This is a genomic window from Caballeronia sp. LZ033 (assembly GCF_031451265.1).
Taxonomy (GTDB): domain Bacteria; phylum Pseudomonadota; class Gammaproteobacteria; order Burkholderiales; family Burkholderiaceae; genus Caballeronia.
In genome coordinates, this window is sequence record NZ_JARUXQ010000003.1 from 712,401 (window position 1) to 770,071 (window position 57,671).

The following is a 57,671-nucleotide window of genomic DNA, read 5'->3' on the forward strand; positions in this document are numbered from 1 at the left end:
TCGGGAGGTTGGTGGGCTTCGAGAACACGCACAACGAGCGCTGGGCGTATCGCTATGACGCGCTGGGACGGCGCATCGGCAAGCGGGCGACCGAGGCGTCGTGGCATGGAAAACATAGCCAGCACGGTTCGCAAACCTGGTTCCTGTGGGACGGCGATGCGATGGCGGGTGAGGTACGGAGCGCTGCGAACAAACACGACACAGCACGCTTCTATGCCTATCACCTGGGCAGCTTCGAGCCCCTGGCGATGCAGACAAAGTCCGCCTCATCGAAGCATCTTTACTTCTACCAAAACGACCCGAACGGCGCGCCAGTACGCCTGCGCAATACGAACGGCGAGATCGTATGGGAAGTACACTACGGCGTGACCGGCGGAGTCGATCGGGTCGAGACGGAGCGCATCGAGCAACCGATCCGGTTGCAAGGTCAGTACGAGGACCATGAGAGCGGGCTGAGATATAACCGGCATCGGTACTTCGACCCACAAACCGCATCGTTCATCAGTCAGGATCCTATCGGCTTACTCGGGGGCACGCATCCATATCAATTCGCGCCTAACACCGTTGGCTGGGCTGATCCACTTGGATTGACTTGCGTCATCGCGAAGACCAAGGCTCTCGCGGCAACTTTGAGCGATGCGGTTAAGGCTAGATTCCATTGCCAGCAGTTTGCAGGTCAACTCAAAGAGCTGATGAAAGATAATGGTATCGCCGGTGAGCATCTGCGAATCGAGTTGGGCACAAGCGGAAATTTGATTTCCGATATGCATGGAATCATTGCAGAGGGGGCTAAGGGTTCTGGGCCGATACATGAATTCATCAGAGTCGGAGACGTAGTTTTTGATAACATGAATCCGAGCGGCATCTCATATTCTCATTTAATGAATGATTTGGGATTGGATGTCGCGCCGACGAGCATATACAGAATCGTTTCGCAGCCATGGTGAGGGATATGAATATCAAAACGTTATTTTCAGCAATTCAATTGCGCCCTGGAATGTATGTGCGAATTGTCAGTTTTGACGGGGTTGTGAACTATATCGACAACTTCATATCGACGAAGAGAATCTGTGGAATAGATGAAATCGTCGACGATGATTTTTCTCAAAACTTCTCACACTGGGTGTGTGATTATTTCAACATGAATCATGAATTCTCCAAACATTGGGATAAGGTCATATATATAAATTGCTCTTCGGACGAGGAAGCGCTTGAGAAGTTGTTCTTTCTTGCCGAAAAATTCTTTGGGCGGCCCCTCTGAAAATCTCGTGTCCAATCGCGTGAATCACCCGACTTCACTCAACCGCGCGTAATTCTCCCGAATGCACGCACGCACCGTCTGAACGTGTTCGCGCGCCAGCGCTTCGGCCTCATCTTCCTTGCCCGCAAGCACCGCGCTTGCAATGCGTTTGTAGTCGCGCAACCTGATCTGCTGCAACGAAGACAAGCGATGCTGCGCGTACACGATCGGCATATGAATCGTCGGGAAGAGGCGCTTCAGTTCGCGATTGCGCGACAGATCCAGCAGCGCCCGATAAAACTGCCGTCGCGCGAGGGTAAAGGCGAGGGTGTCGCGTGCGTCGTCGGCGCGGGCGAGTTCGCGCAGGCTTTGACGCACCTTGCTGGCCAGCGGCGCATCGGCGTGATTCCGGGCAGCGCCGCGTGCAAGAAGACCCGTCATCAGTTCAGCGACGTCGAGAACGTCCATCGTGTCCTGCACGTCGAGCGTGCGAATCACCGCACCCTTGTGCTTCAACAATTCGATGACGCCCTCGGCCACCAGCCGTTGCAGACCCTCGCGCACCGAATTCCTGCTGACCCCGAAGCGCGCGGAAAGATCGGCTTCCACCAGACGTTGGCCCGGCACGAAAGCCTGGCTTTCGAGACCGCGCAGGATGCCATGGAACACCGCGTCGGAAGCGGCGCCCTTGTCGGCATCGGCCGGCGCGTCGTCATCAGACGCGGAGCGGGTGGGGGTTTTTGCGTTCATCGGCGGATCATAGCAGTTGAACAAAACGATTTTGTTCCTTAATATTGTCCAACAATCGGTTAGAACAATAAGGAGACTTCATGCCCCCGAAGGAGACATTCGGCCTGCAAGGGAAGCGCGTTCTGATCACCGGTGCATCGAGCGGACTCGGCGCTCACTTCGCGTCGGTCTGCGCTGCGCATGGCGCCGAGGTGATTCTCGCCGGTCGGCGCGGCGGCGTCCTGGCGGAGCAGGTCGAGCGCTTGAAGGAAGCAGGCGGCCACGCATCCTTCATCCAGATCGACGTCAACGATGCAACTTCACGCCAGCAGATGGCCGAGTCGATCGGCGCACTGGACGTGCTCGTGAATAACGCCGGCGTGGTCATCGACAAACCCGCCATCGAGCAGAGCGAGGCCGATTGGGATACCGTTGTCGATACCAACCTGAAGGCGATGTTCTTCGTCGCCCAGGCGTTGATGCCCGCGCTGAAGGCCCGCGCGGGATCCGTCATCAACGTGGCGTCGATTCTCGGGCTCAGACAGGCGGGCAATGTGCTGCCGTACGCGGTGTCGAAGGCGGGCGTGGTTCAGTTGACGCAGTCGCTTGCGCTCGAATGGGCGCGCCATGGCATCCGGGTGAATGCGATCGCGCCGGGTTACATCGAGACGGAACTGAATCAGGCGTTCTGGCGCACACCCGCCGGCGAAGCATTGATCCGCCGCATTCCGCAACGCCGCCTCGGACAACTCGACGACCTCGACGGCCCTTTGCTCCTGCTTGCCTCCGATGCATCGCGCTACATGACCGGAGCCGTCATCGTCGCGGATGGCGGCCACTTGACCAGCAGTCTCTAACTCACTCCATCGACCCATGCTGACCGCTCCTCCCACTGCACGCAGCCGCGAAATCGCGGACCGCGTCGAAGCGTTCGTTCGTGAACGCGTGATTCCATATGAACGCGATGGCCGCCTCGGTCCACATGGTCCTTCGGCGGAACTGGTCGCGGAGTTGCGGGCGCTCGCACGCGAGGCCGGCGTGCTGACGCCGCACATCCTGTCCGACGGCGCGCATCTGTCCCAACTCGAAACCGCCGCCGTGCTGAAGCGTTCGGGGCTATCGCCGCTCGGACCGGTGGCCGTCAACACGATGGCGCCCGACGAAGGCAACATGTACCTGCTCGGCAAAGTGGCCACGCCCGCGCAGAAGACGCGTTACCTCGACCAGCTCGTCGCAGGCGAGGCGCGCTCGGCGTTCTTCATGACGGAACCCGCCGAAGACGGCGGCGCGGGCTCGGACCCAGGCATGCTCAGAACCACGGCGCGGCGCGACGGCGACGCGTGGATCATCGACGGCGACAAGACCTTCATCACCGGTGCGGTCGGGGCGAAAGTGGGCATCGTCATGGCGCGCACCGACGATGGCGACAAGCCGCGCGCCACCATGTTCCTCGTGGCGCTGCCCGATCCGGGCATCGAGATCGTGCGGGTGCTGGATACGATCGACAGTTCGATGCCGGGCGGCCATGCGCGCGTGGCCATTCGCGGCTTGCGCGTGGCCTCGGACGCGGTGCTGGGCGAGGTGCACGGCGGCTTTGAATACGCGCAGATCCGTTTGTCGCCGGCGCGTCTGTCGCATTGCATGCGCTGGCTCGGACTCGCGGTGCGCGCGCAGGAGATCGCGGTGGACTATGCAAGCAAGCGCCACGCTTTCGGCAAGCGGCTGATCGATCACGAAGGCGTCGGCTTCATGCTGGCCGACAACGCCATCGACCTGCAACAGGCCGCGCTGATGATCGACTGGTGCGCGGGCGTGCTCGATCAGGGCGATCTCGGCACCACCGAAAGCTCGATGACCAAGGTCGCGGTATCGGACGCGCTGTTCAGGGTGGCGGACCGCTGCGTGCAGGTGATGGGCGGGTCGGGTGTCTCGCGCGATTCGATCGTGGAACAGTTGTTCCGCGAGGTCCGCGCGTTCCGCATCTACGACGGTCCGACCGAAGTGCACAAGTGGTCGCTGGCCAAGAAGATCAAGCGGGCCGCGCTGGGAGGAAGCTATCGTGTCTGACGCGGCGAATTTCGCAGGGACCGGGCCGGTGCGCGACGCGCATCGCTTCGATGAGGCAGCGCTCGGCCAATGGATGCAGGCGCACGTCGAAGGTTTCGCCGGACCGATGCGGGTCGAGCAGTTCAAGGGCGGGCAATCGAATCCGACGTATCAGCTGCGCACGCCCGAGCGCGAGTATGTGTTGCGCCGCAAGCCGCCGGGTCCGCTGCTGAAGGGCGCTCATGCGGTGGAGCGGGAAGCGCGCGTGATCGCGGCGGTCGGCGCGGCCGGCTTTCCTGTGCCGAAGGTGTTCGGCGTCTGCGAAGATCCGCAGGTGCTGGGCAGCGCGTTCTTCGTGATGGAGCGGGTGCGCGGCAGGATCTTCTGGGAATCGGGCTTTTCGAACGTGCCGCAGGCGGAACGGTTCCGTTACCTCGATGCGATGAACGCGACGCTCGCCGACCTGCACCGTCTCGACTATGCCGCGCTCGGTCTCGGCGACTACGGCAAGCCGGGGCGTTACGTGGCGCGGCAGGTGGAGCGCTGGTCGCGGCAGTATCTCAGCGACGAGGCCGCCGGTCGCAATGCGGACATGGATCACGTCATCGCGTGGCTCGAAGCGAATCTGCCCGCGCGCGATGAAACCGCGTTGACGCATGGCGATTTTCGCGTGGACAACCTGATCTTCGATGCCGTCGAACCGCGCGTCATTGCCGTACTCGACTGGGAACTCTCGACGCTCGGCGATCCGCTCGCCGACTTCGCCTATCACGCGATGATGTACCGCCTGCCGACCGATATCCTGGGCGGCATCGGCGGACTCGATTTCGCCCAACTCGGCCTGCCCGACGAAGCGGCCTACGTGCAGGCCTATTGCCGCCGCACCGGGCGCGAAGCCATCGCGGACTTCGACTACTACGTCGTCTTCAACATGTTCCGCTTTGCGGCGATCCTGCATGGCATCCGTGCGCGCGTCGCGCGGGGCACTGCGGTCAGCGAGGACGCGCGCGCCATGGGCGACCGGTTCGCGCGCGTGGCGCAGCTTGCCTGGCGCGAGGCTCAGCGCGCGGGCGGGCAATGAATCTTCCAGGCTGACGCCCCGTGAAGACGGGCCAGCAAACTCTTCTTTCGGATGGAGCTGAAATTGAGCAGAGATGTGGTGATTGTGAGCGGCGTGCGGACGGCCATCGGCGAATTCGGTGGCAGCCTGAAGGACTTATCCCCGACCGATCTCGGCGCGCGCGTCGTGCGCGAGGCGCTGTCGCGCGCGGACGTGGCGGGTGACGAGGTCGGCCATGTCGTGTTCGGCAATGTGGTGCACACCGAGCCGCGCGACATGTACCTCGCACGCGTGGCGGCGCTCAACGGCGGCGTCGCGCAGCATGCGCCCGCGCTGACCGTGAACCGTCTGTGCGGCTCCGGTCTGCAGGCGATCGTCTCGGCGGCGCAAGGCATCCTGCTCGGCGATGCCGACATCGCCATCGGCGGCGGCGCGGAGAGCATGAGCCGCGCGCCGTACTCGATGCCGGCCGCGCGCTTCGGCCAGCGCATGGGCGATGCGCGGCTCGTCGACATGATGGTCGGCGCGCTGAATGATCCGTTCCAGAGCATCCATATGGGCGTGACCGCCGAGAACGTCGCGCGCAAATACGAGATTTCGCGCGAGGCGCAGGATGCGCTGGCGCTCGAATCGCATCGCCGCGCGGCGCATGCCATCGCCAGCGGTTATTTCAAGGAGCAGATTCTGCCGGTGACGATTCCGTCGAAGAAGGGCGAGATCGTATTCGACACGGACGAACACGTGCGCCTCGACGCTTCACCCGCCGATTTCGCCAGACTCAAGCCCGTGTTCGCGAAGGAGAACGGCACGGTGACGGCCGGCAACGCATCGGGCATCAACGATGCCGCCGCCGCGGTCGTGCTGATGGAACGCAGTGTCGCGGAGAAGCGCGGCGTGCAGCCGCTGGCGCGACTGGTCGCGTATGCGCATGCGGGCGTCGATCCGGCCTACATGGGAATCGGTCCGGTGCCGGCGACGCGCAAGGTGCTCGAGCGCGCCGGGCTCACGGTGAACGATCTCGATGTGATCGAAGCGAACGAGGCGTTTGCGGCGCAGGCTTGCGCGGTGACGCGGGAACTCGGTCTCGATCCGGCGAAGGTCAATCCGAACGGTTCCGGCATCTCGCTCGGGCATCCGATCGGCGCGACCGGCGCCTTGATTACCGTGAAGGCGCTGTTCGAGCTGCAGCGCGTGGGCGGGCGGTATGCGCTCGTGACGATGTGCATCGGCGGTGGCCAGGGAATCGCGGCGGTGTTCGAGCGCATCTGAAAGTCGCGTTCCCCGATGGCTCGTTGAAAGCCAATGCCTGCACAATGCCCGATCAGTCCAGACCGGGGAGCGACTGCATGACAGATCTCGAGTTGCAATCGTCCGGGCCGCTCAGTGCGGCGTATTCGACGATAGACGGCGACGCGCTGGGCGGCTTCATTGCATCGGCCTATCCCTTCGATGCACCGTTCACCTGCCGCCTGCTGAGGCGAGGTTTCAACGATGTGTATCTGCTGCGCTTCGCCGATGGCCACAAGAAGATTGCCCGGCTGAGTTCGCGCCGGGCGAGAGGGGCGTCGAACGTCGCGTATGAAACCGCGCTGCTTCGGCACCTGAAGCAAGCCGGCGGCGATGTCGCGGCGCCGCTTGGCACGAATACGGGGGCGCTGAGCATCGAAGTCGAAGCGCTGGAAGGCCGGCGTTCGCTCGTCGTGTTCGAGTATCTGGGAGGTCAATTTCCCGGTGTCGACTTGCAGGACACGAAGTCGATGGCGGCCAGCCTTGCGACGCTGCATCGTCTGGCGGGAAATTATGACGGTCCGCCGAGTCAGTATGTGCTGGATCTCGGGCATCTCGTCATGCGGCCGTTGCAGCGGCTGCTGGATCACGAATCGACGGACGAGGCGCTTGCGGAACGTCTGCGAAAGATTGCTGCGGACCTGGTCGCGAAGATCGAGGCGGCGCGGCAACTGACCCGGGTGGTCTGCCACGGCGACTGTCATGGCGGCAACACGTTCATGACGAGCGCTCCGGATGGCCGGCGCATCGGCTCGTTCTTCGATTTCGACGCGGAGGCCCGGGTTATCTGGCCTATGACCTTGCGGTCTATCTCTGGGCCATGTTGCTGCACAGGGAGGAGGCGGCGCTCAGCGAAGAGCAGCAGGCACGATGGACGTGTTTCGTCGAGGGTTATCGCGCGGTATCGCCGGTGTCTCCGAATGATTACGCGGCGATTGCACGGTTTGTCTGCGCGCGGCATTTCTGGTTCCTGGGCGAGTATGCAAGCCGCAGCAACGAATGGGGCTCGACGGCGCTCCCGCTGGAATGGCTGCAGAAACAGGCCGGCAAGCTGGAGGCGTGGAGCAGGATGGAGACGCCGTGACGCGGTGCATTCGAATTCCCCCTGGCTCCTCGATCATGCGGACCAACCGTCAACCCGTTCGACCAGTACGTCCGCACCTCTCCATCGGTACCAGCGCCGCCGCAAACAACGCTTCGGCGCGTTCATATTCTTGAGGACTGGCGCACGCGAACGCCATCCCGGGTTTGCCGCGAATGTGGCGCGCATCTTCCAGACAGACCACTGTTCCGCACTTCGGACACGAAATGTCCGACCTGGCCCTCACACTGGATACCGAGGTCTCGCGCAAGGCCCCGCACGCGAATCGAAGCCTCCGCACATTCGCTAAAATTGATCCCCGCCGACAGCTCGACAGCCCGACAACTCGACAGCCGATGCCGTCCGCCTGCTACCGCCGCACTCAATACGGAGTCTGCTTGAACCCGAATTCCCTGTCTCCCGGACTGATGCTCGTCCATGGCAACCGTTCCGAGCGTCTGCGCGACTTGCTGGTCGAGTGGATGAAGCGCTATCCGCTCGCGCCGCTCGAAAACGAAACCATCCTCGTGCAAAGCAACGGGATCGCACAGTGGCTCAAGCTCGCGCTCGCCGCGCCCGCGCGTGCCGCGACCGGCGAGGGCGGCTGCGGGATTGCGGCGGCGCTCGACATCGTGCTGCCGTCGCGTTTCATCTGGAAGGCGTACCGCGCGGTGCTGGGCGCGGAGCAGGTCGCGGAAGTGTCGCCGTTCGACCGCACGCGCCTCGCGTGGCGCCTGATCCGCGTGGTGCCGGCGCTCGCCGGCCAGCCGGGGTTCGAGCCGCTCAGGCGCTTCATCAGCGAGGACGACGATCTCCGCAAGCGCTATCAGCTCGCCATGCGTCTCGCGGATCTGTTCGAGCAGTATCAGATGTATCGCGCCGACTGGCTCGCGGCGTGGGCACGAGGCGAGGACGTGGCGATCAGCGCGCGCGGCGAACCCGAACCGCTGCCCGACGAGCAGCGCTGGCAAGCCGCGTTGTGGCGCGCCTTGCTGGACGACGTGGCGCAGTCGCCGGGCGCCGAAAGCGGCGATATTTCATCGACGGGCGGGCGCGCCGCCGTCCACGAAGCATTCATGGCCGCCGCCGCCAGCTTGCCTCACGACACGCGCCCCGCAGGCTTGCCGCGCCGTATCGTCGTGTTCGGGATTTCGAGCCTGCCGCGCCAGTCGCTGGAGGCGCTCGCGGCGCTGTCGCGCTGGAGCCAGGTGCTGTTGTGCGTGCCGAATCCCTGCGCGCACTACTGGGCCGACATCGTTCCCGACAAGGACCTGCTGCGCGCCGAACACTCGCGCCAGACGCGGCGTGCCGGTGCGCCCGCCGAACTGAACGCGGACCAACTGCATCTGCATGCGCATCCGCTGCTCGCGTCGTGGGGCAAGCAGGGTCGCGACTTCATCGGCCTGCTCGACGAGTTCGACAGCGCCGAAGCCCGCGAGAGCTATCGCGCGCAATTCACGAACATCGGCGAGCGGATCGACCTGTTCGAGGAACGCGAAGCCGAAACGATGCTGGAGCAGTTGCAGGACGACATCCGCGACCTGCGTCCGCTCAACGAAACGCGCGAGACCTGGCCGCCCGTCGATCCGGAATTCGATGATTCGATCCGCTTTCACATCGCCCATGGCGCGCAGCGCGAGGTGGAGATCCTGCACGACCAGTTGCTCGCCGCCTTCAACGCCGATGAAACCCTGCGCCCGCGCGACATCATCGTGATGGTGCCGGACATCGAGAGCTATGCGCCGCATATCCAGGCCGTGTTCGGTCTGCTGGAACGCGGCGACCCGCGCCATATTCCGTTCACGGTCGCCGACCGCGGCCAGCGTGCGGCCGATCCGTTGATCGGCGCGCTGGAAACGCTGCTCGATCTGCCGCGTTCGCGCTTCACGGTCAGCGACCTGCTCGATCTGCTCGATGTTCCCGCGCTGCGCCGCCGCTTCGGCATCACGACCGCCGACCTGCCGCGCTTGCGCGCCTGGGTGCGCGGCGCCAACGTCCGTTGGGGGCTGCACGCGCAGCAGCGCGCGAGTCTCGGCTTGCCGAAGGAAGCGGAAGCCGACGCGCTGCATACCTGGGCGTTCGGCCTGCGGCGGATGCTGCTCGGCTACGCCGTCGGCAGCGATGCGGCGGCGTGGCAGGGCATCGAGCCGTTCGGCGAAGTCGGCGGCCTGGATGCCGCGTTGCTCGGCCCGCTCGCGCGCCTGCTCGACGCGCTCGATCACGCATGGACCACGCTCGGCACGCCGGCGACGCCCGCCGAGTGGGCCGTGCGTTTGCGCGGCCTGCGCGAGACCTTCTTCTTCTCGGACGACGCCGAGGACGCCTACACCTTCGCGCGTCTCGACAGCGTGCTGCAAGGCTGGCTCGACGCCTGCACGGAGGCGCAGCTGGAAGACGCGCTGCCGCTGTCGGTGGTCGCGGATCACTGGCTGTCGCAGCTCGATCAGAACGAACTGTCGCAGCGCTTCTTCGGTGGCGCGGTCACGTTCGCGACGCTCATGCCGATGCGCGCGATCCCGTTCCGCCGCGTCTGCCTGCTCGGCATGAACGACGGCGACTATCCGCGCACCCGCGTGCCGATGGACTTCGACCTGATGCGCGGCCACTATCGTCCGGGCGATCGTTCGCGGCGCGAGGACGATCGCTACCTGCTGCTGGAAGCGGTGCTGTCGGCGCGGGATCATCTGCATGTGTCGTGGGTCGGACGCAGCATCAACGACAACACCGAGCGGCCGCCTTCCGTGCTGATCGGGCAGTTGCGGGATCACCTGGCGCAGGGCTGGACGTCCATCGACGAGTCCGGCCTGCTCGACGCCATCACCGTGGAGCATCGCTTGCAACCGTTCAGCGCGGCCTACTTCCGCGACGAGGACTCGCGTCTTTTCACCTACGCCGGCGAATGGCGCAAGACGCCTGCCGCCGACGCCCATGCAGCCGATGACGCGCCGCTCGACCTGCCCGAGCGCGAAGAGCCGCTGTCGCTGCGCGAGCTGTCCGAGTTCGCCAAGGGTCCGGTGAAGACTTTCTTCCGGCAGCGCCTGCGCGTGTCGCTCGACGACGAAGAAGCCGCCAGCGCCGACGAAGAGCCGTTCGAACTCGATCATCTCGCGCAATGGTCCTTGCAGAACGAGCTGATCCAGGCGCAGGCCGCCGGTCCGCTCACCGACGAAGCGCTCGCCGAGACCCGCGAGAAGGTCATGGCGGCCATCCGCAGACGGGGCGATCTGGCGAGCGGCGGTTTCGGCGATCACGTGAGCGGCAAGCTGCTCGAACCGATGGACGCGCTCTTCGAAGCCTGGCGCGCGCAGCTCGAACGCTGGCCGGTCGTGATCGAGCGCGATCGCGAGGTGCGCTTCGAAACGACGGGCGTCGCGCGGAACACGCTCGAACTGGCCGACTGGCTCGGCCACTGGCGCACCGACGAAACAGGCCGCGTCGCGCGTCTGCTGCTGTCGAGCAGCGCGCTCGTCGATGACAAGCGCCAGTATCGCTACGCGAAGCTGCTCGGACAGTGGGTCGAGCATCTGGCCGCGAATCTGGACAGCGCCGTGACGACGGTGGTGGTGAGCAAGAAGGGCTCGGTCGAGATGGCGCCGGTCGCGCAAGAGGACGCGCGCACGCATCTGGGCGATCTGATGCGGCTGTGGGAAGAGGGCATGACCCGGCCCTTGCCATTCGCGCTGGACACGGCGCTCAAGTGGCTGTTCGAAAGCAGCAAGGGCGAGGCGGCGGCGCACGGCAAGGCGCGCTCCACCTACGAAGGCAGTCCGCCGTTCAGGTTCGGCGAAGTGGAGCAGAGCGCGTCGCTGCGGCGCGCCTATCCCGACTACGACGCGCTCGTCGCGACTGGCGAGTTCATGGCGTATGCGAAGCGCATGCTCGAACCGATGCTCGCCGCGCTCGCCAGCAACCCCGCCGCCACTGATAGCGCCGCAGGAGCCGAAGCATGACCGTGTCACCCGAACTGTCCCAGTTGCCGCAACCGCTCGAACCACTGCGCTTTCCGTTGACGGGGCGCAGTCTTATCGAGGCGAGCGCCGGCACGGGCAAGACCTTTACCATCGCGATGCTTTATGTGCGGCTCGTGCTCGGCCACGATCCGGAAGCCGCGTACGGAGACGCGCCGGCGCGTCCGCTCACGCCGCCGGAGATTCTCGTCGTCACCTTCACGGATGCCGCCACGAAGGAACTGCGCGATCGTATTCGCGCGCGGCTGACCGAAGCGGCGCGCTATTTCCAGGATGAGCTGGACGCCGTCGCCGACGATCTGCTGCACGAACTGCGCGAGCAATACGATCCGGCGCTGTGGTCCGCGTGCGCGCGCCGTCTCGCGCTCGCTGCCGAATGGATGGACGAGGCCGCGGTGTCGACCATTCACGGCTGGTGCAATCGCATGCTGCGCGAGCATGCGTTCGACAGCGACAGCCTGTTCGAACAGACGCTCGAAACGGATCAGAGCGACCTGCTTGCGGAAGTGGTGCGCGATTACTGGCGCACCTTCATGGCGCCGCTCAATGCCGACGACGCAGCCGCCGTCACGACCTGGGCAGCGGGACCCGAGGCGCTGCAAAAGGCGCTGCGCAACCTGCTCGATGTGAGCGCGCTGCTGCCCGACGCGAAGACGCCCGCCGAGGAACTCGCCGCGCGTCCGCAACTGCGGGCGGCGCTGAAGGAGCCGTGGAAAACGTGGCCCGCGGAGATGTCGGACCTGCTCGACCAGGCGCACAAGGAAGGACGCTACGACAAGAAGAAGTACGCACCGGCCACCTGCCGCAAATGGTTCCAGGCGCTGACCGACTGGGCGAACGATCCCGAACTGCACGAGCCGAAGCTGACGAAAACGGCCATCAGCCGGCTGTCGCCTGCCGAACTCGAGGAGCACTGCGCGCCCGGCGCGACGCCGCTCGCGCACGAAGCGTTCGACGCGCTCGCGACGCTCATGCCCAGGCTCGATGCGATCAAGGCATGCCGCGGCACGATCCTCGCGCATGCGGCGCGCTGGGTGGCGCAGCGCTTCGGCGACGAGCAGGCGAGCCGCGCGCAGATGGGCTTCGACGATCTGCTCGAACGGCTCGACGCGGCGTTGCAGGGGCCGAACGGCGCGCGCCTCGCGGAAGTCATCCGCCGGCAGTTTCCGGTCGCGCTGATCGACGAGTTCCAGGACACGGACCCGGTGCAGTACCGCATCTTCGACGCGGTCTATCGCATGGAGGATGCCGACGGCGACGGCAGCCGCGCGGCGCTCATCATGATCGGCGACCCGAAGCAGGCCATCTACGCGTTTCGCGGCGCCGACATCTTCACCTACCTGGCGGCGCGGCGCTCCTGCGGCACGCGGCTGTTTACGCTGGCGAAGAACTTCCGCTCGACGCACGCGATGGTCGCCGCGGTGAACCATTGCTTCAACCTGGCGGAAACGCGCGAGGACGGCACGGGCGCGTTCCTGTTCCGGCGCGGCGGAACGAACCCGGTGCCGTTCGTGAGCGTGGACGCGCAGGGCCGCAAGGACCGCTTCGTCGTGGAAGGCGAGACGCCGCGCGCGCTGACGCTGTGGTCGCTCGCACCCGGCAGCGTCGAGGCCGCCGATGAACCGCTCGCCAAGGGCGCCTACCTAGAGCGCATGGCGGCGGCGTGCGCCACCGACATGGTGCGGCTGCTCGAACTCGGCCGGCGCGGCGCGGCGGGCTTCGAAGGCGCAGCGGGACGGCGCGCGCTGCGTCCCGCCGACATGGCCGTGCTCGTCAACAATCGCGATGAAGCGCGCAAGATCCGCGCGGAACTGGGCGCGCGCGGCGTGCGCTCGGTGTATCTGTCCGACAAGGACTCGGTGTACGCGAGCGAACAGGCGGGCGAGGTGGCGCACTGGCTGGCGGCGTGCGCCGAACCGGAAGATGGCCGGCTCGTGCGCAATGCGCTCGCCACCACGACGCTCGGCCTGTCGTACGCCGATCTCGATGCCCTGTTCCGTGACGAAGCGCGCTGGGAAGCGTGCATGCTGCAATTCCGCGGCTATCGCGAATACTGGCGCACGAAGGGCATCCTGCCGATGCTGCGCACGTTCCTGAACGACTTCCACGTGCCGGCGCGGCTGCTCGGACTCGATGCAAACGCCCCGTGCCCGGACGCCGACGGCGAGCGCGTGCTCACCGACCTGCTGCATCTGGCGGAACTGTTGCAGCAGGCCAGCGTGCTGATCGAAGGCGAGCAGGGTTTGATCCGGCATCTGCACGAAGAACGCGAAGCCGCCGGCGACGGCGCGGGCGGCGATGCGCGCCAGATCCGCCTGGAAAGCGACGGCGATCTGGTCAAGGTGGTGACCATCCACAAGTCGAAGGGGCTGGAATATCCGCTCGTGTTCCTGCCGTTCATCTGCGCCTACCGTCAGGTCGATGCCGGCGACACCCTGATCAAATGGCACGATGACGATGGCGCGCTGCACGTCGCCATCGACGGTGCGGGCGAGATGCTCGGGCGCGCCGACGACGAACGCCTCGGCGAAGACCTGCGCAAGCTCTATGTCGCGTTGACGCGGGCGCGTTACGCGACGTGGCTCGGCATCGGGCCGCTCAAGGCGCTGGAGCGCAGCGCGATCGGCTATTTGCTGAACGGGCGCCATGCGCTCGGGCCGGCGCGTCTCGGCGCGGCGTTGCAGGAAGGCTTCGCGGCGTCGGACGACGTCGCATTGCTGCCCGCGCCCGAAGCCGGCGTCGAATGGTTCCAGGCGGATGAAACGGAGCAGCAGCGCGGCGCGGCCCGCGTCTCGGCGCGCGTGGTGCGCGAAGCATGGTGGATCGCCAGCTATTCGAGCCTGAAGACGGTGGGCGGCGTGCATACGGTCGAGCCGGAAACGCGCCGGCAGGACGTGTTCAACGAGATCCGCGACGCGCAAAGCGATGGCGAAGACGCGGCGAGCAGCGCAGACGACACCGCGCCGGAAACCGCCGCGCCGCGCATGCCGGCGCCGTCCAGCGACACCGCCGCCGCCTTGCACGACTTCCCGCGCGGCTCGCAGCAGGGCAGCTTCCTGCATGACCTGCTCGAATGGGCCGCCGAACGGGGCTTCGCGCAGACCGCGAACGACCCGGACGAACTGCGCGAAGTCATCGCCCGGCGTTGCAGCGTGCGCGGCTGGGAGCGCTGGATCGATCCGCTCAATGCATGGATGCAGCAGATCATCACGACGCCTTTCGTATTGAAGCCGGACTACGGCATGCGGCCGGCGTCGTTCACGCTGGCCGGCCTGAAGACGGCGATCGGCGAAATGGAGTTCTGGTTCGCGGCCGAGCGTGTCGACACCCTCGAACTGGACCGGCTCGTGTGCGCGCTTACCTTTGGCGGCGCCGAGCGTCCCGCGCTCGAACAGACCCAGCTCAACGGCATGCTGAAGGGCTTCATGGATCTGGTGTTCGAGGACGACGGGCGCTATTACGTGGCGGACTACAAGTCGAACTGGCTCGGCGCGGATGACGCTCACTACACCGTCGAGCGGATCCGCGCGCAGATGCTGCGCTCGCGCTACGACCTGCAAATGGTGCTCTATCTGCTCGCGCTGCATCGCCTGCTGAAGGCGCGCCTGCCGGACTACGACTACGACGTGCACATGGGCGGCGCGGTCTACCTGTTCGTGCGCGGCCTGAATGCGCCGTCGCAGGGCGTGTGCGCGGAGCGTCCGCCACGCGAGCTGATCGAACGGCTCGATGCCTTGTTCATGGGCGAGCAACACGCCCTTGCCGCCGGACTGGAGACACAATGAGCACGCAGTTTTTTGCGGCGCCGGCCGCCGTTCCTTTCGATGCACGCCGCGCGCTCGACAGCGCCCACGACGCGATCCAGCTGCTCACGCAATGGGTGCAGCGCGGCTGGCTGCGTGAAGTCGATGCCGCCTTCGCCCAGTTTCTCGCCCGCGAGGCCGACGACGCCTCCGGCCTGCTGATCCTGGCGGCGGCGTTCGCGAGCCATCAGCTCGGGCGCGGGCATGCGTGTCTCGACTTGTCCGCGACGCTCTCCGATCCCACTTTCGCCTTGTCCCTGCCGCCGGATGGCGCACCTGCCCGCGGCCACTCCGGCGCTGAGGAAGACGACGACGCGCATCTGCTGCCGTCCAGCGTGCTCAAGGGCGTGACGCTCGAACGCTGGCAGACGGCGCTGGCTCATCCCGCCTTGCTGAGCGATGGGCCGGGCGGCACGCCGCTCGTGCTCTCGGACGAGCGGCTGTATCTGCGTCGCTACTGGCGTTACGAACAGGACGTGTGCAGGGCGATCCATGACCGCATCACGGCTGACGACACGGTGCAGGACACATTCGACATGCATGCGCTGCGGCATGCGCTCGATGCGTTGTTTCCCGCCGTTCCCACGGCATCCGGCGACGAAGCGGATGCCGACTGGCAAAAGCTGGCCTGCGCGCTGGCCGCGAAGAGCGCGTTCGCCATCGTGACGGGCGGGCCGGGCACCGGCAAGACGACGACCGTCGTCAAGCTGCTGGCGCTGTTGCAGGCCCAGGCGCTCTCGCGCGCCGACTCGCCGCGCGCGTTGCGCATCCGCCTCGCCGCGCCGACCGGCAAGGCGGCGGCGCGGCTGAACGAGTCGATCGCGGGCGCGGTGGCGAAACTGCCGCTCAATGCCTTTCCCCAAGGCGAAGCGATCCGCGCGGCAATTCCCGTCGACGTGACCACGCTGCACCGTCTGCTCGGCACGGTGCCGGACTCGCGGCGCTTTCGCCATCACGCGGGCCGTCCGCTGTCGCTCGACGTGCTGGTGATCGACGAAGCATCGATGGTCGATCTGGAGATGATGAACGCGGTGCTCGCCGCGTTGCCGCGCGGCGCGCGCATCGTGCTGCTGGGCGACAAGGATCAGCTCGCGTCGGTCGAGGCGGGCGCGGTGCTGGGCGAGTTGTGCAGCCGGGCCGCGCGCGCGCATTACACGCCGGCCACGCAGGCCTGGCTCGAAGCGGCAAGCGGCGAGCGCGTTGCCGCGCATTACATCGATCCGGCGGGCGGCGCGCTGGATCAGGGCATCGCGATGCTGCGCAAGAGCCACCGCTTTTCGTCGACGAGCGGGATCGGCAAGCTCGCGCATGCGGTCAACGAAGGCAAGGGCAGCGACCTCGCGAAGATTCTCGCAAAGGGCCATGACGACATCGCGTACGTGGACTGTCCCGAGCGCGGCGATGCCGTGCTGAAGGCGCTGGCTGTGGAAGGCGCGGTGGCCGCGACGGGCGTGACCGGCGACCTCTTTGCCGAGACGCCCGTGCGCCACGGCTATCGGCATTATCTGCAGACGATGCACGACCGCAAGCCCGCGCCCAACGCCGATGACGACGCCTTCGACGCCTGGGCGCATGCCGTACTGCGCGCGCATGGCGAGTTCCAGTTGCTGAGCGCGCTGCGGCGCGGGCCGTGGGGTGTCGAGGGCTTGAACCGGCGCATTGCGCGGTTGTTGCAGGACGAGCAACTGATTCACGCGGGCGCCGAGTGGTATGCGGGACGGCCGGTGCTCGTCACCCGCAACGACTACGAACTGGGGCTCATGAACGGCGACATCGGCATTACGCTCGCGCGGCCGGACAGCGACGGCAAGCCGATGCTGCGCGTCGCGTTCGCGGCCGGCGATGGCTCGTCGCGGATCCATTGGGTGCTGCCGAGCCGTCTGCAGGCCGTCGAAACCGTGTTCGCGCTCACGGTGCACAAGTCGCAGGGCTCCGAGTTCACACACGCCGCGCTGGTGCTGCCCGAGCGGATCAGCCCGGTGCTCACGCGCGAGCTCGTCTATACCGGCATCACGCGCGCGCGCAGATTCCTGACGATCGCGAGCGCGGGCGGCATGGCGCTGGTCGAGCAGGCGGTGCGGGCGAGCGTGCAGCGCGCGAGCGGTTTGTCCGCGGCGTTTGACGCGCGGTAATTCCCTCACGCACTCAAGAAGCGGTTCACGCTGCCGTAAGACACGGGCCTCGTTTTGCGAGGCCCGTGTCTTTTGCGATATCGATCCGCGCAGCAGGGCGCTTCGATACGGGACGCGGATTGACTGAATCGCCTGCTACGGTGCCGTCAGGCCCGTGCATGAATTGCGCGGCGCAGAGAACAACAACCTGCCTTCGAGGAGCCCCGACCGTGCCGATGCCGATGAAGCCGCTGTCGAAATCCCGCCTGATGGCCTATCGCCAATGTCCCCGGCGCCTCTGGCTTGAACTGCACCGGTCCGAACTGCGTGAGGACTCGGCGGCCACGCAGGCCATTTTTCGCACCGGACATCAGGTCGGCGCGATTGCGCAGCGCCTCTACGATCCCGACAACACCGGCACGATCATCGAACTGAGCCCCGAGCGCGTAGCCGACGCGCTCGCGCAGACGCAAGCGCTGCTCGGATCGGCGGCGCCGATCTTCGAAGCCGGCTTCTCGGCGAGCGGCGCGCGCGCGTTCGCGGATGTCCTGCTTCCGGTCAATGCAGTGGACGAACCCGACGCGCCGGCATGGCGCATGGTGGAGGTGAAGGCGTCCACGCAAGTGAAGCCCTACTTCCGCGACGATGCCGCCATTCAGGCCCATGTCGCCCGGAGCGCGGGTGTACCGCTGACAGCGGTGGCGCTTGCCCGTATCGACAGCACATGGACTTATCCGGGCGAAGGCGACTATCGCGGGCTGCTGGTCGAAGAGGATCTGACGGCGGAAGTCTTCGCGCGCGGCGCTGAAGTGCAGACATGGATCGATGAGGCGCAGGCCGTGGCCCGCAGTGCGGATGAGCCGGGCACGCGCGCGGGCCGTCAGTGCAGCGAGCCGTATCCGTGCGGCTTCGTTGCGCATTGCCGACGCGATGAACCGGAAGTGGCCCAGCCGGTGCATTGGCTGCCGCAGATCCGCAGCACATCGCTGCGCGCGTGGATCGATGCGCATCCGGGCGCCAGCCTGGGCGACGTGCCCGACACCTTGCTCAGCGAGATCCAGCGCCGCGTCAAGGCGCACACCGTGTCGGGCGAAGTCTATTTCGATGCCGAAGGCGCAGCCGCCGATCTCGAAGGACACGTGTTTCCCGCATGCTTCGTCGATTTCGAAAGCATCAATTTCGGGGTGCCGGTATGGCCAGGCACGCGCCCCTTCCAGCAGGTTCCGTTTCAGTTCAGCGTGCATCGGCTGGAGGCTTGCGGGACGCTGTCGCATCGGTCGTTTGTCGACTTGTCGGGCGATGATCCGTCGCGTGCCTTCGCTCACGCGCTGATCGACGCGTGCGGCAGCGACGGTCCCGTCTTCGTCTACAACCAGGCCTTCGAGGCGGCGCGGATCCGCGAGCTCGCGGAACGCTTTCCCGGCCTCAGCACGGCGTTGCTGGCGCTCGAAACGCGCATCGTCGATCTGTTGAAGGTTGCCCGGCGGCGTTACTACCATCCGGCCCAGGAAGGCAGTTGGAGCATCAAGCGCGTGCTGCCCGCAATCGCCCCGGATCTGAACTACGCCACGCTCGACGGCGTACAGGACGGCGGCATGGCGATGGACGCCTACTGCGAGGCCATCGATCCGCAAACGCCGGCCGTGCGCCGCGCGCAGATCGGCGAGCAACTGACCGCGTACTGCGGTCTCGATACCTATGCGATGGTCCGGCTCTGGCAGTTCTTCGCGGGGCGCCAGGACCTTGGTCTCTGTTTAGCCGAATCTGTGAAGAAGCAATGAACGCTCCGCTGAAGCATTCGAGCCGCGCGCTCACGCTGCGTGGTCCGGGTCCACGGCCCTGCGCGGTTTCACGAGCCATTGCGTCGGATGCTTGCCGTCGGGTTTGCCCTTGTCGTTGCAACGCACGACGCACAATGTCTCGCGCATCTGAAGGTCGAGCCACCGGATATCGCCGAATTGCTTGAACGTGTTGAGCACGTCGAGGAATTCAGCGTTCTTCGCGCTCTTTTCAAACGGGTCTTTCGGCGACATCAGCACCAGGTGCGGCCGCACATGCAGGTTGTGCGGGGCGTCGAACGCGTGCTTCATCGCGCGATACTGCATAAGCTTCGAGCGCATCTGCTTCGTGTTCCAGCTTCCCACGCCCTTGGCCTCGATGAGCAACAAGTGCGTCACCGGCGGCGACGCCGGCTTGTCCGTCATGCTCTCGGTAAAGCACATGACAAAATCCGCATCCTGCTGTTTGCCGGTGACGGGATATTCCCCGGCTTCCTCGTCGAAGATGCGGGGCAGCGGGACGTCTTCCTTGAGCCATGCGGGATCGAGGTCGGGCTTCATCAGCGCGGCGTAGAGCCAGTCGAGATGGAAATCCATCGCGCAGAAGATGCGCTCCGGTTGCGTCTCGATACCGCAGACCTTGAAGATCCGCGCCACAAAATCCTTGTGCGGCACGAACTCCACGCCGAGCACCGCGTTGATGAGCGCAAACCGTTCTTTCGCGTCGAACTGGGCGAGACGGTATTCGAGACTTCCCTTGTGGAACGCGATCGGGGGCAGGGGCATGAGCGATGCAGTGCGCGAGAGCCTGAAGTCAGGCGAGGATACAAGCGCGGGCAGCATTGCTCGGTGTGTCGGCACACGCAGCGTTTGAGCACGCCTACCGTCCCGCGCTCTGTCCGCCATCCACATGCAGGATCTCCCCCGTGACGAACGGCGCCGAATCGAGATAGAGAATGGCGTTCGCGATATCGCTTGTCTCGCCCATGCGCCCGAGCGGATGGAACGCCCCCAATGCCTCGTGATCCGCCGAAGCGGGCCATGCCTTCCGAAATGACCCGGCGCGCGGTTGCCGGGTCGCCGATATCGCCGGCGACGCTCAGGATGTTTTCGTCGTCCGACGGCCTGATGGATCGCGAGGTCGCGACGATGCGGTAATCGAACTGGCGAAATGCCTTGACGACTTCAACGCCAATCCCTTGCGATGCGCCGGTGACGACGACCACCTTGCGTGACGTGTTCATGCTTGACCCAGGAGAAGTGTGTGTGGCTTGACGGCGGAATGAAGGAAGGTTTCGATCGAAGCCATTCCGCCGCGTTGATGCGGGCTGTTGAGCTCAGCGCTTGCCCGCCTGCGCGAGCCATTGCTCGAGACTGATGCGGCCGATCCGCGCCTGACCGAGCGGCACGAGCGACTGCTCGTCGACACGGCCGCCATAGTAGAGGGCATCGCGATCTGTCACGACCGGGCGCGTGTCGCCCTGCGCTTGCAGATAGCGCGCGATGATCTCCGCAAAAGGTTTCCGGTCAGGACCCGCGATGTCGACGATGCCGTTCACCGGCGCACCGAGCGCGATTTGGGCGAGGTTGTCGGCGACGTCGTCGGCGGCGATCGGCTGGAACAAGCCAGCGCCGACGCGCACCGTGCCATCGACCATGCTGAAATCGGCGATGCCGCCGATGAATTCCATGAACTGCGTCGCCCGCACGATGGAGTACGGCACGCCCGAGGCTTCGATCAGCTTTTCCTGTTCGACCTTGGCGACGAAGTAGGCATTCTCCGGCGTACGTTCGCACCCGACGATGGAAAGCGCAACGTGATGACGGACGCCCGCCGCGGTTTCGGCGCGGCCGACATTGCGGGCCGACGTGCGGAAAAAGTCGAGTACCGCCTGCGGTTCCCACGAAGGCGCGTTCATGACATCGACGACGGCATCCGCGCCGGCAAAGGCGTGACCCAGTCCTTCGCCCGTGATCGCGTTGACACCGCTGCGTGGCGATGCGGCGAGCGCTTCATGGCCGGCCTCGCCGAGCCGTGCGACGACACGCGATCCGATCAGGCCGGAACCACCCAATACGACGATCTTCATGGCAAATTCTCCCGAGCATAAGAATGATTACGCGATGTTTGGCGAGGCTGCGACTTGCGTACAACCGTTCGCGCCAGGACATCGTGTAAAGCATTGTGGAAGAATCTTGTTCCACCAGAAAGTGCCAGGAATGGGTGATCTGACTAGTCCATTCCGGCGCTTCTGGCCAGGGTTTCAGTAGCAACTAGACAGCGGGTCCACGCGGCTCGTCTGCGGGAGACAGGCGCATGCGTTCGAGAACAGCCGCCACCAGCGCGGCTGCGTCTTCGATATCGTCGGTGATCTGCGCGATGCTGTTGAGGCGTTCATCGATGAGCAGCATCGCCAGCCCGTGCACATAGGCCCAGCCGGCCGTCATCTCGATAGCTCGCGCCGTGTCGATGCGCTGTATCGGCTGTTCCGGCACATTCGCCGGACCAAGCGTGCCTGCCAGCGCGCGAATCGACATGCGTCTGGCCTGAACAAGCGCCTCGTTCGACTGATCGAGCAACTCGTTGCGCGACATCAGCCTGAAAAGATCCGGCTGCTTCAGCGCGAAGCGGATATAGCCCCGCCCGATTGCCTTGCGACGTTCCAGCGGGTCGGCGATGCCTTTCGCGCATTTCGCCATCGCCGCCGCAAGCCGATGATGACCGATCGCCGCCAGTTCGCTCAGCACGCCCGCCGTGTCGTTGAAGTGGCGTTGCGGGGCCGTATGCGACACGCCGACTTCCCGGGAGACCGCGCGCAAGGTCAGCCCTCGCAGACCGTCCCGGCGTAAGACCTGTTCGGCCGCTTCGAGCAGCGCCTCGCGCAGCGAGCCGTGGTGATAGGGCCGGTCCGGCGGGGCTTGTTCCGTAGGGGATTCGTGTCGTCCCCGACGCGATTTTCTGGGTGTTTCGTTCATCAGGCAGTCTATTGTCCATATGTTTCCATCGTAAACACATGTTGACGGATCGGTGGAGCGAAGTCAAAATGTTTCCAGTGGACACATTTCCGATGACGAATGAGCGCTGGCTCGCGCCAGCTCGACTTTTCTTCCGCAGGAGTTTTGCATGGACATGCTGCTGGCGTTTTCCCCTTTCATCGCGTTTGTCGTGATCGAGCGTACCGTCGGGATTTCGGCGGGTCTGGCCGCTGGCGCGCTGGTTTCGGCCGTGTTGCTGGTGCGCGATCTCCTGTCGAGCGAACGTCGCATGAAGATTCTGGAGATCGGCACGTTCCTGCTGTTCGGCGCCCTGACGCTGTATTCGCTCGCGTATGGCGCAGCCTGGTCGGTGGCGGAGGTGCGGTTGCGCGTCGACGCGGGGCTCCTGCTGATCGTCCTGGCGTCCATCCTGGTGCGGCAGCCGTTCACGCTGCAATATGCGCGCGGGAAAGTGGCCCGCGAACTGTGGACCTCGCCGGGATTCGTCCGGACCAACTACGCGATATCCTTGGCCTGGGCGCTCGCATTTGCAGTGATGGTCGCGGCGGATGTGTTGATGGCGTACATGACGTCGGTGCCGCATTCGGTGGGCATCGTCATTACAGTTGCAGCGCTGTACGCGGCGATCAAGTTCACCGGATGGTATCCGCAGCAGCAGCAACAGCGTGCGGCACAGCGGGCATGAAACGGCCTTATCGGAGGGGTTCATGAGCACGCCATCCAGGATCGTCGACGCGCATGTCCACTTCTACGACTCGGGACACAATCGACACGCATTTCTGGAACGTGTGGATCCGTGCTATGAATCCTTCGTCGGCAACTACGATGCGCTGCCGCGACGTTATCTGCTGTCCGACTATCTCGCGGATACGCGCGATCATTGCGTCGAAGGCGTGGTCTGGCATGAGTTCCTGTCCGATGATCCGTGGCAGGAAGCGTCCTGGGCACAGGAACGCGCGAACGATTCCGGCGTGCGGCACGCGCTTGTCGCCATCGTCGATTTTCTGGATCCGGAACTCGAACGCAAGCTGGATCAATATCAAAGCCTGCCGAAACTGACGGCCGTGCGCGAACACCTCGTCTGGGATCCATCGAATCCGCTCAGGCGTTTCGCCAAGCGGCCCGACCTGCTGGAAGATCCGGCGTGGCGGAAGCAACTGAGTCTGCTCGAAGGGCGTTCACTCAAGTGCGGTCTGGAGATATTCGCGCACCAGTTGCCTGCGTTGACGGATGTCATCAAGGCTCATCCGCATATCGGCTTTACGGTGGCCGTGATGGGCTGGCCGCTCGACCTGTCCGACGAAGGCTTCACCCGATGGCGCAATGATCTGGCCGAGCTGGCGCGCTGCGACAACATCCGCGTGAGCATTTCGGCGCTCGAATGTATCTTCGGCATGCGGTGGACAGCGGACCAGGCGGAGCGGTGGGTGCGTGCCACGCTGGACACCTTCGGCGTGTCTCGATGCATGTTCGGCAGCCATATGCCGATTGCAGGACTGTCGACCGGCTTTGCGGCGTCATACGCGCGTTACGCGGGCTTCGTCGAAACGTATTCCGCCGATGAGCGCGATGCGCTTTTCTACGGCGTCGCGAACGACTGGTTCAATCCATCCTGAGCGCCGCATCGGAGCCGTTGAATGCCTCAGAACGAGCGACTTCAGGCGAATGGCATCGAACTTCATGTGGAAGTGTTCGGCTCGCGCTCCGATCCCGTGGCGCTTCTGGTGATGGGCAACAGCGCACCCGGGCTCGTGTGGCCTGACCGGTTCTGTGAAGAACTGGCCAGCGCCGGTTTGTGCGTCGTGCGTTTCGATGCCCGCGATACCGGGCTCTCCACCTATATCGACTTCGACACTTCGCCCTACACGCTCGATGACCTCGCCGCCGATGCCTTCGCCCTGCTGGATGCACTGGCTGTCCGGAGCGCTCACGTCATAGGCTTGTCGCAAGGCGGGGTGATCGGGTACCGGATGGCGCTCCAACGGCCGGAACGATTGCGCAGCCTGACCGTGATGATGTCCTCGGCCGACCTGCGGCCCAAGAACGACGCTTTTGCAGGCGTCGCGCCGAGGGCGGGCGAGCTTCCGCGTCCGTCGGCGGACTACGTTGCGCAAGTCATCGCGCTCAATGCGAGTGCGCCGGTGACGGAAGACGAGCGTGCGCAGCGCTTCGTCGACAACTTCCGGCTCGCCGCCGGACCGCGTTCGCCTTTCGATGAACCCGCGTGGCTGGCGCTCGGCCGTGCATATGCCGCGCAGCCGCTGCTGAGAACCGACGGCCTGTCCGCGACACTCGCCAACAACAGTCACCACGCGCTGGCCCAGAAGCGTTCGCCCGTGCTGCAACCGGACGAACTTGCGTCGTTGCGAGTTCCGGTCCTGCTGATCCACGGCAGCGATGACCCGATCTTTCCGCCGAAGCATGCGCGCTGGGCCGCGTCCGTGATACCTGGGGCGCAGTTGCATATCGTGGACGCGATGGGCCATGCATTGGATCCCGCGTTTTTCGCGCCGGTGCTCGGCGCGCTGGGCAGCTTTTACGCGCGGCTCGATCGAGAACCGGCATCGGCTTGAGCGCCTGACCGGGCCACCGGCCGAGAGCCGGGCTCATGTTACGATCGTTGCTGTATCCCGAAAGCTTTCCAGCCATACCCTGTTGCCGTTCACGCCGCGTCCTTCCGCGCGTGCTGCACGACAGGCGTGACCGCACCGTCCATCCCTGAAAATCCCGACACGACCCGATGGCTTCGCCATTCAGCAGCCCGTGCAGTTCGAGCAGAAGTGACAATGGAGTCATGCAGCAATGAACAAGTCAAAGACCAAGTTGACCCGTATGGATGCCGAGCGGCTTTTCGAAGGGCTGGCGCCGTCGAAGAAGAGCGTGTCGGGTCGCCCGGAGAATCCGTTCGGTCCCGCCGCGTCCGACGTCGTGAAGCGCGTCGAGGATGACGAGTCGGCGCTGTGGAAGGACAACCTGATCACGCTTCCGGTCGGAGTGGATTTGCCGAAAGGCTATGCGTCGGCGGCCCGGATGCGCGAAGCGATGACACGGGCGCTCCACGTGAAGTGGGTCAGGGAAGGCAAGGACGAGATCGTCGCGGAATTTCCGGAAGGTTGGGAAGCGGTCCGCCCGAAGACCGGCGCCATTGAACTACGGGATGCCGGCGGCCGCGTTCGCGCGGTGTACGGCTGGGCCAAGGATGCCGAGTTCCGGCTGCTGCCGCGTTATCTCGTCGAATCGCAGTCGCATGGCTCGAACGGACTTGGCAGCGTGCTGGTTCGCGATCGCGAGAACGGGCGCATCGTCGAACGCTCATCGAACTGGTCTGCACAGACCGGAACCCGTCATCCGGACTGGCCGAAGCTCACCGCGTGGCTCGATGCCCATTATCCGGATCACCATGATCCGCTGCGTTACTGGGAAGACTGCGAGAGCAATCTCCGGGGTTGAGCAGGATGGGAAGCGTCTAGCCTGTTTCGGCCAGGCAAGCATGGATTTGCGCGACCACCGCCGCGCCTTCGCCGACCGCCGATGCGACACGCTTGATCGATCCCGACCGCACATCGCCGATGGCGAACACGCGCGCCACGCTCGTCTGCAAGGACATCGCGCCGGCTTCCGGCTGAGGCTGCGGCACCTGCGGGCCGGTCAGGACAAAGCCTTTGCTGTCCAGCGCGACGCCGCAAGTCGCGAGCCATTTGCCGTTTGGCTGCGCGCCAATGAACACGAACAGATGGTGCGTCGCGACACTATCGGTCGCGCCGTCTTCACGCCGGTAGTGAACGCGTTCGAGCCGGGCATCGCCTTCGAGCGCGGTCAGATCGGTACGGACATGCAGCGTCACGTTGGACAGCGACATGATCCGCTCGATCAAGTAATGCGACATGCTGTGCCGCAGGCTCGCGCCCCGGATGCACAGATGCACGTGTTCGGCATGGGACGCCAGGAACACCACGGCCTGTCCCGCCGAGTTGCCGCCGCCGACCAGCACGACCGGTTCCTTGCGGCATAGCCGGGCCTCGATGGGCGTCGCCCAGTAATACACGCCGTTGCCCTCGAAGCGCGCGAGGTCCTGAATATCGGGGCGGCGATATTCCGCGCCGGTTGCAATCACGATCGTACGTGCCGTGATACGCCGGCCATCCGTCAACTCGACGCAGGGCAGCGCGCCGCCGCAGTGCAAGGCCATCGCTTCGCAAGGAATGCCGATATGCGCGCCGAACTTCTGCGCCTGGACGAAGGCGCGTCCGGCGAGCGCATGACCGGTGATGCCGGTCGGAAAGCCCAGATAGTTCTCGATGCGCGAACTGCTGCCTGCCTGACCACCGGGCGCGCGGCAGTCGATTGCCGCCACCGACAAGCCTTCCGACGCCGCATACACCGCCGTCGCCAGCCCGGCCGGACCCGAGCCGACGATCGCCACGTCATAGGCATGCGCCGGGTCGAATTCGGGAATGAGCCCGAGACACGACGCCAGTTGCCCCGCGTCGGGATTGCGCAGGATGGCGCCGTCCGGACACAGGACCAGTGGAAAGTCGTCGGGCTTGGGCGCGAGGCGTTCGAGCAGCGCGAGCGCTTCGGCATTGCCTTCGGCATCGAGGGAAGTAGACGGGAACACATTGCGGCGCAGGAAGGTCTGCAGATCGAGCAGGCGCGCATCGTTCGACGATCCCACCAGCACCACGCCCTGGCCGCGTTCGAACACAAGCACGCGGCGCAGGATCAGCGCGCGCATGATCGTCTCGCCGAGATCGGCTTCGCTGATCATGACGGCCTGAAGCGCATCGGGGCGCAGCAGCAGCGCATCGACGTCCTCGATGACCTGGGCATCCACGACCGCCGGCTTGTTCGACAACTGGGTCACGTCGGACGTGAATGCGCCGCGCTGCGTGTAGGTGCAGAGGACGCGCTCGTGTCCGAGCGCATCGCGGCTGACGATGCGCACTCGGCCGGAGAGCAGCACGAAGACGCCGGGACACGGACTGCCTGCGCTGTAGAGCAGGGTGCCGCTCGCGTGCCGGCAGGGCTCGCCGAAATGGCGCAGCCGTTCGACATCGCGCTCCGTCAGCACGGGGAACATCTGCTGATGTCGCGGATGATCGCGCACGCTGGCTTCGTCCGACTCGGGTGCGCCGAAGAAATCGCTCATGCGGTGATGCTCCATCGAGGGTGCGAACCGGCCGTCGGGCACTCCACAGTCCGGCTGCGATTTCCATCATAGGCGAGCCATGTGCGCACGACAGGAGCACCATTGATCGCGCTTGGCGGGCTCAAGCGCAATTGGCTGAAGGTCTTGCCGGAGCATGCCTTCGTATGGCTTAGCAATCGGCACGACGCGGACGCCCGTGCTTTATTCAGCGGCGAACTCGGGGTTTGCCCTTGTCCGCCAACATCTCGTTGACTTAGTTAAATCAATTGATTTAATGTCGTTTCGACGCGGACGGATCGAGCCTGCGTTGCCCATACCAAGATCGCAAGATCGAATAACGGAGACATGATGACTAGCCAATCCCGGACGCTATTGAGCGCGGCCACGTTTGCGCTCGCCTTGTCGAGCGGCGCCGCCACTGCAGCAACGAGCGGCACCGTTGCATTCCTGATGCCCGATCAGGGCTCGACGCGCTACGAGCAGCACGACTTTCCCGGCTTCAAGGCGGAGATGGGCAAGCTCTGTCCCAACTGCAAGGTGCTGTACCAGAACGCCAACGGCGACGCGTCGCAACAGCAGCAGCAATTCAACTCGGCGATCTCGCAAGGCGCGAAAGTGATCGTGCTCGATCCGGTCGATTCGGCCGCCGCCGCTTCGCTCGTGCATCTGGCGCAGAGCCAGGGCGTCAAGGTGATCGCCTATGACCGGCCGATTCCATCGACGCCCGCCGACTACTACGTCTCGTTCGACAACCAGCAGATCGGCCGGGCCGTGGCGCAATCGCTGGTGGAGCATCTGAAGGCGAGCGGCGTCGCGCCGGGCAAGGGCGGCGTGCTCCAGGTGAACGGTTCACCGACCGATGCCGCCGCGGGGCTCATCAAGAAGGGCAGTCATGAAGGTCTCGCGGGCAGCGGCTACAAGACGCTCGCCGAATACGACACGCCGGACTGGGCGCCGCCGAAGGCGCAGCAATGGGTCGGCGGGCAGATCAACCGCTTCTCCGGGCAGATCGTCGGCGTGGTCGCCGCCAACGACGGCACCGGCGGCGCCGCCATCGCGGCGCTGAAGGCGGCGGGCGTCAATCCCGTGCCGCCGGTGACGGGCAACGACGCCACCATCGCGGGTCTGCAACTGATCATCGCGGGCGAGCAGTACAACACGATTCTCAAGCCGAGCGAGATCGTCGCGGCAGCGGCGGCGCGCGTCGCGGTCGGGCTGCTCGACGGACAGAAGCCCAAGGCGCAGACGACGCTCTTCAACACGCCGTCGCAACTCTTCCAGCCGACGGTCATCACGCAGAAGAACCTGAAGGCGGAGGTCGTGGACAAGGGCATCGAAAGCGCGAAGAACCTCTGCACCGACCGCTATGCGGAAGGCTGCAAGAAGCTCGGCATCAACTGATCTGGCGTACTCGCTGCGGGGATGCCGTGTCTGCGGCATCCGCCTTCTTCCGATCCGAGGCCTGTCCAAATGAGCGACCAACCGACTGCGGGAGCGCGGACCGGCGAGCTCGTGCTGAGCTTGCGCGGCATCTCCAAACATTTCGGCGCGGTGTCGGCGCTGACGGATATCGAGCTCGACGTGCACGCGGGCGAAGTCGTCGCGCTGGTCGGCGACAACGGCGCGGGCAAGTCGACGCTCGTCAAGATTCTCGCCGGCGTGCATCAGCCGAGCAGCGGCACGATCACCTTCGGCGGCCGTGAAGTGACCCTGGCCGATCCCGGCGCGGCGCTCGACCTGGGCATCGCAACGGTATTCCAGGACCTCGCGCTGTGCGAGAACCTGGATGTCGTCGCGAACATCTTCCTGGGCCGCGAACTCGCCCCGCTGCGCCTCGACGAAGTCGCGATGGAAGTGCGCGCGTGGACGCTGCTCAATGAACTGTCGGCGCGCATTCCGAGCGTGCGCGACGTGGTGGCGTCGCTGTCGGGCGGCCAGCGGCAGACCGTGGCGATCGCGCGTTCGCTGCTGCTCGACCCGAAACTCATCATGCTCGACGAACCGACGGCCGCGCTCGGCGTCGCGCAGACCGCCGAGGTGCTGAACCTGATCGAACGGGTGCGCGACCGCGGTCACGCCGTGATCATGATCAGCCACAACATGGAAGACGTGCGCGCCGTGGCGGACCGGATCGTCGTGCTGCGGCTCGGGCGCAATAACGGCGTGTTCTATCCGGATTCGTCGAATCAGTCGCTGGTCGCGGCCATCACCGGCGCCACCGAGAACGCCGTGTCGCGCCGCGCGGAGCGTCGTCAGGCTGCGCCCAACGCCTGAAGCCAGGAGTCATCGAGATGAGCGACAAATCCACTGAAACGCGCCCGGCCGGCGCGCCGCTCGACCGCAGCGACGTGCGCGTGAAGCACGCCGCGAGCGCGGGCGATGTCATCTCCGCCTTCTTCGATCGCGTGCGTTCCGGCGATCTCGGATCCTTGCCCGTGGTCGTGGGCCTGATCCTCATCTGGACCGTGTTTACGAGCCTGAATCCGGTGTTCCTGTCGGCCAACAATCTGGTGAACCTGTTGTTCGACTGCTCGACCATCGGCGTGATCTCGCTGGGCATCGTCTGCGTGCTGCTGGTCGGACAGATCGATCTTTCGGTCGGTTCGATGAGCGGCTTCGCCTCCGCCTTGGTGGGCGTGCTGTGGGTCAACCAGGGCTGGCCCGCGCTGGCGGCGATCGTCGTGGCGGCGATCGCGGGCGCGGCCGTGGGCGTGCTGTACGCGGTGCTGCTCAACCGCTTCGGCATGCCGAGTTTCGTCGCGACGCTCGCGGGCCTGCTCACGCTGCTCGGCTTGCAACTCTACGTGCTCGGTCCGTCAGGCTCGATCAACCTGCCGTACGACTCGGTGATGGTCAACCTCGGGCAACTGATGATCATCCCCGCTGCCGTGTCCTATGTCATCGCGCTCCTGCCCGGCGCGGCGCTGCTGATCGCGGGATGGCGCACGAGCGCACGGCGGCGGGCCTCGAACCTGTCGGCGGCATCGAGCACTTCGTTGCTGATCCGGAGCATCGTCGTTACCGTGCTGCTCGAAATCGTCGTGGCTTATCTCAACACCGGACGCGGCGTGCCGCTGATGTTCGGCCTGTTCGTGGGTCTCGCGGTCGCGCTGGACTACGCGCTGCGCCGCACGCGCTGGGGCCGGTCGATGAACGCCGTCGGCGGCAATCGCGAAGCCGCGCGGCGCGCGGGCATCAACGTGCGGGCCATCTACACCAGCGCCTTCGTGCTGTGCGCGACGCTCGCCGCGCTCGGCGGCGTGCTGACCGCCGCGCGCCTCGCGTCGGCGAGCACGCAGGCCGGCACCGGCGATGTCAACCTGAACGCCATCGCGGCGGCGGTGATCGGCGGGACGAGTCTGTTCGGCGGCCGCGGCAGCGCGTATTCGGCGGTGCTGGGCATGATCGTGATCCAGTCGATTGCAAGCGGCCTCACGCTGCTGAACCTCTCCTCATCGCTGCGCTTCATGATTACCGGCGCGGTGCTCGCCATTGCAGTGATTGTCGATTCGCTGGCGCGGCAGTCGCGGGTCTCGCACGGACGCGCCTGACTTCATTTCAAACCTCACGAAAGGCAGAAACGGACATGAGTGAACTGCTGAAGGGCAAGGTCGCCGCCGTCACGGGCGCGGCATCGGGCATCGGTCTCGAATGCGCGCGCACGTTCGCGGCGGAAGGGGCGAAGGTCGTGCTGATCGATCGCGCCAGGGAACGGCTGGAGACGCTGTGTACCGAGATCGGGCCGAACGCACTGCCGCTCGTCGTGGACCTGCTGGAGCCGTCGCAGGTGAGCGGCATGCTGCCCGGGATTCTCGATGCCGCCGGCGGTCTCGACATCTTCCACGCGAACGCCGGCGCCTATGTGGGCGGCGAGGTCGCGGCGGGCAATCCTGACGACTGGGACCGCATGCTCAATCTCAACATCAACGCCGCGTTTCGCTCGGTGCACGCCGTGTTGCCGCACATGATCGCGCAGAAGTCCGGCGATGTGATGTTCACGAGTTCGGTGGCGGGCTTCGTGCCGGTGGTGTGGGAGCCGGTCTACACGGCATCGAAATTCGCGGTGCAGGCTTTCGTGCATACGCTCAGGCGGCAGGTGATCAAGCATGGCATTCGCGTCGGCGCGGTCGCGCCCGGTCCGGTCGTGACGGCGCTGCTCGACGACTGGCCGAAAGCCAAGATGGAAGAAGCGCTGGCTGCCGGCAGTCTGATGCAGCCGAAGGAAGTCGCCGATGCCGTGCTCTTCATGCTGAGCCGCCCGCGCAATGTGACGATCCGCGATCTCGTGATTCTGCCGACGAGCGTCGATATCTGAACGCCTTTCAGGACCTCACTCCATGATCCTCGATAAATTCCGCCTCGACGGCAAACTCGCGCTGATCACCGGCGGCACGCGCGGCATCGGCCTGGCGATTGCCCATGCGTTCGGCGAAGCGGGCGCGCGTCTGGTCATCAGCAGCCGCGCCCCGGTGCCCGAAGCCGAACGCAGCCTGCGTGACGCGGGCCTCGAATTCGACTTCATCGCGGCCGATCTTCAGGAAGAGGACGCGCCGCAACGTCTGATCGATGAAACGGTGAAGCGGCACGGCCGGCTCGACATTCTGGTCAACAACGCGGGCGTCGCCATTCACGGCGACAGCGGCGATTTTGACGAAGCGCGCTGGCGCCGCATCATGAGCCTCAATCTCGATGCCGTGTTCCGCGCCTGCCGCGCCGCTCTCGTGCCGATGCGCGCGCAGGGCAGCGGCGTGATGCTCAACATGGGTTCGATCTCGGGCATCGTCTCGAACATTCCGCAGAACCAGGTGGCCTACAACAGTTCGAAGGCCGCGGTCCACATGATGACGAAGAGCCTCGCCAGCGAACTGGCGACGGAGAACATCCGTGTCAATGCGGTTGCGCCGGGCTATATCGATACCGACATGTCGCGCGGCGGCATCGAGAATCCGGAGTGGTTCAGGATCTGGAGCGGCATGACGCCGATGGTGCGCGTCGGCCAGCCCGAGGAAGTCGCGGCGGCGGCGCTGTTCCTGTGCTCGCCCGCCGCGAGCTATGTGACCGGCGAAGTGCTGGTTGTCGACGGCGGCTATACCACGCGTTGATTCAAGGCAGAACAGGAGTTTCCAAGCGTGCCCGACAAGCACACACGATCGCACACCCGACAGCACACCCGGCATCAGCACGGCTTCAACGGACCTCGCGTGCGCGACCTCAATCGCGCGCTGGTGCTCGAAGTCATTCGTCAGGAGCCGGGCATCGGACGCGCCGACATCGCGGCCTCAACGCGGCTCACCGCCGCGACCATCACCAACATCGTCGGCGGCCTCATCGGCGACGGCGCGGTGGAGGAATCGATCGATCGCGAAGTGCGCGCGACCGGCCAGCCGGTGCGCAGCCTGCACATCATTGCGGACTATGCCTCGACCATCGGCCTGCACTTCGACCATGAATTCGCGACCGGCGTGCTCGTGGACGTAGCGGGCAACGTGATCCACAAGATGCGTCAAGAGCTGTCGATAGAAGATCCCGAGCGCGCGGTCGAGGTGCTTGCTTCGCTTTACAACGCGTTGTACATGCATCCCGGCCGCGTGGGGAAGATGCTTGGCGTGGGCGTCTCGGTGATGGGGCCGATCGACGGCGCGAGCGGCCGCGTCTGCCAGTCGGCGCAGTATCCGGCCTGGCGTGAGTACGGCTTCCGCGATGCGCTGTCGCAGCACATCGACCACGAGATCCACATCGAGAACAACGGCACGGCGGCGGGACTCGGCGAGTACTGGTTCGGCGACGGCCGGCATTTCGGCAGCTATCTGCACGTGAGCATCGGCAATGGACTGGGCGGCGCGCTGCTGGTGAACCGGCGCGCGGTGCGCGGCTTGACGGGCAACGGTTGCGAGATCGGCCACGTCAATGCGTACCGCGACGGCGTACCGTGCTTCTGCGGCGCGCGCGGCTGCCTGGAGACCATCGTGTCCTTGCGCGGGCTGGCGCATGCGCTGGGCTGCGAACATATCGGCGAAATCGATCTGAACGCGCTCGACACCGAACACAGCGCGGCCTTCGAGCGCTGGATCGAGCAGGCCGGCGCGGACCTGGGCCGGGTGCTGGCGAGCGTGTCGAATATCGTCGACGTGTCGGATGTGATCGTGAACGGCATGCTGCCGCCGGAGCCGTTGCAGAGGCTCGTCGCCCGGGCGCGCGACGGCGTGGCCGCCTACGAAATGAACGGCCGTCCCGCCCGCATCGCGCTGCATCAGGGCCGCGCCGACAGCGAGATTTCCGCGGCGCTCGGCGCGGCCACGATGCCGCTCTACAGCAACCTGTTCTAGCGGCACACGCAGCGCCGGTTCATCAATGATCGAGGGTACAGGCATGGCTGAATCATCACTCTTCGGAATCCAGACGAACGGCCTCATCATGACGATGGGCGAGATCCTCGTCGAGATCATGGCGACCGAGCGCGGGCAGTCGTTTCGTGCGCCGGGCCTGCTGATCGGACCGTATGCGAGCGGCGCGCCGGCGATCTTCATCGATCAGGTGGCCAAGGCGGGCAGCCGTTGCGCGATGATCGGCTGCGTCGGCGACGACGACTTTGGCGTGCTCAACGTGGAGCGGCTGCGCGCGGATGGCGTGGATGTGTCGGCCATCGACGTGCTGCGGCATGAAACCACGGGCAGCGCCTTCGTCACCTATCGCGACGACGGCGAGCGCGACTTCATCTACAACATTGCCAACAGCGCGTCGGCGAAGTTGTCGGAGGCGCAGGTGAGCGAGGCGCGGCTCAAGGACTGCGCGCATTTTCATGTGATGGGTTCGTCGCTGTTCTCGGCCGGGATCATCGACGCCGTGAAGAAGGCGGTCCGTATCGTCAAGGCGCAGGGCGGCACGGTGAGCTTCGATCCCAATGCACGCAAGGAGATCCTGAACCGGCTCGGCATGCGCGATGCTTTCGACCATCTGATCGCCAGCACGGACGTGTTCCTGCCGAGCGGACACGAAGTCACGCTGCTGACGCAAGCCGATTCCGAGGATGCCGCCATCGAGGAACTGCTTGGACGAGGCGTGCGCGAGATCGTCGTCAAGCAGGGCGAGCAGGGCTGCCGTCTGTACGACGGTGCGCAGCGGCTGGACCATCCGGCGTTTGCCGTCGAAGAGGTCGATCCCACCGGCGCGGGCGACTGCTTCGGCGCGACCTACATTGCGTGCCGCATGCAGGGCATGGACGCGGAACGCGCGCTGCGCTATGCGAGCGCGAGCGGCGCGCGTGCGGTTCAGGCCAAGGGTCCGATGGAAGGCACCGCGACGCTCGCACAACTCGATCAGTTCATCTCGGAGCACCGACATGCATGACGTGGTGACACGCCTTTCCGGCGATGCCGACGCGGGCCGCAGGCTCAAGGGCATCTACTCGATCTGTTCCGCGCATCCCTGGGTGCTCGAAGCCGCGCTGCGACAGGCGCTGGACGACGATACGCCGCTGCTGATCGAATCGACGTCGAATCAGGTCGATCAGTTCGGCGGCTACACCGGCATGAAGCCGGCGGATTTCGTGCGCTTCGTGCACGGCATCGCCGACAAGGTGGGCTTCGCGCGCGAGCGTCTGATCCTCGGCGGCGATCATCTGGGTCCGAACGCGTGGCGCGCATTGCTTGCCGAGGAAGCGATGGAGCGCGCCGATGCGCTGATCGATGCCTATGTCAGCGCGGGCTTCAGCAAGATTCATCTCGATGCCAGCATGCCGTGCGGCGGCGATCCCGAGCGGCTGTCCGACGCAGTCGTGGCCGAGCGCGCGTCGCGTCTCTGCGCGGTTGGCGAAGCGGCAGCGCAACGCGCGGGCTTCGCCACGCGGCCGGTCTATGTGATCGGCACTGAAGTGCCCGTGCCGGGCGGCGCGAGCGAGGCGCTGGAAGGCGTCGAGCTCACGCATGCGGATGCGGCGCTCGAAACGGTCGCGATTCATCGCGCCGCCTGGCACGCGCGCGGTCTCGACGATGCCTGGCAACGCGTGATCGCGCTGGTCGTGCAGCCGGGCGTCGAGTTCGATCATACGAAGGTGATCGACTATCAGCCCGCGCTCGCGGGAGGACTGTCGCAGGCCTTGAAGCAACTGCCGGGCATGGTCTTCGAGGCGCATTCCACCGACTATCAGACCGCCGACGCACTGCGTGCCCTGGTGCACGATGGCTTCGCGATTCTCAAGGTCGGCCCGGGCGTGACCTTCGCGTTGCGCGAAGCGCTGTACGCACTCGCCGATATCGAAGCCGAACTCGTGCCGGCGGGCGAGCAGTCGAGGCTGCGCGAGGTGGTCGAGCAGGTGATGACGGACAAGCCGGGCAACTGGGAACGCTACTACCACGGCGACGAACACGAAAAGCGTCTGCTGCGCACCTATAGCTATAGCGACCGCGTGCGCTACTACTGGACCGATCCCGCGATCGATGCCGCGACGCATCGCCTGCTGCACAACCTCGACGCAACGCCGATCCCCGAGAACCTGCTGAGCCGTCATCTCCCGGCGCAGTACTGGGCGCTGCGGGCGGGACGCATCGACGGTGCGCCGTCGAGCCTGATTCAAAGCAAGGTACGTGAAGTCATCGAGATGTACGCGGCCGCGTGCCGCGCCTGAATCCCTTCTTTCAATGGACGCTGCAAATGAAACTCGAAGGCAAGATTGCGATTGTGACCGGCGCGGCAGCCGGCATCGGCGAGGCGGTCGTGCGCCGCTATCTGGAGGAAGGCGCGAAAGTCGCGGCGGTCGATGTCAAGCCGCAGGCCGACATGAGCGCCACGTTCGGCGGCATTCCGGCCGAGCGGCTGCTGCTTATCCAGGCCGACGTCACGAAGCGCGAGGGCATTGAACAGATCGTGAGCGCGACGCTCGGCGCGTTCGGGCGTATCGACATTCTTTACAACAACGCGGCCATCTTCGACATGCGGCCCTTGCTGGACGAATCGTGGGAGATCTTCGACCGCGTGTTCGCCGTCAATGTCAAAGGCATGTTCTTCCTGATGCAGCGCGTGGCGCAGCAGATGGTGGAGCAGGGCGGCGGCGGCAAGATCATCAACATGGCGTCGCAGGCGGGCCGGCGCGGCGAAGCGCTGGTGTCCCATTACTGCGCGAGCAAGGCCGCGGTCATAAGCTATACGCAGTCGGCGGCTCTCGCGCTGGCGCCGCACAAGATCAACGTCAACGGGATTGCGCCCGGCGTGATCGATACGCCGATGTGGAAGGACGTCGATGCACTCTTCGCGCGTTATGAAAACCGACCCATCGGCGAGAAGAAGCGGCTTGTCGGCGAAGCGGTGCCGCTCGGGCGCATGGGCAAGCCGGATGAACTGACCGGCGCGGCGGTGTTCCTTGCATCGGCGGATGCGGACTACATCACGGCCCAGACGCTCAATGTGGATGGCGGGAACTGGATGAGCTGACCTGCATTGGGTCATCCCTTTGTCAAACGCGCTGAGGATCCACGCATGTACATGAACAAATTCCGGCTGGACGACCGTGTCGCGGTAATTACCGGTGCTGCACGGGGCATCGGTTTCGCCATTGCGGAGGCGCTTGCCGAAGCGGGCGCGCGCGTCGTGCTGACCGACTACGACGCGAAGGCGCTCGACGATGCCGTCGCCCGGCTTGCCGCGACCGGCGCGACGGTGGAAGGCGAGGTGTTCGACGTCACCGATGCCGCTGCCGCGCAGCGCGTGAACGACGCCATCGTGGCGCGGCACGGGCGCGTGGATGTGCTGGTGAACAACGCGGGCATCGCCATCTCCGATCACCCGGCGGAAAGCATGAGCGACGAAACCTGGAGCCGCGTGATCGATGTCAATCTGACCGGCGTGTTCCGGGCGTGCCGCGCGTTCGGCCGGGGCATGCTGGAGCGGGGCGGCGGCAGTATCGTGAACATCGGCTCGATGTCGGGATTCATCGTCAACCGGCCACAGGAGCAGGTGAACTACAACGCATCGAAGGCGGGCGTGCATCATCTGACGCGTTCGCTGGCAGCCGAGTGGGGCGCGCGCGGCGTGCGGGTGAATGCGGCGGCGCCCACTTATATCGACACCGAGATGAACCAGTACGTGCACGCGAAGGAAAACGAGGCGCGCTTGCAGGGCTGGGTCGGCAACACGCCCATGCACCGGTTGGGCCGGGTGGACGAGATCGCCTCTGTGGTGCTGTTTCTTGCAAGCGATGCGGCGAGTCTCATGACCGGGGCGATCGTGCTCGCCGATGGCGGATACGTGTGCTGGTGAGGATGCGCAAGCGCATCGCTTCCGGCCGATGCCTGCAAGCCCCGGCGTTTGACGCTACCCTGTCGAACTCGCATTCCACTCAATCCCCCATGTCCCGCACTCTTCAAATCGACTTCGTTTCCGATATCGCCTGCCCGTGGTGCGCCGTCGGGCTTACCTCGCTGCAACGCGCGCTGGAACGCCTCGGCGACTCCGTCGACGCCAATATCACACTCCATCCGTTCGAACTGAATCCGGACATGCAGCCGGAAGGCGAGCGCATCGTCGACTATATCGGCCGCAAATATGGCCGCACGCCCGCGCAGATCGCCGAATCGCAGGCGATGATCCGCGAGCGCGGCGGGCAGGAAGGCTTCACGTTCGGTGAACGCAACCGGGTCTACAACACCTTCGATGCGCACCGCCTGCTGCATTGGGCGCGCATCGAAGGCAAGCAGCTCGAGCTCAAGCTCGCGCTGTTGCGCGCCTATCACGGCGACGGCAAGGACGTGAGCCAGGCGGACGTGCTGATCGATGCAGCACGAAGCGTCGGACTCGATGCCGAACAAGCGCGCGACGTGCTCGCCAGCGGCCGGTTCGCGGATGAAGTCCGCGCGGAAGAGCGGGAGTTCCAGGAACTCGGCATTCAATCCGTCCCGGCGATCATCTTCGACCGCCAGTATCTGGTGAGCGGCGGACAGCCTTCCGAAGCATTCGAAGAAGCGATCCGCAAGATCATCGGCGGGCAGGCTTGAGGCGCTTCTAGCATTGAAGCCAGAGATTGCCCATCTCGGGCTGGCCATAGGTCAAGATATGGCCGCTTCGCTTAAAAAGTTTCATCATAAGCATTATGTTAAGCAAAGTACGAGGTAACGGACCGTGACATGGGCATTCCGAACTTCATGCCCGGTCCGGGTTCGCACTCACTTCCCGTCCACCAACACCTTGAGTGCAAGCGGGTTCGTCGCAGCCGTCTTGACCGACCCGATCGCCACCGCCGTGTAGTTCGTGCCCGCAGCCACATCGATATTCGCTTCGATTGCGGTCGTCAACGTCCCTGCAACGTTGACCTTCACATCGTAAGTGCCGGGTGCGACCGAAAGGTAGTTGCTGATCGCCGCAAACGGCACATTCGACAACACCACCTGGTTATTGACGAGTACATCCACGGGACCCGCCTCGGGCGCAGCGTGAATCACTCGCAAACGCGCTTGTCCGGCGGGAGGCGCCGATGCGTCATCGGTCGCGAGAAGCGGCTGAATGCTTGCCACGAAATTCGCTGCAATGGCGGTATAGAAATTGTCTCGTGCCAGCGAGGGTGAAACGCTGATTACCGTAGTCGAAGTACCCGCTGCGTTGATCTTGATGTTATGCGCGCCCGCAACAATCGTCAGGTAATTCGACGCAGTGGGATAAGAAACATTTGCGAGGACGAGGCCGTTGTCGATATAAACATCGACGTTGGGCGCGTCGGGAGATGCGTGAAGAATCCTGAGATGGGTATTGCCGGAATTGTTATCGTCACCGCCGCAGCCCGCTATGACTGACGCGACGCAAACCAGCAACATTGCAAGGTATTTGATCACGTCGTGCTCCCATAGCCCAGGCGGGCGATGCCAACAGTCTGACCGATTTCCTTGGCCGACCAAGCTTCGGTTCTAAGCACGATGGGCCTATGAGAAAAATATAAGGTCGCAAGTTTTTAGACAAGATGAACAAATGCCGTACATGGAAATATTCTTGTTCATTCTTTGTTGGATTTTAAAAGACTTAGCATTTACGCAAGTGTTTTAACTGCTAAAAACCGCTGACAAACTCCTGTATTAATCAAAGCGAAACGAGGAAATCGCTCAAGCAATTCCTCGATGGCATGTGAGAAAACGGAGAGCGGCATAACCTAACGCTGCGGCAGCCTGCTGCGCGCCAGCCTGAGCACCAGCAGGAAGCCGATGAACATCACGATGCCGCCTGCAACCAGGCTCGCGCCAATCGCCCCGCGATAGACCGCTACGACCTGCGCCTGCTGCGCGGCGCTCATCTGCGCGATCGCGCCGAGGCCGTGATCGAGCAGCGCCTGGGTGTCGAAGGCCGCGGGCAGATCGCTGAGCTCGCGCTTGAGCACGAAGCTCATGATGCCGCCCGACAACGCCACGCCCAGCGACGCGCCGAGCGAGCGCACGAAACCCATTGTCGCGGTCGCGGCGCCGAGCACGCGTTCGGGCACCGAGTTCTGCACGATGACGGTCGCATTCGGCATGCCGATTCCCATGCCTGCGCCGAGCACCGCCATCGCGCAAAGAAACAGCGGCACACTGGCGCCGCGATGCGCGAGCAGCGCGAGCGATGCCAGCCCGAGGCATTCCAGGAACACGCCGATCGACAGCAGCGTTGCAATGCGCTTCAGGCTGCCGACCGAGAAGCGTCCGCCGGCCACCGAGGTAATCAGCATCAGCGCGACTTGCGGCAGCATCATCGCGCCAGACTGCTCGGGCGTCTCGCCCAGCACGAGCTGGAAATACAGCGGCATGAACACGAGCGAGCCCATCATCGCGAAGGCCATGATGCCCGACGCGGCCACGCAGGTGGCGTAGGGCACGTTGCTGAACAGCTTCAGGTCGATGATCGGCTCTTGCGCGCGCCGCTCGACGAAGAACAATGCGGCGAAGCACGCGAGCGCCAGCACGCAGGCCAGCGGCAGGCGCAGCCCGGACATGAACGATGCCGACGCCGAGTTGAACACCAGCAACAGCGCCGACGTGCCGAGGCAGACCAGCACCGCGCCCGCGTAATCGACGGCATGTTGCCCGCCGCGCTCGACCTTCGGCAGCGACATCAGCACCAGCGCCAGCGACAGCGCGCCGATCGGCGGGTTGATATAGAACACCCATCGCCAGGATGGGTGGCTCGTGATGAAGCCGCCGAGCAGCGGTCCCGCCACGCTGCTCACCGCGAATGCGCCGGTGAAGAGTCCCTGAGCGCGGCCGCGCTCGCGCAGGGGCACGTGGCTGCCGACGTGCGTCTGCGACATCGTCATCAACCCGCCCGCGCCGAGTCCCTGCAACGCGCGGAACAGGATCAGCGTGTTCATCGACTGTGCGGCGCCGCACAGCGCCGAAGCCGCCAGGAAGATGCCTATGCTGAGCGCGAAGAACGGCTTGCGGCCGTACATGTCGGAGAGCTTGCCGTAGAGCGGCGCGCTGACGGTCGAGGTCAGCATGAACGCCGTCACCACCCACGTGAGGTGATTGAGTCCGCCAAGTTCGCCGGCGATGACCGGCAGCGCGGTCGCGACGATGCTCTGGTCGAGCGCGGCCAGGATCATCGCAAGGATGAGGCCCGCGAAGACGCGGCGGCGCTGGTTCAGTGGGAGGGAGCTTGCGTGGGGTTCGATTGCTTCAGTGGACATCGGTGAAGGAAAGTTGAATGGCGATCGCCAGTTTACTGGACGTGGCGCCTGCATGACCAAAGCGGTCACCCGCACGGACAGCCCGCCGCGATGCGTACACCATGGGTCAGCCATGCTCATGCGTCGCCGCATGAGCGCCACGTCCCCGCCCGAGAGGGACGCACGCATACGCATTCGAGGAAGACCGCTGATGAAACCGGGAAAAAACGGACCGTGGACCCGGTGGGGCCGACGGCGGGTGCGCTTCGCCTTTGTGGTGATCATCGCGGTGCTGGTCGCGATCGGCGGCGCCGTGCTGCGGCATCGCACGGCCCAGCCGCATGTCGATCCGCTGCAGGCATCGAGCATTGTCCGCGCGATGCGCGATGACCCGTCGCCATGGGCGCGCACCGAGCAGGATGCGTCGCGCATGCTCGCGGACATCCGCGAGCAGCGCGTGGCGGCCATCGGCGTGACGCTGGACGCCATTCTCGTCTCGACGAAAGACGGCGCGCGCTACTTCGTCACCGACCGTTTCGCGGTGTTCTCGCAGGCGCTGCTGCTCAATCCTGCAAAGGACGGCCGCGCGCCCGATTACCGGATTGCGTGGCTGCCGAATGTATCGATCGGCACGCATGCGGGCTTCGCGACGCTGCTCGCCGCGTTCCGCGACTCGGCCAGCATGCTGGTGTCCGTGCTGCTGCTGTTCCTGATCTTCCGCTACATGCGTCGCGAGATGAAGGGCGATGCCACGCTCATCACCGAACCGACCCACCTGAGCTTCGACGACGTGATCGGCGCGGCCGAGGCCAAGGCCGCGCTCGAAGACATCCGCGCCTATCTGCGCGATCCGGCTTCGTTCGCGAAGCTGGGCGTCCGTCCGCCATGCGGCGTGCTGATGACGGGCGGACCGGGCGTCGGCAAGACGCGGCTGGCGCAGGCGCTGGCGGGCGAATGCGGCGCGCAGTTCATCGCCATCACGGGAAGTTATTTCAGCGCGAAGTACTACGGCGTCGGCATCCAGAAGGTCAAGCAGTTGTTCAAGATGGCGCGCAAGCATGGGCCGGCCATCATCTTCATCGATGAAGCCGACGGCCTCGCCGCGCGCACCACCGGCGCGTCCGATTCCGCCGATGCCGAAAGCAACCGCATCATCAACCAGTTGCTCGCGGAGATGGACGGCTTCGACAAGAACGATGGCGTGATCGTCGTCGCGGCGACCAACTTTCCCGAGAGCATCGACGAAGCGCTGCGCCGTCCCGGCCGCTTCGACCGCATCGTGCCGGTGCGCCTGCCCGATGTCGCGGATCGCGTGAAGATTTTCGAGTATTACCTGGAAAGGATGCCGTCGCGTGCCGCGGATATCGACTGCGCCCAGCTCGCGCGGCTGACGGTCGGCTTGTCGCCGGCCTCGCTGGCGATGATCGTCAATCAGGCCGGGCTCATCGCGCGCCGGAAGGGTGCGGACTCGGTGGCCGCGGCGCATCTGCGCGAGGCGGTCAAGGTCGTGCGCATCGGCGACGTGAGCGGCGCGCAGAAGGCGCTCGATGCCGAGGAGGTGCGCCGCGTCGGCGTGCACGAGGCGGGGCATGGCGTCGTCGCGGCGCTGCTGGGCACGGGCGTGCTGGAGGAACTGACGGTGCTGCCGCGCGGCGGCGCGCTGGGCATGGCGCTCATCACGAAGCCGCAGGAGAAGCATCTGTACCGCCGCAGCGAACTCGAAAAGGAACTGATGGTGCTGCTCGGCGGACGCAACGCGGAATTGCTGGTGTTCGGCGAGGCGTCGAGCGGCGCGGCGCAGGATCTGCAGGAGGCATCGCGCATCAGCCTGGAGATGGTCTCGCGACTGGGCTTCGGCAGCGACGGCAATCTGTTCAGCCTTGCAGCGCTGCCACGCGAGAGCGCCGGACGCCAGCTCGACGGGGCGATCGCACAGGCCAACGCGATGTTGAACGAGATGGACACGCGCTGCTTCGAATTGCTGGAGCGGCATCAGGCCGTCCTGCGGGAGGTCACGGACGCGTTGATCCGCTCGGAGACGGTTCCGGGGGAGTTTGTGTATGCGTTGATTCGCGGGAGCGAAGGCGTCCTGCCGCTCGAACTCGATGCCGCTTGCACGGATATCGATGCGTGAGCCGTGCGTCCTTTGTAACGGGCGTTTTTGGAGCCCTGCCGCTCTTCCGACTCACCCGCGTCAAGCGAAAGCAGCGATGGCGCCACGCTGAATCTACCGAAACGCGGCCGCCTCAATTTTGAGATAGCCGGTTAAAATGCGCGCCATGAATGCCCTTCGCCGGTTCCTCCTGCGGGGCGGAATCGCGAGCCGGCTGAGTGTGCTGGCCGCTTTCGCCTTGCTTCTTGCGCGCGCCCTGTTGCCGGGCGCGGTGATGCTCGATCCGGTATCGGCGGCGCAGGGCGATTTTGCGCTTGTCATCTGTTCCGGGCACGGTCCGATGTTCGCGCCCGACGCCCACGCGATGATGAACATGTCCGACGAGGACATGATGCACGGCGACATGCACATGTCCGCAAGCGGCGGCGCGCCGATGCAGACGCCGATGGCATCGGACGACGGTCTCTGCCCCTTCAGCGCCGCGCTGTTCGTTGCCTGCGTGAGCGTGACGCTCGCGATCGTGCTGTTTGCGCTGACGCGCGTCACGGAACGGTGGCGCGTCCTTCCGACGCACCGGCCGACGCGTGCGTCACCCCATCTTCGCCCGTTGTCGCGGGCGCCTCCCCTGTTCATCTGAGAACGAGTCTTCCCGCTGCGCGCGCGCTCCTGGCGACGCGCGAGCCCGACTATTCCTTTTGCTGAACCGAAACCATGAACATCGAACCACGACCGCGGCGAGCGGACGTCGCCGGCACGCGCGCGCCCATGGCACGCTGCGCTCAAATTGCCGCTGCCATGATGTGTGCGGGCCTTGTGAGCGTGCCCGAGGCGCGTGCGGCGGATGCATCGCCGTCCGTCGACGATACCGCCGCCCTGCCCGCCGTCCACGTCAGCGATACCTTCGCGCCCGTCTATGCACCCGGCACGGCCGACAACCTCCTGCGCACCGGCACGCCCTTGAAGGACTACCCGGCATCCGTCCAGGTGGTGCCGTCGGAGATCCTGCAAGAACGCGGCGTCACGCGCATCGACCAGATCGCCGACAACGTCAGCGGCGTGCATGCCGAAGCCAGCTATGGCGGCAATGGCGCCACGTTCTTCAACATCCGCGGCTTCAGCGAGAGCAATGGCCTGCGCGACGGTTTCCGCAACTACGGCTATTACGCCTTCCGCGACGTGCAGAACATCGACCGCGTCGAGATCTTCAAGGGACCGGCGGGCGCGCTGTACGGCGGCGTCGGCGCGGTGGGCGGCTATATCGACACCGTTTCCAAACGGCCCGAACAGGACAACTTCGGCGAAGTCGGGGTCACGGCGGGAACGCATGGTCTCGCGCGCTCGACCGTGGATGTGAACCGCGTCTTGAACGACGAGCTGAGCGTCCGGCTGAATGCATCGGCGGAGAGCAATTCGACGTTCCGCGACAATGCGGGCTATCGCTCATGGTCCTTCGCGCCGGCCATCACGTGGGACAACCACAGCGGCACCTCGGTGACGCTGCTCACCGAGTACAACCACCTGAACCGCGATGGCTTCGATTTCGGCGTGCCAGCGGTGCCCGATTATCAGTCGCTGTCCCGCACCCGCTATTACGGGCTGCGCAGCGGCATGTATCCCGGCATCGACGGCGACTACGGCCGCAACGACACCTTCGCCGAAACCGTGTTGTTCGAACACGCGCTGTCGAGCAACTGGACGCTGCGTTTGTCCGGGCAATACGCCTATGCGCGCCAGCTCTCGACCCAGTCCTTCCCCGACAGCACGACACCCGCCGGCAATCTGCTCGATTACTCCGTCTACAGCGGCGCGAACGAGTTTTCCCGTCAATACTCGGCCCGTGCCGAACTGGCCGGCAAGTTCTTCACCGGCAGCGTGAAGCACGCGTTGCTGGCGGGCGTGGACTACAGCTATCTGAAGATCGGCAGCGGCGGCTCGCAAGTCTCGACGATGTCGCTCGACCTGTTCAATCCGGCCTATCTGTCCGGCCTGACACCGGGCGATCCGCTGCCTGGCCATCAGGGACAGGGCAAGGACTACGGCGTGTACGTGCAGGATCTCGCCGAACTGACGCGGGTGGTCACGCTCCAGGCCGCCTTGCGGGCAGACCGCTTCATCAACCAGGCCGAAGAAGCCGGCCAACCCGCCGGCCACGGCCAGCAGACGACGTTCTCGCCGCGCATCGGCCTGGTGTGGCAAGCCACGCAGAATACGTCATGGTTCGCCGACTGGAGCCGCAGCCATGCGCCGAATGTCGGGCATAGCGGCAGCAACGTGACCTACGACGCCGAAGTGGCGGAACAATACGAAGTGGGCGTCAAGCACGATGTCATCAAGGACCGGCTGAGCGCCAGTCTGGCGCTGTTCGACATCGAGCGGAATCACATCCTCACCACCGATCCCTCCAACCCGTTGCTGGAAGTGCTGACGGGCAAGCAGCGCAGCCGCGGTATCGAGCTCGACGTGGCGGGCAACATCACGCCGCGCTGGAAGGCAATCCTCACCTATGCCTACACCTTCGCGACCGTGACGAGCGACACCACCTACCCCGTCGGCGATGTGCTGAGCAATGTCCCGCGTCACAGCGCGAGCCTCTGGACCGTGTACCGGCTGGAGTCGCTGCCGGGCTTGCAGGTCGGCGCGGGCCTGTACTACGTCGGGTCCCGTGAAGCGACCCTGCCCAACACGTTCAAGCTCGGCAGCTATGTGCGCGCCGATGCCATGGCGTCGTACGAGCAAGGCCGGTGGAAGACGCAGTTGAACGTCTTCAATCTGTTCAACCGCAAGTACTACACCGGCGGCTCGGCGGCGACCTTCGACTACACGTTGATGCCGAGCCCGCCGCTATCGGCACAGGTGACGGTTGCTTACCGGTTCTGAACGCGCTTGCAAAAAAGAACGGTCTCGCCCTGCCCTCCGGCAGATGCGAGACCGCTTGCACGAGCAGGTGATGAACCTCAGGAAACGAGATAGCCGCCATCCACCGGCACGATCGCGCCGGTCATGAACGAAGCAGCCGGCGTGCACAGGAACGCTGCCACTTGCGCGACTTCTTCCGGCAAGCCCCAGCGCTTCATCGGCGTGCGCTCGAGAATGGCTTGCGAGCGGCCGTCGTCGTTCTGCAATGCCTGCGTAAGCGGCGTCGCGATCCAGCCCGGCGCAATCGCGTTCACACGAATGCCGTCCGCCGCATACGCGATGGCCAGCGACTTCGTCAGTTGCGCCACCGCGCCCTTGCTCGCGCTGTAACCCGGCACCAGTCCGCCGCCGAAGAAGCTCAGCATCGAAGCCGTGTTCACGATGCAGCCCGACGATGCCTTAAGCAGCTCACGCGCCGCCGCGCAAATGCGCATCGTGCCGTTCAGATTGATGTCGAGCACGCGCTCGAAGACCTCGGGTTGATGCTCTTCAACGCGGCTGATCACGCCCGCGCAGTTCACGACGATATCGAGCCGCTCGAACGAGCCGATCAACGCAACGATCTCGTCATTCGAGCGCACATTGAGCGTGGCCTTGCGCACGACGGGCGCGAGGACGTCGGGCACGTCGCCCGGAGGCGGCAGGCCCGCCGCGACGACGCTCGCGCCCATCTCGGCGAGCCGGTTCGCAATCGCCGCGCCGATGCCCGAGAATCCGCCCGTCACGAGCGCGGTCTTGCCTGCGAAGAGGTTATTGGAGAATGTCATGATCGATGCCTTGCTTATGAAACCGAGGGAACGTGCGTGCTGGCCTGCTGCGGCGCCACTTCGCGCACCACGAACAGGTACACGAGGGCGGCGGCGAATGCGACCGCTGCGCTGATGAGCAGTGCATTGACGAACGAATGCGTCTGATCCACCACGATGCCCGTGATGACCGGCGCAAACGAGCCGCCGAGATAGCCGCCGAAATTCTGCATGCTGCCGAGCGAAGCCACGAGGTGACGCGGCGCCGCCACGGTCACCAGCGCCCAGGCGCTGCCGCTGGCGAGATTCACGAAGAACATCGCGAGCGAGACGTAGGCGATCGCCATGGCCGTGCTCGGCGTGTACGCGGCCGGCACGGTGAACGCCGCCGCGCCGATCAGCCCGATGCACACCGGCCACTTGCGGCTGCGGATCGGCGCCATGCCCCGGCGCAGCAGATAGTCCGCGATATAGCCGCTGCCGCCCATGCCGAGCGTGCCGAAGATATACGGGATCGACACGAGCCAGCCGGTCTTCGCAATGCTCAGGTGGCGCTCATGTTCGAGATAGCCGGGCAGCCAGGTCAGATACAGCCACACCATGTAGATGACGCCCATGAAGCCGAAGATCATGCCCCACGTGTTGCGCAGCTTGAAGAGCGCGCCCCACTCCTTGAAGCTCAGGCCCTTGTTCGGACGCGCTTCGGTCTTGGCGTTCTGGTCGAGCCATTCGGTCTCGTCCTGCGTCAGCGTGACTTCATCGCGATTGCGATACCACACGTACCAGCCCACCGAGACCAGCACGCCGAGCACGCCCATGATGACGAACATCGTGCGCCAGCCGAACGACAGCATCAGCACCGTGAGCAGCGGCGGCGCGATCATCGGCGCGATGGTCGAGGACGCGATGAAGGTGCCGGTCGGCCCGCCGCGCTCATGCACGGCGAACCATTCGTTGACCACCTTCGCGCCGGCCGGGAACAGCGGCGCCTCGGCAATGCCGAGAATCGTGCGCGCGAACAGGAAGTGATTGAGCGACTGGATGAAGCCGCCCGCCATCTGCGCGACGGACCACACCAGCATGCCGAGCCCGAGCATGGCGCGCGAGCCGAAGCGATCGAGCATCGCGCCGACTGGCAATTGCGCGAACGCATAAGCCAGCGAGAACGCGGACAGCAGCAGACCGATCTGCGCGCCGCTCAGGTGCAATTCCTCGCTGACCGAGTGATTCGCGATGGACAGCGTGGTGCGGTCCAGATAATTGACGATGCCTGCGATCGTCAGAAAAACGACCGCGATAACCTGCGTGCGTTTCAGGCGCTTCGATTTCTGAAGCATGAGTGTCCCCTCGACTTGCGTTGTGGTGTCCAGCGTGGTTCAGGTCAGGTCCGGCATGCGTGACGGGCCGTCCGGCGGAGGCCCGCTGGCCGCTATCAGTATGTGGCGCGGCCGCCCGAGAGATCGAAGATCGCGCCCGTGCTGAAGGTGCAGGAATCGGAGCAGAGCCAGAGCGCCAGCTGCGCGACTTCGTCGACGGTGCCGAGGCGGCCCATCGGGCTCTTGTCGATCATCGTCTGCACGTGGGCCGGCGACATCTGGCCGAGCAGCGGCGTTTCCACCGCAGCCGGCGCGATGCCGTTCACGAGCACGCCCGTCTTCGCGAGTTCCTTGCCGAGCGACTTCGTCATCGCGATCACGCCGGCCTTGGCCGCGCTGTACGCGGATGCGTTGGGCGTGCCTTCCTTGCCCGCCAGCGACGCGATATTGACGATGCGGCCCTGCCCCGCGCGGCGCATCTCGGGCACGACGAAGCGGCTCACGTGAAACGTGCCGATCAGATTGATCTCGACGATGCGTTGCCACTCGTCGGGATCGTAATCATCGAGCGGCGCGGTGGAACCGGCGAAGCCCGCGTTGTTGACGAGGAAGTCGATGCGGCCATGACGCGCCAGCGTGGCGTCGAGCGCGCGCTGGATCGACGCGGGATCGGCGATGTTCACCTGGCATTGCGAGGCGGCGGGCGTGGCGTCGTCGGGGCCGGGCGCAAGATCCCAGTTGACGACGGTGGCGCCCTGCTTCGCCAGCGAGTCGCAGACCGCGCGGCCGATGCCGCCGGTCGCGCCCGTCACGACAGCCACGCGCCCCGCGAAGTCATAAGTCGCGAGCGCAGCCTGGGCGGAATGCATGTTCATCGGATGAACTGGTCGACGTAGTCTTCGCCCAGGCCGACCTGCGCGTAGTGCTTGCGGCACATGTCGATCTTCGTGAAGACGTCTTCGTAGCCGGTGTAGTTGCCGTACGGATCGCAATAGAACATCACGCCGTTGACCTGGAAGTACGTGATCATCTCTTCGACGTCTTCAGGCACGTACAGCGTATGCGTCTCGCCCGGCGGCTCGTAGACATAGCTGCCCTCCGTGGCGGTCCATTCGTGTTCCAGATACTTCCAGCGCCCCTTCAGCACCATGCCGTGCACGCCTTGCGGATGGCGGTGCCGGCTCAGCACGCCCGACTTGCGCACGCGCAGCAGGTTCATCCAGTAACCTTGCGATGCATTCAGGCACAGCGGACGGAACGACACGTTCTCGGCCTGCGGCACCCACACGCGTTCATCGGTGGGAATGGCGAACGGGACAACGACTTCCTTTTGCGCTTCCTTCGGGAAAGGCAGCTGGTAAGGCGTCATCGGATTGGTTTCGACGATCGTGGGCATGGATATCTCGTTTTGAAGTCCGATACGGGTGATCTGCGTGCCGGAACGTCTTTGCAGCGACGTCCATAATACGGACACGTAAATCACGATATGGACAATTATCCGGTGCGCTGTTGATGCCGGTCAAGGCTAGGGTATTCCCTGACCGCCTCGCCTCCACCGTCAAGGCTTCGCAAGGACGCATGCTAGGATCGACGCAAGCCCCGTCCATGGCGACGACAGCGCGACGTGACCCCGCGACCCCGCGACCACAACGAATCGTTCAACATGCAAGCACTCATCCAGTCGCTCGGCGATATCGTCGGCAGCAAGTTCGTGTTCACCGGCGCCACTGAAACGCGCCGCTTCAGGCAGGGTTATCGCTACGGCGGCGGCGCGGTGCTGGCTGCCGTGCAACCCGGTACATTGGTTGAAATGTGGCGCGCGTTGCAAGCGTGCCACCAGGCCAACATCATCGTCATCTGCCAGGCGGCCAATACCGGGCTGACAGGCGGATCGACTCCGGCGGACGAAGGTTATGACCGCCCGGTCATCATCATCAACGGCATGCGGCTGCGCCGGCTCGATCTGATTCGCAACGGCGAACAGGTGGTCTGCCAGCCCGGCGTGACGCTGGATCAACTGGAAAAGCGCTTGCAGCCGCTCAGGCGCGAGCCGCATTCGGTGATTGGTTCGAGCTGCATCGGTGCTTCGGTGACGGGCGGCATCTGCAACAACTCGGGCGGCTCGCTGATCCGCCGCGGTCCCGCGTTCACGCAGTTGTCCATTCACGCGCGCATCACGGCGGACGGGGAACTGAAGCTCGTCAATCATCTGGGCATCGACCTGGGCGATTCGGCCGAAGCCATCCTCGCGCGCCTCGATGCAGGCGAGCTACCCGACGATATTCCGGCTGCCGCCGGGCTGCTGGCATCGGATCATGAATACAGCACCCATGTGCGCGACATCTCGGCTGCCACGCCCGCGCGCTTCAACGCGGATCCGCGCCGGCTCTACGAAGCGTCCGGCTCCGCGGGACATCTCGCGGTGTTCGCGCTGCGGCTGGATACCTTCCCGGCGGACGAACACACCCAGGTGTTCTATGTCGGCAGCAACGATCCGGCCGAACTCGAGACGATCCGCCGCGACATTCTTGCGGACTTCGAGAGCCTGCCGATAGCGGGCGAATACATGCATCGCGGCGCGTTCGACATTGCCCGCCGCTATGGCAAGGACATGTTCCTGTATATCCGCAAGTTCGGCACCGACAAGGTGCCGCATGCGTTCGCGGCGAAGAGCCGCTTCGACGGCTTCACCGAAAAGGCCGGCCTGGGCGGTGCGATCAGCGACCGGTTGTTGCAGGCCGCGAGCCGGCTGTTGCCCGAGCATCTGCCGCGCAGGCTCATCGAGTACCGCGACCGCTTCGAGCATCACTTGCTGCTGAAGATGGGCAATGACGGCGTGCAGGAGGCGCGCGCGTATCTGCAAGCGCGCTTCCCGACGCAGCAAGGCGACTACTTCGAATGCACCGACGAGGAAGGCAAGGCGGCGTTCCTCAACCGCTTTGCGATCGGCGGCGCGATGGTCCGTTATCGCGCGGTGCATCCGCGCACCGTGGAAGACATCGTGGCGCTCGACATCGCCCTGCCGCGCAATACCACCGACTGGTTCGAGCGCCTGCCGCCGGAGATCACGAAGGACATCGAGTTCACGATGTACTGCGGCCATTTCTTCTGCCACGTGCTGCACCAGGAGTATCTGGTGAAGAAGGGCGTGGACTGCGACCGCGTCAAGGACACCATTCTTGCGCTGCTCGCCGCGCGTGGCGCGGAATATCCGGCCGAGCACAACGTCGGGCATCTGTACGAGGCCAAGGCTTCGTTGCGCGAGTTCTACGAGCAACTCGACCCGACGAACTCGTTCAATCCTGGCATCGGCAAGACATCACGCGTGTTCAACTGGGGCAAGCCGGGGTATGCCTGTGCTTGCGAAAGCGAACATGAGGGCGTGCAGCACGCGCCCTGATCGTGTCGGAGCTCGATTGCTGAGGGTCATTGAGACCCCATGGGCCTATACGAAGCCGGGCTGTATCGCGCGGGGCGGAACGCGTCGGTCCATTAAAAAACGGAATGCGTTCCGGATTTTATTAACGGAGCGCGGCCTCGATTCGGGATATTCGTCGCTTGAGGTTTGCGCGTCGCAGCTTCGGGCTTACGCGATTAGAATCGCTGTCTTGGCGACGAGCCGCAACAACTTGCGGACTCCGTCGTGCCCACTGAAGCGACCAGAACAAACGAGACCATGCTCAGAAAAAAAGTCTTACCACTCGCTTTCGCGATTCTTTTCCATGCATTGCCGGCGGCAGCCCAGCAGACGCCGAACCGCGACGAGTTCTACTGGCTCGGCGAGATCAACAAGGCCAGCGCGGTCATCAATACGCAAGAGGGGTTGCTGGACAAGTCGCTGGCGCCCGGCATCGCAGCGGGCCTTGCCAAGGTGCTTCACGATGGCGATCAACCCGGCGGCAAGCGCCCGTCCACGGTGATCACCTTCGAGCCGCTGATGATCCAGGCAGCAGGCATGGATGTCACGCTCCTGCACGCGGGACGCTCGAGCCAGGACATGCACGCAACCTACCGCGCGGCGATCCTTCGTGACGACATGCTGCGCCTCGCCGATCAGTTGAACCAGACCGCCACGACGATCGTGGCGCTCGCACAGAAGCACGAACACACCATCGTGCCGAACTACACCAACGGCGTCGCGGCGCAGCCGAACAGCTACGGTCACTATCTGCTGGGCTATGCGGCCGCGCTCGATCGTGACGCGCAACGCATTCGCGAAGCCTATGCACGCATCGATCTCTCTCCGATGGGAACAACCGTCCTGAACGGCACGAGCTGGCCGCTGGATCGAACGCGCATGGCAGCGTATCTGGGGTTCGCCGGCATCGTCGACAACGCTTACGATGCGCATCAGATCGCCGCGGTCGATCATCCTGTCGAAGCGGGCGCGATCGTCACGAGCATCGCGCTTCATGCGGGGAGCTTCATCGAGGATGTAATGACGCAGTACGCGCAGCCGCGTCCCTGGATCCTCTTGCAGGAGGGCGGCAACAACACCTATGTGTCCAGCGCAATGCCGCAGAAGCGCAATCCGGGCTTGTTGAATTCGACCCGCGCCGATGCCTCCACCGCCATCACGCTCGCCATGGGCCCGGTGATGCGCGCCCACAATCTGCCTCCGGGCATGCCCGACGCGAAGGAAGTCCGCGACAACAAGGAGATGGTGAACAGCGCGATCACGGTCTTGCGAAAGTGGAATGCGATCCTCAATGCGCTGGTGATCGATCAGGGCCGCGCGCTGGAAGAACTGAACAGCGACTGGACCGCTTCGCAGGAAGTCGCCGACGTGCTGATGCGCAAATACAAGCTGCCGTTCAGACTGGGACATCACTTTGCTTCGGAGGTCGTGGAATACGCGCGAGCGCACGACATCAAGCCCAGCGACTTTCCCTATGACCAGGCACAGCGGATTTATGCGGAAACCACGCAAGGGTACGGCAATGGCGTGCTGCCCATGAGCGAGGCGGAATTTCGTTCGACGCTTGATCCGGTCGCCATCGTCAATAACCGGCGCACCTTGGGCGGTCCTCAACCAGCCGAGATGACGCGCATGCTCACCGAGGCGAAAGCGAAGCTTGCGCAACAGGATCAATGGATCAAGGAGAAGCGTGCGCGGATCGATGCATCGCTGAACCGGCTCGACCGCGACTTCGACACGCTCCTGAGCAGCCGCTGAGGCATCTTCAGGATGCTCAGCGCCGCCCCGTCAGCGCGAACTCGGTGGTCGTGACGGCGTCGGCCAGATAATCGACGAACGAGGCGATCCGTGCCGAGATCGCCGTGTTGCGGTAGTAGACGGCGTTGATGGGCTGCCGCACTTCCTGCGTGTGCCGCGCAAGGATCTGCACGAGCTTGCCTTCGCGCCGGTCGCGCAGGGTCATGAAGTCCGACAGGCATACGATGCCCTGTCCTTCCAGCGCGAGATGCCGCAGCGTCTCGCCGCTCGAGGACGCGATAGCCGGCGTAATCCGATACGGCTCGCTGTCCCGTGCCGAAAGCGGCCACACATTGAGCGACTCGGGCTGGGTGAAGCCGAGCAGCGCATGGCCCGCGAGTTCGTCGACGCGCTTCGGATGCCCATGCGCTTCCAGATATCGTGGCGACGCGAGCACGCGGATCCGGCTGCTGCCGATCGGGCGGCTGTGCAGCGTCGAATCCTTCAGCCTGCCGATGCGGATCGCGACGTCGGTGCGGCGTTCCAGCAGGTCGATCACCCCTTCATTGCTGTTCAGTTCCAGTTCGACGTGCGGATAGCGTTCACGGTATCCGGCGAGCAGCGGCACGATCACGTGCAGCATGAACGGCGTCGCGGCATCGACGCGCAACAATCCGGACGGCCGCTCGCGGCGCGCAGCAATCTGCTCTTCGGCACGTTCCACCGCATCGATGATTTCACGTGCGTTCTGAAGAAAACTCTTGCCTTCGTCCGTCAGTTCCAGCCGGCGGGTGGTTCGCCTCAGAAGCGTGGTCTGGAGTTTTTCTTCGAGCCGGCCCAAAGTCCGACTTGCGCCGGAGACGGTCTGATCCAGTTGCTCCGCGGCGGCAGTGATGGAACCCGTGTCGACCACGGCGGCAAAGGTCTGAAGCTCGTCGAGCGTGACTTTCATCGTTGATTATTTTTCAAGGATGTTCCGGTTATAGACTAGCTTCCTCGCAAAAGTAAAGCCGGTCCGCACGCCGCCGATTAAGAAAAAAAGCGGAAGATGCCGTTCCACCCAGAAAGCGCCGCGCGCGTTACCCTTCGACGGCGGCCCACTCTTCGATTCCGAACATGGTCAGGTCCTTGCTGACGAACCTTGTTTCCGGAACGCATCCGCCTGACGAAGACCATGTGCTCGATCGCAAGATCACCTGGCGCATCGTGCCCTTCCTGTTCGCCTGCTTTGTCGTGCTGTTTCTGGAACGGATCAACGTCGGCTTCGCGCAGCTTCAGATGAAGCACGATCTCGGCTTCACCGACGCGATGTACGGGCTCGCCGCCGGCGTCTTCTATCTCGGCCATGTCATCTGCGAAGTGCCGAGCAACATGCTGCTTGCGCGCTTCGGCGCGCGCAAGACGTTCCCGCGCATCATGCTTTTTTCCGGAATCACGGCCATGGGCACGATGCTGGCCTCCACGCCGTCGGCGTATTTCGCGCTTCGCTTCATGCTCGGCGTGTTCGAGGCGGGGTTCTTCCCGGGCATCATCCTGTACATGACCTACTGGTTTCCCCCGCATCGGCGCGCCGGCATCATGTCCGTCTTCATCGCGGGTGTCGCCACCGCCGGCATGCTTGGCGGATTGTTCTCCGGATGGATCATGCGCGACATGAACGGCATGCTCGGACTCTTCGGCTGGCAATGGATGTTTGCGCTCGAAGGCTTGCCCGCGGTTGCCCTCGGCCTCGTCGCGCGAGTGTGCCTGGCCGATTCCCCGGCTCAGGCAAACTGGCTCTCCGAGGCTGAAAAGACGCGTCTGGGCGCGATGCTTGCCTTGCAGGCGTCGGCCACGCGCGCGAGCAGTACACGCGCCATCACCGCGAATCCGAAGGTGTACCTGTTCGCGTTCGTCTACTTCACGCTGACCTGCGCATCACTCACGCTCAACTTCTGGCTGCCGCTGACGATTCGCGACTTCGGCGTCGATGACGTCGCGCTCGTCAGCCTGTATTCCATCATTCCGAATGCGATCGGCGTCGTCGGCCTGATCGTCATTGCAAGGCATTCCGACCATACCCGCGAGCGCCGCTGGCATTTCGTGTGGTGCACGGCCGGCGGCGCCGCCGCACTCGGTGCGCTGACGCTGCGTCCGCACAGCCTCGTGGTCATGCTGGGCTTGCTCACCGTGGCATGCGTGTCGATCTATGCGGCGTTGCCGGTGTTCTGGGCCGTCCCGCCGACACACTTCGCGGCCCGCGACACGGCGGCCGGCATCGCGCTCGTCAGCAGCATCGGGATCACGAGCGGCATCATCAATCCATGGGCAATCGGTATCGTCCGCAGCAGAACGGGCAGCCTCGATGACGCCATCCACATTCTTGCGCCGCTGCTCCTGCTGAGCGGCATCGTGCTGCTGGCGGCCGTGAGGCCTGCGCATCGACGCGACCGGGCTACATGATTCCGGCACTTGCGACAATGGAATCGGCGCGTGCAGCCATCCGGTTTTTATCGCGGTTCCATTCCGCTTTTTTCCGGAACAAACCGGCTCTTTAAAAAGCGGAATGCCTGGACGCTGTTTTCTGACGCCTTGCCAGAACGCACTGAGCCCACGGCCCAGGGTGTGAAGCGCGCTAGCCTGTATGAAGGCGCCGGACTTCTGCCGCGCTTGCCATGGGTCGCGCGTTCTTGCGCATCGAAGCGGAGGAGCGTCAGATGGAACATCAGCCGGAAAACGCCCGGAACCTGGGTCATGTCGGCCATGCGCCTCTGAACCATGGCCGGCGCGCACTGATGATCGCGGCGGCGGGATCGATGTTCACATGTGTGGCGGCGCAGACGCAACCGAAGAAGCTCCAGACCATCGCCCTCGGACAGATATCGCTCAGCTTCTGGACACAACGAATACTGGACCGAATACGGCCGGAACGCGCAGGAAGTCGCGGAGCTGTATCAGGGCGCACGCTTTTTCTGGGCCGTGCCTGACTATGTTCCGGCGACGGAAATCCACTCCATCGCCGATCTCGCCAGGCCGGACGTGATGAAAACGATGAACCTGTCCATCCAGGGCATCGGCGCCGGCGCGGCGATCACGAGACTCTCGGAGATCGCCATGGACGAGTACAACCTGGAGGAGCTGGGCTATCGCTTCCAGCCAGGTTCGCAAGGCGAATGGATCGCCGCTCACGACGCCGCGCTCGCTCAGCGTCAACGCTTCATCTTCCCGACCTGGACGCCGCAATACCTCAACAACGGTGGCCGCTTGCGGCCGCTCGACGATCCTCTGCACGTGCTGGGCGGTGAGAATCGCGGTTCGCTGGTGGCGCCGCACGCGCAGCTAAAGATGCTTCCGGAGCGAACGGTGCGCGTGCTTTCGCGCATCCGGCTCGGAATCGACGGCGTGACGCAAATGGACTGGCTGGTGAACGTTCAGAAAAAAACGCCGCTGGAAGCCGCGCGTGCGTGGATGCGAGCCAACGATGCGCTCGTCTCCTCATGGTTCGCCGCCTGACCGGGCACACAAACCCGGGATCAATCTCCCGATCCGGATAACGGCTTCGTCGCCATCGCGCGCGTCAGGCCGTGTACCGGCCGCCGCACGGCGACATCGAACGGATTGATCTGCTGGCCGAGCGCCTCGGCCTGGCGTCGCAACAGTTCGACCACCATCGGCAGGCGGTCTTCGCCAAGGCGCGTGGACAAGGTGCCGACGCTCAATGCGCCGATCGCAAGGCCCGAGCGGTCGAGAATCGGCACCGCAACGCCCGCCATTCCGTCGATCAGACCGCTGTTGCGCCCCGCGTAGCCCTGCGTGCGCACCCGTTCGATCTCGGTGCGCAAATAGACTTCGTCGAATACGCCATAGCTGTGCAGACGCGGCACGTTGAAGCGAATGATCTCTTCACGCTCCGCTTCGGGCTGGAATGCGAGTATCGCGAGGCTGCCCTGTCCGACGCCCAGCGCCACGCGTCCGCCCACATCGCCTGTGAAGGAGCGGATGGGAAACGGACCTTCGCAGATGTCGAGGCACACCGCATCGAAGCTGCTCTTCACCAGCAGGAAGATGGTTTCGCCGAGTCCCGAACACAACCTCAAGAGTGCGGGCCTGCACAGCGCGCGCATGCGGCTCGGGTTGCCTGCCTGCGCGGCGAGCGAGAAAAAATCGACGCTCAGCCGATAGCGCTTGCTGCCCTCGTCTTGCTCGACCACCCCTTCCGCAATCAGCGCATGGAGAATCCGGTGCACGGTGGCCTGTGTGAGGCCGACAGCTTTCGCCAGCGCCGTGACGCGGCTTCCTTCCACCTGATCGTTGCCCAGCGCCCGGATCACGGCGAAGGCACGCTGCAGCATGCCCGCGCCGGGCGTTCCGTTTTCTTCGTCCGTTACCTGCATTCTTGCCTCTCCGATTCCATTAAACGGAATAACCGCGCCGTGGCTTCCATTGACCTGATGCACGTGGACACTCAACCCCGGCGCGGTGCTCCGGGATTACCCACATACCGCCCAGCGAAATTTTTTCCAGAACATCGCTTCGATAATTTCATTAATCGAAATCTAAACGCAGATTCCAATCAATGGAT

General features: G+C 64.7%; 48 protein-coding genes and 1 pseudogene. 34 read left to right on the plus strand and 15 right to left on the minus strand.

Features of this window, described 5'->3' with window-relative positions; genetic code table 11:
* Together QCE62_RS24430 and QCE62_RS24435 are read left to right on the plus strand one after the other, a co-directional pair.
* Positions 1 to 947, plus strand: a 947-nt coding sequence (locus tag QCE62_RS24430; protein WP_309924073.1) for an RHS repeat-associated core domain-containing protein, incomplete at its 5' end; no start/stop codon positions are given.
* A 5-nt stretch (positions 948 to 952) separates the two neighbouring features.
* Positions 953 to 1,261 carry a hypothetical protein gene (locus tag QCE62_RS24435; RefSeq protein WP_309924075.1) on the plus strand — a complete coding sequence of 103 codons (309 nt, stop codon included), beginning with the start codon at positions 953 to 955 and terminating at the stop codon, positions 1,259 to 1,261.
* 24 nt (positions 1,262 to 1,285) lie between these two features.
* Here QCE62_RS24435 and QCE62_RS24440 read toward each other — a convergent pair whose 3' ends face one another.
* Positions 1,286 to 1,990 (minus strand): GntR family transcriptional regulator, encoded by a 705-nt coding sequence (locus QCE62_RS24440; RefSeq protein ID WP_309924076.1) that lies wholly within the window; start codon positions 1,988 to 1,990, stop codon positions 1,286 to 1,288.
* A gap of 80 nt (positions 1,991 to 2,070) precedes the next feature.
* Between QCE62_RS24440 and QCE62_RS24445 the strand changes: the two genes are divergently transcribed.
* The 9 genes from QCE62_RS24445 (at position 2,071) to QCE62_RS24485 (ending at position 19,106) form a co-directional block, all read left to right on the plus strand.
* Positions 2,071 to 2,826: an SDR family NAD(P)-dependent oxidoreductase gene (locus QCE62_RS24445; RefSeq protein ID WP_309924078.1), complete on the plus strand. Its 756-nt coding sequence runs from the start codon at positions 2,071 to 2,073 to the stop codon at positions 2,824 to 2,826.
* Positions 2,827 to 2,842: 16 nt separating this feature from the next.
* Positions 2,843 to 4,036, plus strand: a complete 1,194-nt coding sequence (locus QCE62_RS24450) for an acyl-CoA dehydrogenase family protein (RefSeq protein ID WP_309924080.1) — start codon at positions 2,843 to 2,845, stop codon at positions 4,034 to 4,036.
* Complete coding sequence (locus QCE62_RS24455) at positions 4,029 to 5,096, plus strand: phosphotransferase family protein (RefSeq protein ID WP_309924082.1); 1,068 nt, start codon at positions 4,029 to 4,031, stop codon at positions 5,094 to 5,096. Before QCE62_RS24450 ends, QCE62_RS24455 begins: the two co-directional genes overlap by 8 nt.
* Positions 5,097 to 5,159: 63 nt before the next feature.
* A complete protein-coding gene (gene bktB, locus QCE62_RS24460; protein ID WP_309924084.1) occupies positions 5,160 to 6,344 on the plus strand; it encodes a beta-ketothiolase BktB in 1,185 nt (394 codons plus the stop codon).
* Positions 6,345 to 6,421: 77 nt separating this feature from the next.
* Entirely contained in the window at positions 6,422 to 7,753 is a 1,332-nt protein-coding gene (locus QCE62_RS24465; protein ID WP_309924087.1) for a phosphotransferase, read from the plus strand.
* A gap of 88 nt (positions 7,754 to 7,841) precedes the next feature.
* On the plus strand, positions 7,842 to 11,393 hold the full coding sequence (gene recC / locus QCE62_RS24470) for an exodeoxyribonuclease V subunit gamma (RefSeq protein ID WP_309924089.1): 3,552 nt from the start codon (positions 7,842 to 7,844) through the stop codon (positions 11,391 to 11,393).
* Positions 11,390 to 15,196: an exodeoxyribonuclease V subunit beta gene (gene recB, locus QCE62_RS24475; protein ID WP_309924091.1), complete on the plus strand. Its 3,807-nt coding sequence runs from the start codon at positions 11,390 to 11,392 to the stop codon at positions 15,194 to 15,196. Before recC ends, recB begins: the two co-directional genes overlap by 4 nt.
* Complete coding sequence (recD, locus tag QCE62_RS24480; RefSeq protein ID WP_309924093.1) at positions 15,193 to 17,346, plus strand: exodeoxyribonuclease V subunit alpha; 2,154 nt, start codon at positions 15,193 to 15,195, stop codon at positions 17,344 to 17,346. Before recB ends, recD begins: the two co-directional genes overlap by 4 nt.
* A gap of 215 nt (positions 17,347 to 17,561) precedes the next feature.
* Positions 17,562 to 19,106, plus strand: a complete 1,545-nt coding sequence (locus QCE62_RS24485) for a DUF2779 domain-containing protein (protein ID WP_309925278.1) — start codon at positions 17,562 to 17,564, stop codon at positions 19,104 to 19,106.
* A 30-nt stretch (positions 19,107 to 19,136) separates the two neighbouring features.
* Here the strand turns inward: QCE62_RS24485 and QCE62_RS24490 are convergent, their stop codons facing one another.
* The 4 genes and pseudogenes from QCE62_RS24490 to QCE62_RS24505 form a co-directional block, all read right to left on the minus strand.
* Entirely contained in the window at positions 19,137 to 19,889 is a 753-nt protein-coding gene (locus QCE62_RS24490) for a hypothetical protein (RefSeq protein WP_309924095.1), read from the minus strand.
* Positions 19,890 to 19,983: 94 nt separating this feature from the next.
* A pseudogene (locus QCE62_RS24495) lies at positions 19,984 to 20,347 on the minus strand (SDR family oxidoreductase).
* 93 nt (positions 20,348 to 20,440) lie between these two features.
* Positions 20,441 to 21,193 carry an SDR family oxidoreductase gene (locus tag QCE62_RS24500; protein ID WP_309924097.1) on the minus strand — a complete coding sequence of 251 codons (753 nt, stop codon included), beginning with the start codon at positions 21,191 to 21,193 and terminating at the stop codon, positions 20,441 to 20,443.
* A gap of 184 nt (positions 21,194 to 21,377) precedes the next feature.
* Positions 21,378 to 22,079 (minus strand): WHG domain-containing protein, encoded by a 702-nt coding sequence (locus tag QCE62_RS24505; protein WP_309924099.1) that lies wholly within the window; start codon positions 22,077 to 22,079, stop codon positions 21,378 to 21,380.
* Positions 22,080 to 22,233: 154 nt separating this feature from the next.
* On the opposite strand from QCE62_RS24505, the gene QCE62_RS24510 reads away from it, so the two are divergent.
* The 4 genes from QCE62_RS24510 (at position 22,234) to QCE62_RS24525 (ending at position 25,550) form a co-directional block, all read left to right on the plus strand.
* Entirely contained in the window at positions 22,234 to 22,785 is a 552-nt protein-coding gene (locus QCE62_RS24510) for a hypothetical protein (protein ID WP_309924100.1), read from the plus strand.
* Positions 22,786 to 22,807: 22 nt separating this feature from the next.
* Positions 22,808 to 23,716 carry an amidohydrolase family protein gene (locus tag QCE62_RS24515; protein ID WP_309924102.1) on the plus strand — a complete coding sequence of 303 codons (909 nt, stop codon included), beginning with the start codon at positions 22,808 to 22,810 and terminating at the stop codon, positions 23,714 to 23,716.
* A 21-nt stretch (positions 23,717 to 23,737) separates the two neighbouring features.
* Positions 23,738 to 24,673, plus strand: a complete 936-nt coding sequence (locus tag QCE62_RS24520; protein WP_309924104.1) for an alpha/beta hydrolase — start codon at positions 23,738 to 23,740, stop codon at positions 24,671 to 24,673.
* A gap of 229 nt (positions 24,674 to 24,902) precedes the next feature.
* Positions 24,903 to 25,550 carry a hypothetical protein gene (locus QCE62_RS24525; protein WP_309924106.1) on the plus strand — a complete coding sequence of 216 codons (648 nt, stop codon included), beginning with the start codon at positions 24,903 to 24,905 and terminating at the stop codon, positions 25,548 to 25,550.
* A gap of 16 nt (positions 25,551 to 25,566) precedes the next feature.
* Here QCE62_RS24525 and QCE62_RS24530 read toward each other — a convergent pair whose 3' ends face one another.
* Entirely contained in the window at positions 25,567 to 27,249 is a 1,683-nt protein-coding gene (locus QCE62_RS24530) for an FAD-dependent oxidoreductase (protein ID WP_309924109.1), read from the minus strand.
* A 348-nt stretch (positions 27,250 to 27,597) separates the two neighbouring features.
* On the opposite strand from QCE62_RS24530, the gene QCE62_RS24535 reads away from it, so the two are divergent.
* The 11 genes from QCE62_RS24535 to QCE62_RS24585 all read left to right on the plus strand — a co-directional run bounded on the left by QCE62_RS24535 (position 27,598) and on the right by QCE62_RS24585 (position 38,234).
* The gene (locus tag QCE62_RS24535; protein ID WP_309816458.1) at positions 27,598 to 28,650 is read left to right on the plus strand and encodes a sugar ABC transporter substrate-binding protein; all 1,053 of its coding nucleotides are present in this window, start codon (positions 27,598 to 27,600) and stop codon (positions 28,648 to 28,650) included.
* Positions 28,651 to 28,719: 69 nt separating this feature from the next.
* A complete protein-coding gene (locus QCE62_RS24540) occupies positions 28,720 to 29,523 on the plus strand; it encodes an ATP-binding cassette domain-containing protein (protein WP_309924111.1) in 804 nt (267 codons plus the stop codon).
* A 17-nt stretch (positions 29,524 to 29,540) separates the two neighbouring features.
* Positions 29,541 to 30,800, plus strand: a complete 1,260-nt coding sequence (locus QCE62_RS24545) for an ABC transporter permease subunit (RefSeq protein ID WP_309924113.1) — start codon at positions 29,541 to 29,543, stop codon at positions 30,798 to 30,800.
* A 35-nt stretch (positions 30,801 to 30,835) separates the two neighbouring features.
* Complete coding sequence (locus QCE62_RS24550; RefSeq protein WP_309924114.1) at positions 30,836 to 31,564, plus strand: SDR family oxidoreductase; 729 nt, start codon at positions 30,836 to 30,838, stop codon at positions 31,562 to 31,564.
* Positions 31,565 to 31,586: 22 nt separating this feature from the next.
* Entirely contained in the window at positions 31,587 to 32,351 is a 765-nt protein-coding gene (locus QCE62_RS24555) for an SDR family NAD(P)-dependent oxidoreductase (protein WP_309924116.1), read from the plus strand.
* Between the two features lie 99 nt (positions 32,352 to 32,450).
* Positions 32,451 to 33,575 carry an ROK family protein gene (locus tag QCE62_RS24560; protein WP_309924118.1) on the plus strand — a complete coding sequence of 375 codons (1,125 nt, stop codon included), beginning with the start codon at positions 32,451 to 32,453 and terminating at the stop codon, positions 33,573 to 33,575.
* A 43-nt stretch (positions 33,576 to 33,618) separates the two neighbouring features.
* Positions 33,619 to 34,596, plus strand: coding sequence for a sugar kinase (locus tag QCE62_RS24565; RefSeq protein WP_309924119.1), 978 nt, complete (start codon positions 33,619 to 33,621; stop codon positions 34,594 to 34,596).
* The gene (locus tag QCE62_RS24570) at positions 34,589 to 35,872 is read left to right on the plus strand and encodes a D-tagatose-bisphosphate aldolase, class II, non-catalytic subunit (protein WP_309924121.1); all 1,284 of its coding nucleotides are present in this window, start codon (positions 34,589 to 34,591) and stop codon (positions 35,870 to 35,872) included. Before QCE62_RS24565 ends, QCE62_RS24570 begins: the two co-directional genes overlap by 8 nt.
* A 26-nt stretch (positions 35,873 to 35,898) precedes the next feature.
* Entirely contained in the window at positions 35,899 to 36,675 is a 777-nt protein-coding gene (locus QCE62_RS24575) for an L-iditol 2-dehydrogenase (protein WP_309924123.1), read from the plus strand.
* 45 nt (positions 36,676 to 36,720) lie between these two features.
* A complete protein-coding gene (locus tag QCE62_RS24580; RefSeq protein ID WP_309924125.1) occupies positions 36,721 to 37,500 on the plus strand; it encodes an SDR family NAD(P)-dependent oxidoreductase in 780 nt (259 codons plus the stop codon).
* 89 nt (positions 37,501 to 37,589) lie between these two features.
* Positions 37,590 to 38,234 (plus strand): DsbA family oxidoreductase, encoded by a 645-nt coding sequence (locus QCE62_RS24585; protein ID WP_309924128.1) that lies wholly within the window; start codon positions 37,590 to 37,592, stop codon positions 38,232 to 38,234.
* A 168-nt stretch (positions 38,235 to 38,402) separates the two neighbouring features.
* On the opposite strand, the gene QCE62_RS24590 is transcribed toward QCE62_RS24585, so the two are convergent.
* Both QCE62_RS24590 and QCE62_RS24595 read right to left on the minus strand, forming a co-directional pair.
* Complete coding sequence (locus QCE62_RS24590; RefSeq protein ID WP_309924130.1) at positions 38,403 to 39,065, minus strand: DUF4397 domain-containing protein; 663 nt, start codon at positions 39,063 to 39,065, stop codon at positions 38,403 to 38,405.
* A gap of 311 nt (positions 39,066 to 39,376) precedes the next feature.
* Positions 39,377 to 40,885, minus strand: a complete 1,509-nt coding sequence (locus QCE62_RS24595; protein ID WP_309924132.1) for an MDR family MFS transporter — start codon at positions 40,883 to 40,885, stop codon at positions 39,377 to 39,379.
* 190 nt (positions 40,886 to 41,075) lie between these two features.
* Here QCE62_RS24595 and QCE62_RS24600 point away from each other — a divergent pair, with 190 nt between their 5' ends.
* The 3 genes from QCE62_RS24600 (at position 41,076) to QCE62_RS24610 (ending at position 45,854) form a co-directional block, all read left to right on the plus strand.
* Positions 41,076 to 42,998: an AAA family ATPase gene (locus tag QCE62_RS24600; protein ID WP_309924133.1), complete on the plus strand. Its 1,923-nt coding sequence runs from the start codon at positions 41,076 to 41,078 to the stop codon at positions 42,996 to 42,998.
* 145 nt (positions 42,999 to 43,143) lie between these two features.
* Positions 43,144 to 43,614, plus strand: a complete 471-nt coding sequence (locus tag QCE62_RS24605) for a hypothetical protein (protein WP_309924135.1) — start codon at positions 43,144 to 43,146, stop codon at positions 43,612 to 43,614.
* Between the two features lie 128 nt (positions 43,615 to 43,742).
* Positions 43,743 to 45,854, plus strand: coding sequence for a TonB-dependent siderophore receptor (locus tag QCE62_RS24610; RefSeq protein ID WP_309924137.1), 2,112 nt, complete (start codon positions 43,743 to 43,745; stop codon positions 45,852 to 45,854).
* A gap of 77 nt (positions 45,855 to 45,931) precedes the next feature.
* On the opposite strand, the gene QCE62_RS24615 is transcribed toward QCE62_RS24610, so the two are convergent.
* The 4 genes from QCE62_RS24615 to QCE62_RS24630 all read right to left on the minus strand — a co-directional run bounded on the left by QCE62_RS24615 (position 45,932) and on the right by QCE62_RS24630 (position 49,351).
* The gene (locus QCE62_RS24615; protein ID WP_309924139.1) at positions 45,932 to 46,660 is read right to left on the minus strand and encodes an SDR family oxidoreductase; all 729 of its coding nucleotides are present in this window, start codon (positions 46,658 to 46,660) and stop codon (positions 45,932 to 45,934) included.
* 14 nt (positions 46,661 to 46,674) lie between these two features.
* Positions 46,675 to 47,976 carry an MFS transporter gene (locus QCE62_RS24620; RefSeq protein ID WP_309924141.1) on the minus strand — a complete coding sequence of 434 codons (1,302 nt, stop codon included), beginning with the start codon at positions 47,974 to 47,976 and terminating at the stop codon, positions 46,675 to 46,677.
* Positions 47,977 to 48,071: 95 nt separating this feature from the next.
* Positions 48,072 to 48,830, minus strand: coding sequence for an SDR family NAD(P)-dependent oxidoreductase (locus QCE62_RS24625; protein ID WP_404987432.1), 759 nt, complete (start codon positions 48,828 to 48,830; stop codon positions 48,072 to 48,074).
* Positions 48,827 to 49,351, minus strand: coding sequence for a 2,4'-dihydroxyacetophenone dioxygenase family protein (locus QCE62_RS24630; protein WP_309816733.1), 525 nt, complete (start codon positions 49,349 to 49,351; stop codon positions 48,827 to 48,829). The genes QCE62_RS24625 and QCE62_RS24630 overlap by 4 nt, the downstream gene beginning before the upstream one ends.
* A gap of 267 nt (positions 49,352 to 49,618) precedes the next feature.
* Between QCE62_RS24630 and dld the strand changes: the two genes are divergently transcribed.
* Complete coding sequence (gene dld, locus QCE62_RS24635; RefSeq protein ID WP_309924143.1) at positions 49,619 to 51,355, plus strand: D-lactate dehydrogenase; 1,737 nt, start codon at positions 49,619 to 49,621, stop codon at positions 51,353 to 51,355.
* Between the two features lie 276 nt (positions 51,356 to 51,631).
* A complete protein-coding gene (locus QCE62_RS24640; RefSeq protein ID WP_309924144.1) occupies positions 51,632 to 53,131 on the plus strand; it encodes an argininosuccinate lyase in 1,500 nt (499 codons plus the stop codon).
* Between the two features lie 16 nt (positions 53,132 to 53,147).
* Here QCE62_RS24640 and QCE62_RS24645 read toward each other — a convergent pair whose 3' ends face one another.
* Positions 53,148 to 54,062: a LysR family transcriptional regulator gene (locus QCE62_RS24645; RefSeq protein WP_309924147.1), complete on the minus strand. Its 915-nt coding sequence runs from the start codon at positions 54,060 to 54,062 to the stop codon at positions 53,148 to 53,150.
* 164 nt (positions 54,063 to 54,226) lie between these two features.
* On the opposite strand from QCE62_RS24645, the gene QCE62_RS24650 reads away from it, so the two are divergent.
* Positions 54,227 to 55,552 (plus strand): MFS transporter, encoded by a 1,326-nt coding sequence (locus QCE62_RS24650; RefSeq protein ID WP_309924150.1) that lies wholly within the window; start codon positions 54,227 to 54,229, stop codon positions 55,550 to 55,552.
* A gap of 47 nt (positions 55,553 to 55,599) precedes the next feature.
* Here the strand turns inward: QCE62_RS24650 and QCE62_RS24655 are convergent, their stop codons facing one another.
* Positions 55,600 to 55,854, minus strand: a complete 255-nt coding sequence (locus tag QCE62_RS24655; protein WP_309924152.1) for a hypothetical protein — start codon at positions 55,852 to 55,854, stop codon at positions 55,600 to 55,602.
* Between QCE62_RS24655 and QCE62_RS24660 the strand changes: the two genes are divergently transcribed.
* Together QCE62_RS24660 and QCE62_RS24665 are read left to right on the plus strand one after the other, a co-directional pair.
* Complete coding sequence (locus tag QCE62_RS24660) at positions 55,807 to 56,076, plus strand: hypothetical protein (RefSeq protein ID WP_309925351.1); 270 nt, start codon at positions 55,807 to 55,809, stop codon at positions 56,074 to 56,076. The genes QCE62_RS24655 and QCE62_RS24660 overlap by 48 nt on opposite strands.
* The gene (locus tag QCE62_RS24665; RefSeq protein WP_309925283.1) at positions 56,039 to 56,602 is read left to right on the plus strand and encodes a glycine betaine ABC transporter substrate-binding protein; all 564 of its coding nucleotides are present in this window, start codon (positions 56,039 to 56,041) and stop codon (positions 56,600 to 56,602) included. The genes QCE62_RS24660 and QCE62_RS24665 overlap by 38 nt, the downstream gene beginning before the upstream one ends.
* A 20-nt stretch (positions 56,603 to 56,622) precedes the next feature.
* Here QCE62_RS24665 and QCE62_RS24670 read toward each other — a convergent pair whose 3' ends face one another.
* The gene (locus QCE62_RS24670; RefSeq protein WP_309924154.1) at positions 56,623 to 57,483 is read right to left on the minus strand and encodes an IclR family transcriptional regulator; all 861 of its coding nucleotides are present in this window, start codon (positions 57,481 to 57,483) and stop codon (positions 56,623 to 56,625) included.
* Positions 57,484 to 57,671: the final 188 nt, after the last annotated feature.

Bases quoted from the DNA above. Each gene is read 5' to 3' on its own strand.
- QCE62_RS24450 (WP_309924080.1), top strand. From the start codon at position 2,843: ATGCTGACCGCTCCTCCCACTGCACGCAGCCGCGAAATCGCGGACCGC.
- QCE62_RS24620 (WP_309924141.1), bottom strand. From the start codon at position 47,976: ATGCTTCAGAAATCGAAGCGCCTGAAACGCACGCAGGTTATCGCGGTC.
- QCE62_RS24435 (WP_309924075.1), top strand. From the start codon at position 953: ATGAATATCAAAACGTTATTTTCAGCAATTCAATTGCGCCCTGGAATG.
- QCE62_RS24575 (WP_309924123.1), top strand. From the start codon at position 35,899: ATGAAACTCGAAGGCAAGATTGCGATTGTGACCGGCGCGGCAGCCGGC.
- QCE62_RS24580 (WP_309924125.1), top strand. From the start codon at position 36,721: ATGTACATGAACAAATTCCGGCTGGACGACCGTGTCGCGGTAATTACC.
- QCE62_RS24485 (WP_309925278.1), top strand. From the start codon at position 17,562: ATGCCGATGAAGCCGCTGTCGAAATCCCGCCTGATGGCCTATCGCCAA.
- QCE62_RS24545 (WP_309924113.1), top strand. From the start codon at position 29,541: ATGAGCGACAAATCCACTGAAACGCGCCCGGCCGGCGCGCCGCTCGAC.
- QCE62_RS24540 (WP_309924111.1), top strand. From the start codon at position 28,720: ATGAGCGACCAACCGACTGCGGGAGCGCGGACCGGCGAGCTCGTGCTG.
- QCE62_RS24535 (WP_309816458.1), top strand. From the start codon at position 27,598: ATGACTAGCCAATCCCGGACGCTATTGAGCGCGGCCACGTTTGCGCTC.
- QCE62_RS24625 (WP_404987432.1), bottom strand. From the start codon at position 48,830: ATGAACATGCATTCCGCCCAGGCTGCGCTCGCGACTTATGACTTCGCG.
- QCE62_RS24615 (WP_309924139.1), bottom strand. From the start codon at position 46,660: ATGACATTCTCCAATAACCTCTTCGCAGGCAAGACCGCGCTCGTGACG.
- QCE62_RS24525 (WP_309924106.1), top strand. From the start codon at position 24,903: ATGAACAAGTCAAAGACCAAGTTGACCCGTATGGATGCCGAGCGGCTT.
- QCE62_RS24650 (WP_309924150.1), top strand. From the start codon at position 54,227: ATGGTCAGGTCCTTGCTGACGAACCTTGTTTCCGGAACGCATCCGCCT.
- QCE62_RS24660 (WP_309925351.1), top strand. From the start codon at position 55,807: ATGGAACATCAGCCGGAAAACGCCCGGAACCTGGGTCATGTCGGCCAT.
- QCE62_RS24600 (WP_309924133.1), top strand. From the start codon at position 41,076: ATGAAACCGGGAAAAAACGGACCGTGGACCCGGTGGGGCCGACGGCGG.
- QCE62_RS24550 (WP_309924114.1), top strand. From the start codon at position 30,836: ATGAGTGAACTGCTGAAGGGCAAGGTCGCCGCCGTCACGGGCGCGGCA.
- QCE62_RS24640 (WP_309924144.1), top strand. From the start codon at position 51,632: ATGCTCAGAAAAAAAGTCTTACCACTCGCTTTCGCGATTCTTTTCCAT.
- QCE62_RS24670 (WP_309924154.1), bottom strand. From the start codon at position 57,483: ATGCAGGTAACGGACGAAGAAAACGGAACGCCCGGCGCGGGCATGCTG.
- QCE62_RS24645 (WP_309924147.1), bottom strand. From the start codon at position 54,062: ATGAAAGTCACGCTCGACGAGCTTCAGACCTTTGCCGCCGTGGTCGAC.
- QCE62_RS24595 (WP_309924132.1), bottom strand. From the start codon at position 40,885: ATGTCCACTGAAGCAATCGAACCCCACGCAAGCTCCCTCCCACTGAAC.
- QCE62_RS24630 (WP_309816733.1), bottom strand. From the start codon at position 49,351: ATGCCCACGATCGTCGAAACCAATCCGATGACGCCTTACCAGCTGCCT.
- QCE62_RS24520 (WP_309924104.1), top strand. From the start codon at position 23,738: ATGCCTCAGAACGAGCGACTTCAGGCGAATGGCATCGAACTTCATGTG.
- QCE62_RS24440 (WP_309924076.1), bottom strand. From the start codon at position 1,990: ATGAACGCAAAAACCCCCACCCGCTCCGCGTCTGATGACGACGCGCCG.
- QCE62_RS24585 (WP_309924128.1), top strand. From the start codon at position 37,590: ATGTCCCGCACTCTTCAAATCGACTTCGTTTCCGATATCGCCTGCCCG.
- QCE62_RS24565 (WP_309924119.1), top strand. From the start codon at position 33,619: ATGGCTGAATCATCACTCTTCGGAATCCAGACGAACGGCCTCATCATG.
- dld (WP_309924143.1), top strand. From the start codon at position 49,619: ATGCAAGCACTCATCCAGTCGCTCGGCGATATCGTCGGCAGCAAGTTC.
- QCE62_RS24530 (WP_309924109.1), bottom strand. From the start codon at position 27,249: ATGAGCGATTTCTTCGGCGCACCCGAGTCGGACGAAGCCAGCGTGCGC.
- QCE62_RS24445 (WP_309924078.1), top strand. From the start codon at position 2,071: ATGCCCCCGAAGGAGACATTCGGCCTGCAAGGGAAGCGCGTTCTGATC.
- QCE62_RS24610 (WP_309924137.1), top strand. From the start codon at position 43,743: ATGGCACGCTGCGCTCAAATTGCCGCTGCCATGATGTGTGCGGGCCTT.
- recD (WP_309924093.1), top strand. From the start codon at position 15,193: ATGAGCACGCAGTTTTTTGCGGCGCCGGCCGCCGTTCCTTTCGATGCA.
- QCE62_RS24570 (WP_309924121.1), top strand. From the start codon at position 34,589: ATGCATGACGTGGTGACACGCCTTTCCGGCGATGCCGACGCGGGCCGC.
- recB (WP_309924091.1), top strand. From the start codon at position 11,390: ATGACCGTGTCACCCGAACTGTCCCAGTTGCCGCAACCGCTCGAACCA.
- QCE62_RS24465 (WP_309924087.1), top strand. From the start codon at position 6,422: ATGACAGATCTCGAGTTGCAATCGTCCGGGCCGCTCAGTGCGGCGTAT.
- QCE62_RS24505 (WP_309924099.1), bottom strand. From the start codon at position 22,079: ATGAACGAAACACCCAGAAAATCGCGTCGGGGACGACACGAATCCCCT.
- QCE62_RS24510 (WP_309924100.1), top strand. From the start codon at position 22,234: ATGCTGCTGGCGTTTTCCCCTTTCATCGCGTTTGTCGTGATCGAGCGT.
- QCE62_RS24490 (WP_309924095.1), bottom strand. From the start codon at position 19,889: ATGCCCCTGCCCCCGATCGCGTTCCACAAGGGAAGTCTCGAATACCGT.
- QCE62_RS24555 (WP_309924116.1), top strand. From the start codon at position 31,587: ATGATCCTCGATAAATTCCGCCTCGACGGCAAACTCGCGCTGATCACC.
- QCE62_RS24515 (WP_309924102.1), top strand. From the start codon at position 22,808: ATGAGCACGCCATCCAGGATCGTCGACGCGCATGTCCACTTCTACGAC.
- QCE62_RS24605 (WP_309924135.1), top strand. From the start codon at position 43,144: ATGAATGCCCTTCGCCGGTTCCTCCTGCGGGGCGGAATCGCGAGCCGG.
- QCE62_RS24500 (WP_309924097.1), bottom strand. From the start codon at position 21,193: ATGAAGATCGTCGTATTGGGTGGTTCCGGCCTGATCGGATCGCGTGTC.
- QCE62_RS24655 (WP_309924152.1), bottom strand. From the start codon at position 55,854: ATGGCCGACATGACCCAGGTTCCGGGCGTTTTCCGGCTGATGTTCCAT.